At 48.5% G+C, this 57,671-nt stretch carries 39 protein-coding genes and 1 pseudogene (1 of these 40 running past the window's edge); 34 read left to right on the top strand and 6 right to left on the bottom strand.

What is annotated here, in order from left to right; genetic code table 11:
- The 7 genes and pseudogenes from PAT3040_RS15695 to PAT3040_RS40025 form a co-directional block, all read left to right on the top strand.
- Positions 1 to 1,683, top strand: partial view of a heparinase II/III domain-containing protein gene (locus PAT3040_RS15695; RefSeq protein WP_108993494.1) — the 3' portion only. It extends 1,506 nt beyond the left edge of the window; the window shows 1,683 of its 3,189 coding nt (coding positions 1,507–3,189); its start codon lies off the left edge, out of view; the stop codon is at positions 1,681 to 1,683.
- Positions 1,680 to 5,090, top strand: a complete 3,411-nt coding sequence (locus PAT3040_RS15690) for a COG1470 family protein (protein WP_108993493.1) — start codon at positions 1,680 to 1,682, stop codon at positions 5,088 to 5,090. Before PAT3040_RS15695 ends, PAT3040_RS15690 begins: the two co-directional genes overlap by 4 nt.
- A 191-nt stretch (positions 5,091 to 5,281) precedes the next feature.
- On the top strand, positions 5,282 to 7,606 hold the full coding sequence (locus PAT3040_RS15685) for an AraC family transcriptional regulator (protein WP_108993492.1): 2,325 nt from the start codon (positions 5,282 to 5,284) through the stop codon (positions 7,604 to 7,606).
- Between the two features lie 247 nt (positions 7,607 to 7,853).
- On the top strand, positions 7,854 to 8,831 hold the full coding sequence (locus PAT3040_RS15680; RefSeq protein ID WP_108993491.1) for an ABC transporter permease: 978 nt from the start codon (positions 7,854 to 7,856) through the stop codon (positions 8,829 to 8,831).
- A 21-nt stretch (positions 8,832 to 8,852) separates the two neighbouring features.
- Complete coding sequence (locus PAT3040_RS15675; RefSeq protein WP_108993490.1) at positions 8,853 to 9,734, top strand: carbohydrate ABC transporter permease; 882 nt, start codon at positions 8,853 to 8,855, stop codon at positions 9,732 to 9,734.
- Between the two features lie 66 nt (positions 9,735 to 9,800).
- Positions 9,801 to 11,414: an ABC transporter substrate-binding protein gene (locus PAT3040_RS15670; RefSeq protein ID WP_108993489.1), complete on the top strand. Its 1,614-nt coding sequence runs from the start codon at positions 9,801 to 9,803 to the stop codon at positions 11,412 to 11,414.
- Positions 11,415 to 11,561: 147 nt separating this feature from the next.
- Positions 11,562 to 11,765 (top strand): annotated as a pseudogene (locus PAT3040_RS40025) (hypothetical protein); the annotation flags it as partial.
- 116 nt (positions 11,766 to 11,881) lie between these two features.
- Here the strand turns inward: PAT3040_RS40025 and PAT3040_RS15660 are convergent.
- From PAT3040_RS15660 to cls, 3 genes are all read right to left on the bottom strand, one after another.
- On the bottom strand, positions 11,882 to 12,064 hold the full coding sequence (locus PAT3040_RS15660; protein WP_108993487.1) for a hypothetical protein: 183 nt from the start codon (positions 12,062 to 12,064) through the stop codon (positions 11,882 to 11,884).
- A 14-nt stretch (positions 12,065 to 12,078) separates the two neighbouring features.
- Positions 12,079 to 12,567 (bottom strand): hypothetical protein, encoded by a 489-nt coding sequence (locus PAT3040_RS15655; RefSeq protein WP_108993486.1) that lies wholly within the window; start codon positions 12,565 to 12,567, stop codon positions 12,079 to 12,081.
- Between the two features lie 221 nt (positions 12,568 to 12,788).
- Complete coding sequence (gene cls / locus PAT3040_RS15650) at positions 12,789 to 14,234, bottom strand: cardiolipin synthase (protein WP_373863950.1); 1,446 nt, start codon at positions 14,232 to 14,234, stop codon at positions 12,789 to 12,791.
- A gap of 348 nt (positions 14,235 to 14,582) precedes the next feature.
- Here cls and PAT3040_RS15645 point away from each other — a divergent pair, with 348 nt between their 5' ends.
- From PAT3040_RS15645 to PAT3040_RS15585, 13 genes are all read left to right on the top strand, one after another.
- A complete protein-coding gene (locus PAT3040_RS15645) occupies positions 14,583 to 15,689 on the top strand; it encodes an aminotransferase class V-fold PLP-dependent enzyme (RefSeq protein ID WP_108993484.1) in 1,107 nt (368 codons plus the stop codon).
- Between the two features lie 332 nt (positions 15,690 to 16,021).
- A complete protein-coding gene (locus tag PAT3040_RS15640; protein WP_108993483.1) occupies positions 16,022 to 17,131 on the top strand; it encodes a M14 family zinc carboxypeptidase in 1,110 nt (369 codons plus the stop codon).
- 129 nt (positions 17,132 to 17,260) lie between these two features.
- Positions 17,261 to 18,295 carry an efflux RND transporter periplasmic adaptor subunit gene (locus tag PAT3040_RS15635; RefSeq protein ID WP_108993482.1) on the top strand — a complete coding sequence of 345 codons (1,035 nt, stop codon included), beginning with the start codon at positions 17,261 to 17,263 and terminating at the stop codon, positions 18,293 to 18,295.
- 32 nt (positions 18,296 to 18,327) lie between these two features.
- Positions 18,328 to 21,180 (top strand): ABC transporter permease, encoded by a 2,853-nt coding sequence (locus tag PAT3040_RS15630; protein WP_258234991.1) that lies wholly within the window; start codon positions 18,328 to 18,330, stop codon positions 21,178 to 21,180.
- A gap of 4 nt (positions 21,181 to 21,184) precedes the next feature.
- A complete protein-coding gene (locus PAT3040_RS15625) occupies positions 21,185 to 22,228 on the top strand; it encodes an efflux RND transporter periplasmic adaptor subunit (protein WP_108993480.1) in 1,044 nt (347 codons plus the stop codon).
- Between the two features lie 405 nt (positions 22,229 to 22,633).
- Complete coding sequence (locus PAT3040_RS15620; RefSeq protein WP_108993479.1) at positions 22,634 to 24,736, top strand: hypothetical protein; 2,103 nt, start codon at positions 22,634 to 22,636, stop codon at positions 24,734 to 24,736.
- A 15-nt stretch (positions 24,737 to 24,751) separates the two neighbouring features.
- Positions 24,752 to 26,368, top strand: coding sequence for an Ig-like domain-containing protein (locus PAT3040_RS15615; RefSeq protein ID WP_108993478.1), 1,617 nt, complete (start codon positions 24,752 to 24,754; stop codon positions 26,366 to 26,368).
- Positions 26,369 to 26,589: 221 nt separating this feature from the next.
- Positions 26,590 to 27,711, top strand: a complete 1,122-nt coding sequence (locus PAT3040_RS15610) for a hypothetical protein (RefSeq protein ID WP_258234990.1) — start codon at positions 26,590 to 26,592, stop codon at positions 27,709 to 27,711.
- Positions 27,712 to 27,738: 27 nt separating this feature from the next.
- A complete protein-coding gene (locus PAT3040_RS15605; protein ID WP_108993476.1) occupies positions 27,739 to 29,988 on the top strand; it encodes a hypothetical protein in 2,250 nt (749 codons plus the stop codon).
- Complete coding sequence (locus PAT3040_RS15600; protein ID WP_108993475.1) at positions 29,988 to 30,743, top strand: glycerophosphodiester phosphodiesterase; 756 nt, start codon at positions 29,988 to 29,990, stop codon at positions 30,741 to 30,743. The genes PAT3040_RS15605 and PAT3040_RS15600 overlap by 1 nt, the downstream gene beginning before the upstream one ends.
- A 5-nt stretch (positions 30,744 to 30,748) precedes the next feature.
- Entirely contained in the window at positions 30,749 to 33,052 is a 2,304-nt protein-coding gene (locus PAT3040_RS15595) for an FAD-dependent oxidoreductase (protein ID WP_108993474.1), read from the top strand.
- 19 nt (positions 33,053 to 33,071) lie between these two features.
- Positions 33,072 to 33,824, top strand: a complete 753-nt coding sequence (locus PAT3040_RS15590; RefSeq protein ID WP_179215605.1) for an SDR family NAD(P)-dependent oxidoreductase — start codon at positions 33,072 to 33,074, stop codon at positions 33,822 to 33,824.
- Positions 33,821 to 34,585, top strand: a complete 765-nt coding sequence (locus tag PAT3040_RS15585; protein WP_108993472.1) for a creatininase family protein — start codon at positions 33,821 to 33,823, stop codon at positions 34,583 to 34,585. Before PAT3040_RS15590 ends, PAT3040_RS15585 begins: the two co-directional genes overlap by 4 nt.
- Before the next feature lie 74 nt (positions 34,586 to 34,659).
- Here the strand turns inward: PAT3040_RS15585 and PAT3040_RS15580 are convergent, their stop codons facing one another.
- Entirely contained in the window at positions 34,660 to 35,046 is a 387-nt protein-coding gene (locus tag PAT3040_RS15580) for a RidA family protein (protein WP_108993471.1), read from the bottom strand.
- Between the two features lie 94 nt (positions 35,047 to 35,140).
- A complete protein-coding gene (locus PAT3040_RS15575) occupies positions 35,141 to 36,514 on the bottom strand; it encodes an ABC transporter substrate-binding protein (protein ID WP_181376642.1) in 1,374 nt (457 codons plus the stop codon).
- 435 nt (positions 36,515 to 36,949) lie between these two features.
- Between PAT3040_RS15575 and PAT3040_RS15570 the strand changes: the two genes are divergently transcribed.
- The 8 genes from PAT3040_RS15570 to PAT3040_RS15535 are packed head-to-tail and all read left to right on the top strand — an operon-like array spanning position 36,950 to position 49,133.
- Positions 36,950 to 38,080, top strand: a complete 1,131-nt coding sequence (locus tag PAT3040_RS15570) for an ABC transporter ATP-binding protein (RefSeq protein ID WP_108993469.1) — start codon at positions 36,950 to 36,952, stop codon at positions 38,078 to 38,080.
- A complete protein-coding gene (locus PAT3040_RS15565; RefSeq protein ID WP_108993468.1) occupies positions 38,077 to 41,067 on the top strand; it encodes an extracellular solute-binding protein in 2,991 nt (996 codons plus the stop codon). The genes PAT3040_RS15570 and PAT3040_RS15565 overlap by 4 nt, the downstream gene beginning before the upstream one ends.
- Positions 41,068 to 41,070: 3 nt before the next feature.
- Entirely contained in the window at positions 41,071 to 42,060 is a 990-nt protein-coding gene (locus tag PAT3040_RS15560; protein ID WP_108993467.1) for a carbohydrate ABC transporter permease, read from the top strand.
- Entirely contained in the window at positions 42,061 to 42,927 is an 867-nt protein-coding gene (locus PAT3040_RS15555; protein ID WP_087568848.1) for a carbohydrate ABC transporter permease, read from the top strand.
- A 30-nt stretch (positions 42,928 to 42,957) separates the two neighbouring features.
- The gene (locus PAT3040_RS15550; RefSeq protein WP_108993466.1) at positions 42,958 to 45,015 is read left to right on the top strand and encodes a YIP1 family protein; all 2,058 of its coding nucleotides are present in this window, start codon (positions 42,958 to 42,960) and stop codon (positions 45,013 to 45,015) included.
- Positions 45,008 to 47,257: a DUF5696 domain-containing protein gene (locus PAT3040_RS15545; protein ID WP_108993465.1), complete on the top strand. Its 2,250-nt coding sequence runs from the start codon at positions 45,008 to 45,010 to the stop codon at positions 47,255 to 47,257. The genes PAT3040_RS15550 and PAT3040_RS15545 overlap by 8 nt, the downstream gene beginning before the upstream one ends.
- Position 47,258: 1 nt before the next feature.
- Entirely contained in the window at positions 47,259 to 48,143 is an 885-nt protein-coding gene (locus PAT3040_RS15540; protein ID WP_108993464.1) for a carbohydrate ABC transporter permease, read from the top strand.
- A gap of 9 nt (positions 48,144 to 48,152) precedes the next feature.
- A complete protein-coding gene (locus PAT3040_RS15535) occupies positions 48,153 to 49,133 on the top strand; it encodes a carbohydrate ABC transporter permease (RefSeq protein WP_108993463.1) in 981 nt (326 codons plus the stop codon).
- Positions 49,134 to 49,213: 80 nt separating this feature from the next.
- Here the strand turns inward: PAT3040_RS15535 and PAT3040_RS15530 are convergent, their stop codons facing one another.
- A complete protein-coding gene (locus PAT3040_RS15530; RefSeq protein ID WP_108993462.1) occupies positions 49,214 to 49,984 on the bottom strand; it encodes an IclR family transcriptional regulator in 771 nt (256 codons plus the stop codon).
- A gap of 282 nt (positions 49,985 to 50,266) precedes the next feature.
- Here PAT3040_RS15530 and PAT3040_RS15525 point away from each other — a divergent pair, with 282 nt between their 5' ends.
- From PAT3040_RS15525 to PAT3040_RS37085, 6 genes are all read left to right on the top strand, one after another.
- On the top strand, positions 50,267 to 50,851 hold the full coding sequence (locus PAT3040_RS15525; protein WP_108993461.1) for an SGNH/GDSL hydrolase family protein: 585 nt from the start codon (positions 50,267 to 50,269) through the stop codon (positions 50,849 to 50,851).
- A gap of 219 nt (positions 50,852 to 51,070) precedes the next feature.
- Entirely contained in the window at positions 51,071 to 52,825 is a 1,755-nt protein-coding gene (locus tag PAT3040_RS15520; RefSeq protein WP_108993460.1) for a sensor histidine kinase, read from the top strand.
- Between the two features lies 1 nt (position 52,826).
- Positions 52,827 to 54,215, top strand: coding sequence for a helix-turn-helix domain-containing protein (locus PAT3040_RS15515; protein WP_108993459.1), 1,389 nt, complete (start codon positions 52,827 to 52,829; stop codon positions 54,213 to 54,215).
- Positions 54,216 to 54,277: 62 nt separating this feature from the next.
- Positions 54,278 to 55,954 carry an extracellular solute-binding protein gene (locus tag PAT3040_RS15510; RefSeq protein WP_108993458.1) on the top strand — a complete coding sequence of 559 codons (1,677 nt, stop codon included), beginning with the start codon at positions 54,278 to 54,280 and terminating at the stop codon, positions 55,952 to 55,954.
- Positions 55,955 to 56,055: 101 nt separating this feature from the next.
- Positions 56,056 to 57,093 (top strand): phosphotriesterase family protein, encoded by a 1,038-nt coding sequence (locus PAT3040_RS15505; protein ID WP_258235018.1) that lies wholly within the window; start codon positions 56,056 to 56,058, stop codon positions 57,091 to 57,093.
- 55 nt (positions 57,094 to 57,148) lie between these two features.
- Positions 57,149 to 57,671, top strand: a 523-nt coding sequence (locus PAT3040_RS37085; protein WP_181376639.1) for an aminopeptidase P family N-terminal domain-containing protein, incomplete at its 3' end; no start/stop codon positions are given.

Below are 57,671 nucleotides of genomic sequence, written 5' to 3'. Positions count from 1 at the left end.
GAGCATTGGATGGTCACCAATCTGCGTCCCGAAGGCAGCGACAGCTACGGTGCGGTACAAGGCGGAAGGCTGCTCAGCAGTGCCGCTGTCAGCTACTCGATGATTAAGCAGGCGCATATATTTTCGGGCGAGGAGAAGCGACAATTTTACGCACTGGTCGAATATTTGCTCCGATACATGCTGGATTTGAGGGATCGAACAGAGTGGACGACGAGAGAGGCGCAGGAAGGCTGCAGCAATTGGCAAACAGACATGTGTGCGGGTACCGGCCTCATGATGATGGCGCTGACCGATTTCCCGAATCGCCATACCTGGCTATATAATGCGGACGCCATACTAAAGGCGCAGCTGGAGTTGAACGTGAATCCGGATTCATCTTGGCCAGAGTCGATTCGTTACCATCATGCGGCATTGGAGCGGTTTGCTGGATATGCGAAGGCGGCGCACAATGTGCTCGGAGATAATTGGTTCGAGACAACGCCGCTCGCACGTATGTTCGGATTTAGTATCGAGATGCAAACGCCGGGCTACGAATACTTCGGCGGAAGGATCGGCACGCCGCCATTCGGCGATCATGCGCTGGGGGATGGCAGCGAATTTGGCAGCTTTGCTACTTATTTGGCGGATGTCGCCAAGGTCGATCGCAAGCTGGCGGATCGGATGTACCATACGTGGACGGCAGCCGGCAAGCCGTTTAAGAAGCTATGGGGAGAAGGCATCGTGCTGGAAAACTTGCTTGGCCAAGGCGATAATTATGTGCCTTCAACGCCGCTTGAGCTGAGCTCGACAGCTAGCTTTCCGGATGCAGGCATTTATATTTTCCGCAATGAAACCGGAGATTCGAAGCAAAGCTACTTTGGGATCATGTCCAGTCCCGGTCCGATCGCGCACGGGCATCTGGATCAAGGTGCCTTTGTCATCTATAAAAACAATATCCCGCTAGTCATGGATTCGGGAATCGAAGGTTACTTCGACAGCGGCACAAGCTGGCATATTAGCTCCTACTCCCATGCCTGTCTGCAATTTGCGACCCGTCAAACCGTTATCCCAAGCCATAACTCCGGCGCGATAAATCTGTCGGCGGGAACGTACAGTTTGGAGCGAGGCTGGGTTGATGTACCGAGAACGAGTAAAGTGCTGGAAGTGCAATTAGGCGAGGATCTGGAAAGGATTACGATCGAAATAGCTAATCCCGAAGGACAGGGCCGGCATATTCGTCATGTCACGTACGTGAAGCAAGCGGATCTGTACGTCATCCGGGATACGGTCGAGGATTTCACGGGATTGGTTCAATTTACGATTCCTGTAGCATCCAAACAAACCAAAGTGGAGGGCAGCGCCTTGCTTTCGGAAGGCGTATACGGAGTTGATCTCGAAACGGTGTTTATTCGCCCGTTGCAGTCGATCAAGGTGGAGAAAGGGCGGTCAACGCCGTTCTTTGACAGCGGAGACGATGGTGTCACCATGATGGAGTATATTCGTGCCGTTGCGGATGCGAGCGAGGGATTTTTGACGGTGCTGTATCCTAAGGAACGCGGACAACAAAAGCTGCGGACGAAGACGGATCAAGACGGAACGATCATTCTGCATGCCGGGAAGTTGAGTTGCGAGCTGAAAGCTGCACCAGAACAATACGGTGTCGTAGTAAGCCAAACTGAACGCGAAGGAGCGGAACAACGATGAATGCACAGATTGATTTGCTCAAGGAATGGAAGCTTTCGGGAAGACCGGCTGATGAAAAATATAGCTTGACACAAAAACTCGTCATCTCTTATCCTGCCGCGGACGATGCGGGAGGGTGGTATCCGATCGGGTTCGAACGGGGGCATCATGCGGCGCAGGATGCGATGGGCTGGCACGGCTTAATTCTGAAGCTTTATTGCGTTGACGATTCGACCGAAGTGAGTGTTCAAGCCAATTTTGCGGATCATATTCCGGTGAAAGCCGGAATCGCAATCGCCGGAGCTGGCATACACGAGGCGAGGGTAAGATTGGAGGACTTCGAAATCGAGACCGCAAAGGCTAACATCTGGCGGTTTCTGCAAAGCTTCGAGCTGCAAGGAAATGCCGAGCTTCTTACCGCGAAGCTCGTACGGGGAGAGAGACTGTATGTACAGGCCGACGTGAAGGGCAAGTCCGGCGAAGCCGGAGAGCTGGTTTCCTACACGATTTCGGTGTACAACTGCACGGACAGTCGGCAGCGCGTGTCGGTAAAGCAGCGGTTTGAAGGCTGGGAGTCGCTCTTAGCGGAGCTGTCGCCGAAGGAATTCGACCTTGCGCCGTACGCCAGTCAGGAGGTAACGGCCGTCTTTAAGATGCATGAATCCGTGGTGCCTGGAGGTCACGAAAGTACCGTGCTGCGTTTTATAGGCAACGGGGACGGTACAAGCGCTGCCGAGATCGAGCTCAAAACGATGCGAAGACTTGCTCATCCGTATATATACTGGTCGAAGGAGCAGTGGGCGGAGCGCAAGAGGCTCATCGATCGTCACGATTGCTTCCAGCCGGGTTATGAGCGCCTCCTTCAAGATGCTGCGGCATGGGAAGTAAAGCCGCCAGTGCCAGTCGATGAGCGGGACTATTGCTACGACACGCAAGAAGAGCATTTCATCATGTCCGCTGCTTACGCTTACGCGCTGACCGGCGAGAAACATTATGCGGAGAAAGTGGCGCAATTTTTCCGTTACTTCATCAACGAAGAAAACGGATATCCGAAGAAGAAAAAGGGCTGCAGCCAAAGCTATGTCCAGGAAGGACATTTTTTTCAGCATCTCGCGATTCCGTATGACATCATCTTCGATGCTGGCGTGTTGACGCCGGGGGAGCACCAAGGGATCGAGAAATGCTTCCGGATTTATATGGATATTCTAGACCATCATATCCATGGCGGTCATATATCCAACTGGCTGCTATCCGAAATAACCGGCGCGTTTTATTGCGCATTAGCCATTCAGGACATGGAGAGAGCGCTTCGCTTTGTATTCGGGCCCGGAGGATCAATCGAGCAGCTGCGATACGGTCTGTTCAATGATGGCTGGTGGCATGAGTGCTCGGTCAGCTACAATACCTGGGTATCGTCGATGTATATCCATACGGCCCATGCGCTCTTGCCGTTTGGCATCAATATCGTCCATACGCATTTCCCTGCGCCGTTTAACGACGAGGTGAACAGCACGTACAACGGGGAGGATGCCCGTTTCCGTTTTGGGATGTACAACAAACGTTGGGGCGGCAGTAGTAAAAGCTATATCCGCATTAAGGATATGTTCGATGCTACGATCCCGTTTTTGGACTACCGGGGAGTACTGTTCGGCATCAGCGATTCGGAGGAGCGGAAGCTGGAGGGAGTACATTTTGGGTCAACCTACGATTTGGCTTATTTCTATTACAAAGATCCCGAATACGTACCGGTTATCAAAATGAATAACGTAGTCGACCCCATCTTTGGCCATGCGGAATTGCCCGATGTTCGTTCTTCTTATGGGACAAGCAACGCCTATTCCGATAATGTAGGCGTCGCAATGCTGCGAAGCCAGACGGAGGGAAGGGAGCAGCAGGATCGAATCCAAGCGGTGCTCCGATACGGCTCCCATGGCTACGCGCACGGTCATTTTGACCGGACAGGGCTGTTATCCGTCATGCGTTACGGCCGAAGCTTCTTTAATCCTGAGCATGTTTGGTGGGGTTATCATCATTTCATGTACAAATTTTACGTGCAAAACTCGATGACCAAAAACATGGTCGTCGTCGATGGGAAAGTGCAGGTGCCAGCCGATTCCAGACGTACGTTGTTCTATAGCGGAAACGCCATACAAGCAGTGGCGGTGGAGACGACCGCAAAGTGGGCATATCCCCCATATGGCGGCATGATCTATCGAGACGACGAGACGCTGGAGGAGCGCTGCGCGATGAATGCCAGCACATTGCCCGAAGCGCCGGCCGGGGCGATATACGGGGAGCTGTCGGATTATACGGAGCCTGTTCGTCAGAAGCGGGTGATGGGGATAACGGATGATTTTATCGTTATGTTCGATGATGTGGAAGGAGAGCGTGAGCATCAGTTCGATTGCCTGTTCCAAATCAAAGGTTTCCACGCTCTGCAGGCCGAGAGCTTAACTAAAACGAAACATACGAGCCAGCTGACGGATAATCCCATGTCGGATGCGCAGTTTATTACGGATTGCCATTGGTATGAGGTCGATGGAGCAAGCGTTGCCAGCTTCAAGACCTTATACGGCGAAGGCGAGGATCTGCGTGGAACAAGAACGTCATACAATCGTCCCGGCCTGCTCAAAATGGATGTTCATGCGGCATGGCCACAGCATACCGAACAATTTATTGGGCGGGCGGCGGAGTATCACGGCATTACGATACCAATGGCGTACAAGGTCGAGGCGGATGGAGAAGTCCTTTCGGAAGGCGCTTTTGGTGCATGGCTTTTAGGAGAAGGCAAGGTCGATCTGGCAATCGCCGAAGGCGTCCAAACCTTGACCTTACGTGTGAAAAATGATCCGATTTATACCGAGCAAAAATATCCGCTGCGGACAAAGCAAGGTTTGTTCTGGGGCGAGGCTTACATCGTAACGGCGGACGGAAAAAGACTGACACTGAGTGATTTGTCGCCTGTATATAACAATGTGGACAGTGGCTTCGGCATCGGCAAGGATTACGAGAATGGACGTGTAACGATCGTGGGCAACGAATATCCGGGAGCGATACCGACAAGCCCGATCGATCATGATCAAGAAGCGGTAATAAGCGTCAATTTGGAAGGTCTGCAGGCCGTTCGCTTCATAGGATTGATCGGAGCGGATGCGTTCCCGGGCGATGAAGCCCAGAGACGTATGACATACGGTATTCGGACGCAAGGCAAGGTTGGACGGTTCGTCACAATCGTTGAGCCTTATGAGGGAGATCGCGTGATCCGCTCCGTGCAAGCTTTGGACGCGAATACGGTTCGAGTCGAGCTCATAGACGGCAGACTGCAAGAGATAGTCGTTAACGACATCGAGTCTGATCACTCATCGTTGTTTTTGAGTGAATATCGTAACGGCGATCTCATTCGTGAAGAACTGGCTGCAAATTCATAATACAAAGGCAAGCAAAGAGGTATGAATATCCGTTTCATGCCTTTTTTGCTGTCATGTAAATGACTTCTTAAAAAAGCGTACTTAAAACTTAAAAAAGCGCATACCAAGCCGTTAGAGTCTATCCCTATAATTTAAGTTACAAACTCACATAGACAACAGTAGATTACAACTTTGAAATGAGGAAAGGTCACATGAGCACGCTGCGTTATTTTGTGTTGAAAAAGAGTCTGCTGATCCGAATTATTTTATCTTATTTAATCGTAGGAATTTTAATCATTGCGGCGTTAACGCTTGCGATTACGTCCAAAGTATCTGAAAGCTTGAAGAATGAATGGACGGAATCAACGGATCGTTCGTTGGAGCAATCCTACAATACCGCAAACATATTATTGAATTCGACTTACCAACAATTTGGAAACGCTTTCGATTCCGCGGACATTCAAGCCGGCTTTTACGCTAATGAGTTTGATACGGGATTGATGGGGCGAATCGGGAACAAATTGACTGAACTCGCTAATACGAATCCGATGGTGCATTCGGTATATGTGGTTAATACGCGGCATGAGCTGGTGTTTTCTTCTCTCACGACGGTAAGAACTTTTGACGAATTTTATGACCAGCAAATCCTGCAACTGCTTGAAAATTCCGGTGCTATGCGCGGAAGCATTTTTATCCCGCGACATACATCCTTTGTCTCGGATACGAAATCATTTAGCGGGAATTTAATTAGCGTCGCTTATTCAAGCGCGAGAGACGAAAAAGCGACAAATGGGGCAATGATTCTGAATTTGGATCAGCAAGTGCTGCAGCATATGATGATGAACGGCGCGGGAAGCAACTCGTTCCAATCGATGATTCTCAACAGGCAAGGAGTCGTCATCTCCCATTCGGACCTCTCGAGGATCAACTCGAATTTGTCAGAGCTGGATGTCGTTCAGCGGATTTTGCAATCCGAATCGCCGCGAGGCGTCGTCGAGACGGAGCTGGACGGCACCGAACATCGGCTGTTCTATATCAAATCCGAAAGTCTGGGCTGGGTATTCATCGGCGATATTAACTATCAGTCCTTGCTAAGCAAGGTGAATACAATGAGACAGTACATCCTTGCCGTTACGGCCGTGATCTTGATTGTCGTGGGGATAAGCGGATTTTTTTTCACTCGCATGATCTACGGTCCGATTCATCGACTCATCAAAAATGTTGCGGGAATGCGGGGCTCTGAAGCGAACAACGAGCCGATCAGCGAATTCGACATGCTTACAGGAGCTTTTCGGCACTTGGAACGAGAGATTCAAGATTTACAGAGCAGCATGACGGCTTACAGGCATACGGAGCAAAGGGAAGTTTTGCGGTTGTTAACGACAGGAGGCTGGACCAGAGATTCGGATATAGAGAGGAGGCTGTCAAAGATCGGCATGTCACTTCCAGCCGAGGGCTTCCAGGTGTGTATGCTGCGTCTGGATGCTTTCGGGGAGCTTGAAGAGACATACAGTCCTAACGATTTATCCTTGTTAAAATACGCTATTTCTAACGTTGCCGATGAAATTTGCTCTGCACATTTTCCAGCTTTCAGCTTTGATGGAGAGGAAGATCGGATCGTCATTTTGATCTTGAAGCCACATGGCTCGGAGGAGCTGGTCACACAGATTCTTATGGATATACAAGACAATACGGAAAAATTTTTGAAGATGTCTGTTTCCGCTTTTATAGGCTCACATGGGGGCGATCTGCGAAGCATACCCCTATCCTGGCAGTCGGCTTATAATGTGTCGCGATATCGCCTGGCATTTGGTCCCGGATGTTTAATCGCCACTGAAATCGAGCATAGCCGTGAGCCGATCTCCGATACTCTGTCCGCCACGATGGAGAAGCAAGTGTCCGAAAGCATGAAGGTTGGAGACTTATCGAAAACCATCTATTCACTCCAGGAGTATTTTGCACTGCTACGCAAGGCTCCTTTTGACGAAATGATGATTTTGTTGAACCAGCTGTTGTTTACCGTGACCCGTACCGCTAAAGCGATGGCGACTGGAGACCGCAGCGGCCTTAGTACGGATATCGGCGCTTTGGGACAGCAATTGTACAGGTGCGAGACGCTCGATCAAGCGGAGGAATGGTTCGTTGGACTCAGTGAAATGGCGATCAGCATGCGGGATAAGCAGTCCTCGCAAAAAAACGTCATGATCGTGGAGAAGCTAAGAGAGCACATTCATCAATCGTATATGGATCCGAATCTGACGATCGAGAAGCTAGCGGAAGTGGCAGGTCTATCCGTCAACTATACAAGAAAGATTTTTAAAGATATCGCATGTGTTTCCTTAAACCAATACCTGAGCGATTATCGATTCGAAAAAGCAAAAGTGCTGTTGCTGACAACGGATTTACCGGCAAACCGAATAGGGGAGATGGTCGGGATCGACAATACAAAGTATTTTTACATCTCGTTTAAAAAGTACAGTGGAAAAACACCGGATCACTTCCGAAAAAGCAGTGATGATCGGGATGATCTGAAGTAAATAGAGAATGAACAAACCCCCTTCTTCTGATGAAAGGGGGTTGTTTGTTCAATTATCGGAAAGTATAAAGGACGGCGACAGCCGTTTCAGCTTGTCATTCTGGCATTTTTTAAACTGTTTATTGAATTTTAAACCCTATCCTTTCTTTGATTTTATGCTTTTTCATCGAATTTTGAGGTTTAGCGAATGACTAAGACAAGATAGAGTGATGACATGACAACAGCAAAGAGATTGAAGGAGGATCTACATGGGCCACACCACTGCAAGCCTAACCGAGCAGCATTTCCCGAAAAGCAGGAATCGAGGGAAGCTCGGAGCATTCTTTTTTGAACTATTAAAAAACAAATTTTTATATCTTCTTGCATTGCCGGCAATGATTTGGTTTTTTGTTTTTGCTTACTTGCCAATGGGCGGGATTGTCATCGCGTTCCAAGATTTTAAGGCAATGAAGGGAATCACAGGCAGTGAATTCATCGGACTCAAAAACTTTCAGTTTTTCTTCCGATCGAGCGACTGGATTCAAATTGTGACCAATACGCTGTTTTTGAACATTTTATTTATCGTTTTTAATACGCTTGCAGCCGTGGTCATTGCCATAATGGTTACGGAAATGGGTGGCAAGTGGTACAAGAAGATTACTCAATCCGTCATGATCTTTCCGCATTTTCTGTCCTGGACAGTCGTAGCGATGTTCGTGATGGCATTCGTTGCAACGGATGGCGGCTTTATCAATCAGATCTTGTCCGTGTTCGGAATCGGCCCTATTCAATTTTTGTCGTCGCCGGGCTATTGGCCTCTTATTCTTGTATTGCTTAAGATATGGCATGGAGCTGGCTTTGGCTCAATTATTTATATGGCCACGATCTCGGGAATTAATCCGGATATTTACGAATCTGCTTCGATGGATGGAGCTAGCCGCTTCCAAAAGATTCGTTATATTACATTGCCGCTGATCAAGCCTACTGTTATTTTGCTAACCATACTGGCGGTTGGCGGCATCTTTAACGGGGACTTCGGTATGATATATGCGATTATCGGACGCAATCCATTGCTCTATCCAACGACGGATGTCATCGATACGTATCTATTTCGTGCAATGATGGATCTTGGCGATATGAGCATGTCGGCTGCGATCGGCTTCATGCAATCGTTGATTGGATTCATCCTCGTATTGACCGTCAACTATATCGCCAAAAAAACCGCACCAGAATCTGCTATTTTCTAGATAAGGAGTCGATATGAAACCATGATAAAGGAAAGCTTCCCGGATCGACTGCTCAAAGGATTATTTTATGTCTTGATGGGACTATTCTCACTTTATTGTTTATTGCCCTTCTGGTCCGTCGTGGCCAGTTCCTTTACCTCGGAAGCATCCATCTTGAAGAACGGATATATGTTTTGGCCATCAGATTTTAGCTTGGAAGCCTACAAAATGATTTTCAGGGACAATACGATTTATCGCTCTTACGGCGTCACGACCTTCGTTACATTGGTCGGAACGGCGATGTCCATGATTTTGACCAGTGCGATGGCGTACACGCTTTCGGTAAAATCCGTGAAATATCGTAATCATATGGCTTTTTATATTTACTTTACGATGCTTTTCCATGGCGGCCTTGTCGCCTCGTATCTACTGATTTCAAAATATCTGGACATGAAAGATACGATTTGGGTACTTATCATTCCCAGCATGTTGAGTGCATGGAATATGTTTCTGCTTCGCAATTTCTTCGCTTCTATTGACGATTCGATTGCCGAATCTGCCAAAATTGACGGAGCAAACGATGCCTACATTTTGTTCCGCATCATTTTGCCAATATCGCTGCCGGCTTTGGCGACAATCGGACTATTTTATGCCTTAGGATATTGGAACAAATGGTTTGACGCTGTCCTGTACATTAATGATAAAAATTTGTATCCGCTTCAATATTTAATTCAACGTATCATGAACAATTTGGACTATGTCAATCAAATCTCTGCGGATATCAGCATTCCGAACTTTATTCCGCCAGCGATGACAGTGCGCCTTGCTACAACGGTCGTAACCATTGGCCCCATTATTTTCCTGTATCCGTTCTTGCAGAAGTATTTTGTCAAAGGCCTTATGGTAGGCGCCGTAAAAGGCTAGATCCGCCCTTTGGCGGTTTAGTATAAAGCTATAACATGTAAGTAGAAAAAGGGAGGAATTAGCAACATGAAGAGGAAAGTTTTGACGGTTTCATTATTATCCGTTGCGCTTGTCGTTTCTGCGGCAGCTTGCAGCAGCAACAAGGTTGAACAAGGTACGCCTTCCACAGGAACAAATGCGGTGTCTACACCACAGCCGCCTAAGGCAGTGACGCTAAAAGGCATGCTTTTTGGCGACGAGCCAAAGGACCTGCCGATAGTTTTGGAGGAGTTCGAAAGCCGGACAAAGGATACGCTGAATACAAAGCTGGTGATTCAATGGAATCCGCCATCGGATCATAAGCAGAAGGTTAAGCTGATGATGGCCGCAGGCGAAGAAGTCGATTTTGTGTTTGATGCAGACTTTCAAAATTTGAGAGAGCTTATTCCTCAAGGCGCTTACGCTCAATTGGATAAATATTTTAACAATGATGAGTACCCGGGCTTGAAAGCGGCGTTTTCTCCAGAGTTCATCGAGATGAACAAACGTTATGACGATCATTTGTATACGATTCCATTCACGCAATATTTCTTTGATATTCCGGTTGTATATATTCGCAAGGATTTGCGAGAGAAGCTTGGCTTTAGCGAGCCGATCTCCAGCTACGAAGAGCTTCAACAATATTATGAAAAAGTTCTCGAATCCGAAAAGGGTATCACTCCGTTGGCTGTTAGAGGCAATGGCGGCTTCCAGGAAATGCTTGCTCCGGAGAGAGAGGAGCTGGATACGGTCCGTCCTCTGAATCTAGGCGGAGTTATCTATTATGTTCATCTGTCCGATGACTTAAAGCAAGTACAGGATGTTGTCGCATTTGGCGATGATGCCCCCGCATGGGCGAAACTGCCTGCTCCGCTTGATACGATGAAAACAGCATTTGCACAATACGACAAATGGGCGGAGTGGAGCAAATATTTGGAGAAGGACGTACTCAGCCAGAAGGATCACAAGGCTTACTTCATGTCCGGTAAAGCAGCATCTTATTATGGCACGATTTCGTCGTATGCTGCGGATAAGAAAAAACTGCAGGAAACGATTGCAGATGCAGACCTAGAGTTTTTTGTCTTGAAGGATAAGATTCGCAACATGGAGCCGCAAGCCATCTCGACCTCTTACAAATCGAATAACTCAATCGCGATTCCGGTGTCCTCCAAAAACATCGACAGAACGATGAAGTTTTTTGACTGGTTATTCCAAAGCCGCGAAAATCATGACTTATTCGAATATGGAATTGAGGGCAAGCATTGGGAGCCTGTCGGAGAAAACCAACTGAAGCTTCTGGACGAATCTGATAATTATGTGTTCCCTGGCTACGAATTCAGCTGGAACCCCAATATGATCCGCCTGCCAGCGGATTTGGATGAAACGGCGAAAAGTTACTTCGAATATTCGGCCAAAGAGGACACGTATTATGCTCCGGTGCTCGCAAAGTTCACATTTGACACCTCTAATGTAAAAGGCGAATTTGCCAACGTTCAATCGAAGGCAGATCCGTTTGTCCAAACGCTGAAGGCCGGCCAAGTGAAGGATTGGGAAGCCGAAGCAGTGGCGCTTAACAAGGAACTGAAGGCGCTTGGTTTGGATACGATTCGTGAAGAGATCAAAACGCAAGTTCAGGCCTATCTGGATGCTGGCGGCAAATAAATTCATGGAGAAGAGCCGGGCTGTGGAGTAAGTTCCGCACCCGGTTCTCTGCTGTAAGATGACGTTTGGTTCAATACGCATTATCGGTTCACAGACGACATAATGGGCTGCCCATCCTTCAATGGCATTCGAGTAGACGCTTGCGATACGATTGTAACCAATGCCGATGCCAAACAAGTGATTGTTATGGATTCTGACTATAAGAACGCATGGATTGAAGCCAAAGGATATCCATCAGAAAAAACAATCATAAGGCATGTTTTGAACTATATGGAAGGCGGTTCGGAGTCATTTAAACATAAAATGGCAACGTATATGTTATACGAAGACGATTTAATGGTTAAATCGTAACTCGAGAGTAGAGTTGGTATTTCAATGTATTCCGCGATCTCTAAAACGTCATTAACCAATAATTCTATAAGCGCAAGCCCGCACTTGAAGTGCGGGCTTGCAATTTAGGTTTAAATTTATTTCGTGAATTGCGCTTTTTCTTTAGAGCGCCGTATAAATTCGCGCATTTCTTCATGAGCTTCGGCTCGTTCTTCTGGAGGTATCGGAATCGCCATAATTCCATCATCTAGGGGTCTAATAACAGGGCGACGACCGATTGCGGAAACCCGACCAGCGACGACTGTTTTGACTTTACGCATAATCATCAACTCCTTTAGATTAAGTATAATTCAATAAGCCGGTTGGCTTCAACTGTAGGAATAGCTAAAAGTCTCTTTTTGCTGTTAACAACTTCCATTCCGTAATGGTCAATGTAATGCTCTAACAACCCTGTTTTTGCTTGTAGTAGTACATAACCCTCGCCATTATTATCAAAACTTGTTTGACATGCCAAGCAGAATAGCACTTCTCCAACATTGATAAATTCATTTCTCGGCTTGCGGTTAAAAGGCGCTTTTTCAATCAAATCAACTTCAACAAAGCCATCTTTGATCGCAATGGCGATTAATCCTTGTATAATAGGATTTCCAGTAATGTGCAGTTTATAAGCGGTGCACTCATGATTTGACGCTAAATATGTTGACCAATTCAAACCCCGTGACCATCCATCACTTTTCTTTAACTGGACTAAATCAGACTTCGATAATAAGCTGAAATCAGCTTGGTAAGTCTCCCCACTTTGATGGATTAGTTTCCAATTCATCTTTGTGCCTCCCTACTTGTCCACTGTCTTATTACATTAATTTCCTTTGACCTTATAGCAACACTCCTGACATTAGAACTGAAATACTTATCTCCGATTCTTGAAGAAAACACGCAAGGACGTATCCTTGCTTGATGCCATGAGTTTTATAAGGCGAAGGGATAAAGAGCATGAAAAAGAAAGAAAGCCCTTGTCACGGTGGTACAAGGTGCTTGAAACCATCATAATATCGGCGAGAGCAGCCTCGCAACTGCCTGTTTGAATTTCGCCACGTTCGAGCGCTCGCCGTAGCGCTCCTTCGTCAATTCCGTGCAAGATTCACTATCTTGTAGAAACAACTCATGCAATTCCTTGGCGACGTTGGCGTCATAGACAAGCGCGTTCACTTCAAAGTTCAAGCGGAAGCTGCGCGGATCAATGTTCATCGTGCCGACAGAAGCGACCTCTTCATCTACGACGATCGTTTTGGCGTGCATGAAGCCTTTTTCGTATTGCAAAATCTTTACCCCGTACGGCAGCAGTTCTCCAACGTGCACCAGTGTCGCCGAATACACAAAAGGATGATCCGGTTTGTTCGGAATCATGATGCGTACGTCCACACCCGACAACAACGCCATTTTGCAGGCGTCCATAAAGCTTGCGTCCGGAATAAAATACGGCGATTGAATGAAAATGCTTCGCTTCGCTTTAACAATTAGCTTCAAATACATGATCTTCAGATGTTCCGTTTGGGAATTCGGCCCGCTCGATATAATCTGGATGGCGCTGTTGCCGGGATGATGATCGGGACGGAAGGAGAAATGTTTTTCGATATTTTGACGCTCATAATTGGTTGCTTTGCTCCAGTCCATGATGAAACGGCCTTGAATCAAGGCAACCGCCCCGCCTTTAATCCGAAAATGCGTATCCCGCCAATAACCCATCCGTTCGGATAATCCCAAGTATTCATCTCCGACATTAAAACCACCTACATATCCCACTTCACCGTCAATAATGCACAGTTTGCGGTGATTGCGATTGTTGATCCGAAGATTGATCAGACGGCTCCAGGACGGGAAAAATGCAGCGACTTCCCCACCGTGAACGATCAAATCGCGGAAGAACGAGCGCGACATGCGTCTCGAACCGACCTCATCGTAGAGCACGCGAACTTTAACGCCTTCCTTCGCCTTCTCGGTTAATAGATCGCGCAGCTTTTTGCCAAGGTTGTCCGGTTTGATAATGTAATATTCAATGTTGATTTCGTCGGTCGCTTTGCGAATATCTGCGAATAACGCATCGAATTTAGCCTGTCCGTCATGGTAAATCTTCACTTCGTTATCGGTCGTCACCAGCGCGTTGGACGATTTCAAATTCATTTTTACTAGTTTCGAATACTTTTGTAGAAGCTCGCCGTGCTTATGTATGTCTTGAAATTGTTTGTCCGCCGTATCATGGAAGAACGCAAGCTCCTCTGCCGTAAGTTGAAAGAAGTTATTTTGTTTTAATTGTCGGCCCAAGAAAACGTAAACCAAGAATCCGAGAACCGGTATAAAAAATAAGATCATCAACCAAGCCCACGTTGAGCCGATATCCCTACGTTCGATAAAGACCACGATACAGGCGAAAATAATGTTGATAACGGTTACGAGGGATAGGATAAGTGTAGTGATGCTCCCGATTTCCAAGACGTTCCACCTCTTCATCTATGTCTCCAACCATCTTAGCAATCCGGATGTTCATTTTCAATGAAAATGTCGCCGAACGGGACCGCGAGAAGAAAGTTGTGGAATTGTCGGAAGAACTCAATTGTTTAGCAGCCCTTCTCAAGATGTCGCATCTATATTAAAATCAAATAACCGAGGGATGTACCATTTGTCTGGTTGGTTGAATATAAATTGGAAATCAATTAATAGCACCGAATGGACCCAAAACTCTGACACGCTGAACATCACATGGACAGGTGAATTAACATCAGCGATCTTGTTTGTTCAGGCTAAACCTTTTTAACAAGCTGATGCGTAGGTGATTATGAGATGGCGGATATCTATGATCGGATGGGAATAACTAAGATCATTAATGCTTGCGGCACGATAACGAAGATAGGCGGCTCTAAGATGGCTGCAGAGGTGCTTGCGGCAATGAACGAGGCTGCAGGTGCTTTTGTGGACATTCATAAGTTTCATGCCAAATCAGGGGAGAGAATAGCCGAATTGTTTGGAGTTGAAGCTGCATGCATTACTTCAGGCGCCTCCGCGGGAATCGCCATATCGGCCGCAGCTTGTATGACTAGGGGAAATGCTAAGAAGATTATCCAGCTGCCTGATACAACAGGCATTCCTGATGAAGCTTTGATGCTCAAAAGCCACAGGATTCTTTATGATCAGGCACTAAGGGTATCCGGTGCAAAGATAAGTGAGATCGGTGAAATATCTAAAGTTTCTATCCGACAGATTGAAGAAGCCGTCTCTGATAATACTGCTCTATTTTTTTACATAGCAGCTGCAGAACAGGTAAAAGGCTCCTTGTCTCTCGCTGATATTATTCGTGTTATGAGGAGAAATCAAATCCCCATTGTAGTAGACGCAGCTGCAGAACTGCCTCCGCTTAACAATGTGTCGAAGTATCTAGAGCAGGGAGCAGACCTTGTCATTATTAGCGGTGGTAAAGAAATTCGCGGTCCGCAATCTTCGGGTCTTATTCTAGGTAGAAGAGAGCTAATAGAAGCTTGCATAGCGAACAGCAGTCCCAACTTTAGTATTGGTCGTTCTATGAAAACAGATAAAGAAACCATTGCGGGCCTTGTTAAGGCAGTGGAGTTATTCATAAGGAAAGATTATGTTCAAGAAATGAGACGCTGGGAAGCCATGGTATCCAATATCGTTGAGTCACTATCTCCAATACTGGGTACACACGTGCGACGAGGGTTTTCGAAGGAGCCTGGCGTGCAGCCAGCACATATACCTAGAGTATTTCTTAAACCTACCGCATCCACTGCGCAAGAGCTTCAAAATCGATTGATGATGATGGTACCGATTATCTATACTAATATACAAGAGGATGAGCTTGTCATTAATCCGCAATGTCTGGAAGATGATGAAGTAGCTCAAGTGATCGAGGCAATTATGGCGTTATTAGAGTAACGGAAGGAAACCATTTTTGGATAAGAAGTAGTTTAACTAGAGCAGGCGTTCGAATAAGAGCGTCTGTTTTTTCATTTAGCAACGTTTATCGAAGCACGACTGATGGGCATCGGAAATGTTATATTCAAATCAAACCATTGTGATAAAGTGGGAGTGATAGACATTGACAGACCCAACAACAACTGTTGCGGCTAGGCGTATTTCTTCCCGGGATTCGCAACATTCAACTATCAATTGATGTTGGATGCGGCTGAGAAGAGCCTGAAGGAATTGGATATTATCAAATAATAGGATCTGCGTTATACGTTGGAATAGGATATGGAGGATGATAGATGGCGAACATCCGTATTAGCAGCCGTTATGCCGGTGGAAATATTCGTCTATTGGATCATATGGGAAAAGAAATCCATCTTGAACAGGAGCTGCGAGATACGGCGCAATGGTGGTTTTATTGGAGCTTTCGCGCTGACTCCAGCCTTGCGGAGACAATCGAATTTGTTTTTCAAAATGGCGAAGTCATTGGGCCGTGGGGACCGGCCGTCAGTCGAGACGGAATTTCGTGGCGTTGGTTAGGACGTGAGGCGGTTATTTCACCCGATCGTTTTCTCTATACGTTCGCGGCAAATGAGACTTGCTATTTTTGTTTCAGCATTCCCTATCAAATGCATCATTTCGAGTCTTTTTATGCAACAATCGATAACCATCCGCTTGTCAAACGAGAGGTTTTAACCTTATCCGATCAGCTGAGGCCGATACCCAAGCTCCTGTTGGGAAACCCGCAAGCTTCCGAGCATCTTTTTTTAACTGCCAGGCATCATGCTTGCGAATCGACATCGTCGTATGTGCTGGAAGGTCTGTTGGAGGCATTGCTCGAACCGTCTTCCTCCCTTATTTTTAACGATTATTGCATACACGTAATTCCAATGGTGGATATTGACGGCGTGGAAAACGGAGACCAGGGCAAAGCCAGGGCGCCCCATGATCACAATCGGGACTATATCGAATCCCCCATCTATCGGGCGAGCGATGCGATTATCCGAGAGATAACTGCTTTAGGGGCCATTAAGGCAGGAATTGATTTTCACTGTCCCTACAAATGGGGGGGAAGAAACGATGTTCCCTTTATCGTCAAGAAAGGGCCGCCTGTCAAACAAGAAATCGAACGTTTTGGCGCTTTGCTGGAGTCGACGACCAGCAGACAGGATTATGACGGTCAAATCACGTACAATTCGGTTCATGATATTGAAATGGGCGAGGACTGGAATCAAGCGCATGGTACGAGCGGCAGCGATTTTTTTGCCAGACAAGGAGCCAAGCTCGCTTTTAGCTTTGAAATCCCTTATTTCGGGTTAGAAGAATCGATGGTTTCACCTGTCAATTGCAAGAAGTTTGGGGCAGCCATTGCAAAATCGCTTGAATTATATTTGTTAAGCTCCGAATAAGGAAGCGACTTTTCGCTTCCTATTTTTCATAGGTGAATTATTTTTATAAATATGTTATACATAAATAACAGGAAACTTTTGGTATAGCATTGGCCACAGAACGGCAAGCCCGGAAAGGAGCGCTGGGGAGTGAATGAATGGTCAGACCGTCGAAACGTAAATAAGGCAATGTTGATGTGTATCGTTTGCCTGCTGCTGTTTCTATCCGGCTGCACCTTGCTTCCGAAGGAGGAGGAGGTGCTGAAGCCGCCTCTCCTTGTACCGAAGCAAGAGAGCTACAATTTGCTTGAGGCTAAGCGCGGAAGCGCTGTCAAGCAAGTAAAGGGAACGGGAACTTTTGAATCGACCAACACCGTCTACCAGGCGTTCGAAGGGGCCGCGGGGAAGATTGCGATGATTTCCGCAAAGGTTGGCGATGAGGTCAGGCGGGGCGACCCGCTCATGGAACTTAACACCGAAGGGCTTGAAATCGTTTTATTGGAGAGAGAGAGGGACTTCGAATTAGCGAAGCTGGCACTGGAGCAATCAAAGGAAACGCGCGATCCGCAGATGATGAAGATTCGGCTGCTGGAGCTCGACATCGCGCGGAAAAAATTGGACGAAGCGCGTAAACAGCAAGAAGGCAAGGCCATGGTGGCGCAAATCGATGGAATCGTTACCTTTATGGAGGAGGTGGAGATTGGCGATACGATCGAATTGGGAAAGGTATACGTTGTGATCGCCGACCCGGCTCAAATACGTCTTGCTTATTCGGGAGCGCCGTCCGCCGAGCTTGAAGAGGTGGAGGTCGGAATGGAGGCTGAAATTGCATACGACGGACAGACGCTCCGCGGGATTGTTACCCAAAGTCCATCTTCGGCTCCCGAGACGGATGATGAACAGCTGGCCGAGAAATACGCCAGAACGATTTACTTTGAGCTGGCAGATACGGGGATTAAACCAGAGCTCCATACAACTGCGGACATCGTCATTATTCTCCTGGAAAAAGAAAATGTGATCCTGATTCCAAGAAGCGCCGTACTTACGCTGATCGGCCGCAATTATGTCAAAATTTTGGATGGCGATAGCGTGAAGGAGATCGATGTCGAGCTAGGTATCAACACCTTGTCCGGCGTTGAGATCATCGAGGGTCTGGAAGAGGGTCAAATGGTTATCCTCCAATAGCATAGGGGGAATTTCGCGGGAAGGAGGATCGAATGATGGCTCTTCTCATGATGATTATGCGCAAGATGGTCAAAAACAAATGGTTGGAGCTCAGCTTGCTGAGTGGACTTATCCTCTCTGTCGCACTCATTAGCAGCATTCCGATTTATACGGAAGCGATCCTGCAGCGGGTTCTCCTGAAGGATCTGGAGAACCTTCAGGCTTCGTCCGGCAGGTATCCGGGGACGGTATATGCCAAGGTTTTTATGGGGTCGACTTCATATTGGGATTCCGGCGATTATGAGCCCGAGCAAAGGCCGCAGGTGCTAAAAGATACAAATGCGTTTATGCAAGAGGATGCGGCTGAGCGCTTTGGACTTCCTGTGAAACATCTAGTGATGGAAGCCGCAACAGAGTTGTATTCCTTTATCCCGACGGATAAAACCAAAGTCGAATCAGAGACGGAGCGTTTAGCCGAAATTGCGGCAAGATCAGATCTTTATGATCATATTACCTTGATTGATGGGCGGCTTCCGGCAAGCGAGCCCGTGGACGGCATCTATGAAGCGTTGGTCGTTCAGCAATCCCTTAAAGCATTGAACATGGTGCTCGGTCATGTTTTCGAGATTGAGAACGGGGATGCAAAGACGAAAATTAAGGTGAAGCCCGTAGGTGTTATCGATAAGCTCGATCATTCCGATCCCTATTGGCACAATCATCTCGACGAATACAGAAAGACGTTTTTTATTGATTATGAACTGTTTAAAGCTCATTTCTCATCGAGCAAGGCGCTTCCCGCCGCTAGCGCAAGCTGGCTGTTCGTGCTTGATTATTCGGGTATGGATTTGAATTCGGTACATCAATATATGCAAACGACCGAACGAATCGATACGCATCTCATGAATCGGTTTAGTACCTATTCTCTTGATTCGCCTGCCGTACAAACGGTAGAGACTTACTTTCAAAGAGAAGCGGATTTGAGGCTGCTGGTTTGGTCCCTGTATGTGCCATTAATCATTCTATTGGCTTTTTATTTATACATGGTTTCGAATCTCATTACCGAGCGGCAGAAAACGGAAATTTCCGTGCTGCGCAGTCGAGGCGCAAGCCGACTCCAGGTTTTAACCGGTTATTTAATAGAAGGGATGCTTCTCGGCGTCATTGCTTATGCGGCAGGCCCCCCGATCGGCATGCTGCTGGCCAAAGCGCTTGGCGCCTCAAGCGGCTTTCTGGCGTTTGTCGATCGTACGGCGCTTCCTGTAAAGGTGACCGATGATTCGTATTTGTATGGTCTATACGCTGTTATCAGCTCCATCCTTATGATGCTTTTTCCGGTTTTTCAGGCGACTCGTTTATCGATTGTGGGCCAAAAGCAGCAGATGGGACGACGTACGAACCGTTTATTCTGGCATCGGTACTTTTTTGACATTATAGCGGTTGCCATAGCCATATATGGACTTTTTGCGTTTAACAGGCAGCGGGAGGATATGCTGCAGTTAGGTGCGGACGTTTCGGCTTTTTCTGTCGATCCGCTGCTATTTCTCGTGCCCGCCCTTTTTATACTTGGTTTTGGTTTGCTGGCGCTGAGGCTGTATCCATTAATCATAAGGTTTATATTCCGGATTGGAAGAGAGGTCTGGCCGCCTTATCTTTATTCTACGCTCATTCAGGTCGGGAGATCCGGCACGCAGTACCAAATGGTCATGATGTTTCTCATCCTAACGATTGCAACGGGATTATTTAGCGCTAGTGCGGCACGGACATTGAATGACAATTTAGAACAAAAAATCAGGTATAAAAACGGAGCGGACATCGTACTGAAATCGCACTGGCTCAGTGAATCCTCTCTGGCTTCTTCCGGCGGAACGCAGCGCATTCAATATGTCGAACCGCCGTATCAAGCGTTCACTGAGCTTCCTGGCGTTAAGTCGGCAGCGAAGGTATTCGTTCAGGACAATGCATACACCTTGGTTGGCAACGAGCGCGGCTTGACTAAGGTGATGGGGATTCATACGGCGGATTTTGGCCGCACCGCATGGATGCGAGACGGCCTGCTGGGCAATCATTTTTATGAATATTTGAATTTAATCGCATTGGATCCGAAGGCGGTTCTGATCTCTCGTTCCATTGCGGACAAGGGGATCCGTCCGGGCGATGTAATTAACGTCGGTTGGAGCGGCGTAGAGCCCAAGACTTTTACGGTATATGGCATTATTGATTATTGGCCGACGTTCAATCCAAATACGATGAGCATGACCGAAGAACAATCGAATGCCGGCCGGCCTTCTTTGGTCGTAGGTCATCTCGAGTATATGCAGAAGGCGATGGCGCTCGAGCCTTATGAAGTGTGGATTAAGCTGGATGAGAATGCGGCCAGACAGCCCTTTTACGATGCGATAGCGGAGAAAAAGCTAAGCTTGGCGTTCATGACGGATACGCGGGAAGAACTGCAACGTATGGGCAACGATCCGTTTCAATTGGCGCTTAACGGAGTGATGACGTTAGGCTTTTTGATCTCGGTCATCATCAGCTTTTTTGGCTTTCTGCTGTACTGGCTGCTGTCGCTTACGGATAGAGTGCTGCAATTCGGGATTTTTCGGGCAATGGGCATGTCCTTTGCGCAAATGATTGGCATGCTGATCACGGAGCAGATTCTGATCTCAGGGGCTGCGGTCCTGATCGGCGGGTTGGTAGGCAGCGTAACGAGCACATGGTTTGTAAGCTTGTTTCAGATTTCCTTTAACCCATCCACACAGGTGCCTCCGTTTCAAGTCATGTTCGATTCAAGCGATACGACGCGGTTGTATTTCGTTGTGATGGTCATGATCGTTATGGGCCTGCTTATTTTGGGCTGGCGGCTGTCGAGGATCAAAATTCATCAGGCGCTCAAGCTGGGGGAGGATTGACACCATGAACAGGTACTTTAAAATTGCGTTTTTCTACATTCTTATTTTGTTATTCCTTCTTTTGCTCCTCTCAGGCTGTACACGGGCTCTTGAACGCAAAGCGGCAGTTCCGGAGCTAATAGAGCCCGTTCGCGTCGAGCTGGATTTGTTCGAGGTCAAACGGGGTACGCTTGCTTTAGAAATGAAAGGGACCGGGATCATCGTTCCTTCCGCAACGGACTATTATTCGTTCGAGATTGATGGGGAGCTGGGGCAATGGTTCGTCCGGCCCGGAGATGTTGTCCATAAAGGCGATGTTCTCGTTCGACTGGATTCCGGCAATTTCGACATGCAGCTCGTGCAGCAGCAGTTGGCGGTCGAAAATAGGCAAAGAGCACTAAATCAAGAGCTAGAAGCAGGATTAGACGAGGTGAATACGGACAATCTTTGGCTGCTTCGAACGAATCTGAGGATCGAGCAAATGAAGCTCGACCTGCTGCTGGACCGTCAAAGCAAGCGGGAATTAAAGGCGTTAACGGATGGGATCGTGACGTTTGCGGACAGTATCAGAGCGGGCGATCCAGTCACGTCCTATCGACCGGTGGCAGGCATTGCCCGGACGGATAAGCTGCAGCTTCGATATATCGGCGACCTGTCGTCCCGCTTATCCCATTTGAAGCTGGGGATGTCGGCAGTGCTTACCGATCCAGATAGCTCTCTAAAAACTAAGGGGGTTGTAGCTTCATTGCCGACGGGATCCGCCAATGCTTCTAACTCGGCACGAGCCGCCATCCTTGAGAGAACGTTACTATTCGATTTCGAAAATGAACCTCCCGACTCTATCCGGCTTGGAGATAACCTCGAATTTGCTTTGGAGCTTGTGCGCAAAGAGAATGCCTTGATCATCCCGCGCGGTGCGCTGCGCAATTATCAAGGCAGAGATTTTGTGCTGGTTGTCGACGGGGAAACAAGTCGCGAATTGGACGTGGAGCGGGGGCTCGTAACGCCGACAGAGGTTGAAATCGTAGCGGGCCTTGCGGAAGGTCAACAGGTCGTTGTCACAAATTGATTGATCGCAAGAGTATTTATATTTGTGAATACATTTTATAAAAACGTCCAAAAAACCAGCTAAAACCCGATGTTATTTTATTAAATTTAAAAATCTATTTACATACATAAAATTTGATTTATAATATGGATGCAGGCACAAAACAATACGGGTATTTCCTGCACTGCGGCGAACGATTGGGATGGCCGCTCAAGCTTATTGTCGCAATGAAGGAAATAGAAGAAGGAGTGATCCAGAAGGCCAGCGTGAACGTCTGATAGAAAAGAAGCCCTATCAATTACAAAATGTATGCGTTTACATATCGGGGTTTCGGCAAGGAAAGGGACAAGTCCACCTCTATCATAAGACGGCCAGTTCCGGCATCAAGCCGAGCGGAAATTCGATGAAAACAGGAGGGATTATGAAATGCGAAAACGACTAATCATTGCCGCCATCACGGTCTGCATGCTTTTGCTGTTAAATACAACGCCTGGGATGGCGCCGTCGGCGATATACGCTTCCGACGAAACATGGACGGAGAACGAGTTGAACGAGCAATTAATAGAACTCAACGCCGTAATTGCTTCGACAAGCCGACCGCAGCTGGTGCCGTTTCTTGAAACCGTGAGGGATGAAGCAACTGCGGTAGTGGGATCCTCGGACATTTCGTTTAAAGAAGGCTTGAAGACGAAGAAGGCAATGAAGTATGCACTTAAGCTGGCGAAGGATGCCACGACGGGCAGCGCTTCCGAATTATGGACGGACACGCCGTTTATCGTGTATGAAGCCGCAGCGCTCAGCCCGGAAAAACGTCTGCCGAACACGCTTCCGACAGACGGAGCCATTACAGATCAGCTAAACGTTATTTCGGCTCAAGACGAATATGAAGCGGCTTCGTTCGTACTCGCTCCGCTTAGCGACGTAGACTCCGTAACGTTTGCAATATCTGATTTGCAAGGAACGGATAGCGTAATTCCTGCCAGCGCCATTGATATGCACGTAATCAAAACATGGTACCAAGGCGGAACGGCTTGGCAGAGCTATTTCTTTGATGGCTCAAAAAATGTCCTTGTGCCCGAGCTGCTGCTGCATGACGAAAACCTGGTGCGCGTGGATCATGAACTGGAGAAAAACTACATTCGCGTTGATTATCCTGAAGGCTCGCAGTATGTAGATGTTTTTACGAAGCCAAATAAAAAATTCGATCATTTGGCCGAACCGGTTGAGGACAGTCCAGTGCTGCTGCCAATCGAGCTGAAGCAAGGCGAGTCGAAGCAGATGTGGATAACAACGAAAGTGGATGCGGGAACCCCGGAGGGCTTCTACACCGGAACGATTGATATTACCGCAGACGGCGTCCCTGCTGGACAAATCACTTTAAAGATCCGGGTGCTGCCGTTTGATCTGCCGGACCCGAAAACGTACTACGATGTGGATAAGGACTTCTATGTCATGTTGTATCACGAGAGTCGCGTGCGGGAGTATATGAAGGAGACGGGCGGAAACGCGGCACTTGTTGACGAGAAGCTGGCGAACGAATATCGGAATATGGCAGAGCACAACGCAGTTAATATTCCGGCGCCGATCTATAACGCATCAGACAGTCAATACTTCTTCCGCCAACTGGAGTTAATGGAGGGGGCCGGACTTGAACTGAATCCGTTGTTTGGCGCGAAACAAACCTTTCCCGAGTATACGATTTTTACCCATTACAGCAACTATCTCAATTGGAAAGCGAAATATGAAGCGGATCCAACGCCGGAGAATCAAGCCAAGATGGATCAATATTACACATTATGGCGCCAAGGGATAGAGGATTTTAAACCAGTCCTCGATGAAGCTTTTGCGACCATTAGCAACTATGTCGGGCATACGAACATTTATTTCGACGGTTGGGACGAGGCGGGCTGGTCGATGCTGCAATTCCAGCAAGAGCTTTGGAGGTATATCCAGGATGAGCTTGGCGGAAAGGTATTCGCCTCAGGACATGGCTCTCACTTGGAGCTGGAAACGAAGGAGCAATTTTTAAACTGGGCAGGAGAGATGACGAGGGAACAGGCCGCAAATTGGCATGCTTTGGGCGAAGATAAATTGATTACCAGCTACGCGTATCCGCATACAGGCCCGGAAAACCCGGATTTGATGCGTCAACGCCACGGCATGTGGCTGTACAAAGCGAATTATGACGCTACTTATAACTATATCTATTACGAGAACTTCCTTAACACCTGGAACGATGATGTGGATGCTACGTACCGCCAGCTCGCCTTGGTTTATCCGACGCAAACCGATATCATTGACACGCTCGCATGGGAAGGATTCCGCGAAGGCATCGACGATATCCGCTATGCGACGAAGCTGCAGCAGGTTGCGCAGGATGCAATCGCCTCCGGTCAGGCAGATCGTGTCGCAGCCGCCAATAAAGCGCTGAATTGGCTGGAAGTCAGCGATGAGCGCTCGATGTCCGCCGATTTGATCAGGCTTGAAATGATCTACCATATCCTTCGCATGCTTGAGCTTGCGGAATAAGGAGGGGGGATATCCATGAGGAGAAAAACGAAAAGAAGCGTTCTGCTGATGTTCGCGCTTGTTCTGCTGCTGAGCCTGCCGCAAGGGATTGTTGCTGCCGGGGAAACCAAAAATGTTTATGAGGTCACCTATTCATCGGAGGATCTATCCACGCCGATGGATTGGTACAACAGCGATTACTTCGACAATCCTTTGTACAAGGAGAACCGATTCGTCCAGTACTGGGTGCAAACGCCAATTGCACCCGGCGGCCCGCGCGATACGGGCTTCTATATGGTTTATACCGAGGAAGGACTAAATATTTTCTTCCAGTCAAACGAGTCGGAGAGAACCGGGGACGGTGCATTAAAGAGCAGCGCGATCGAGCTTTTTATGCAGACCGGTCAAGGAGATCTTCCTTATCATCAGATGATTATCCATATGGATGGCAGCTCTCATGAGTATTACGAATGGCAGACCGAAAATCGTGACAATCGTCCTTTTAAGGATTTCGTTTCCGTGACAAACGAAGAAATTCCTACAGGATGGGGAACCGTGTTGTTTATTCCGTGGGAAGCCGTCTACGATTATGTGCCGCTGGATGGCGAAAAGTGGGAGTTCAGCATGATCCGCTGGTCCCCTTCTAACTCACCGACATGGGGAGGCAACGTGCATCAGCCGGGCAGGTTCCATGAGCTGAAATTCGCGGTACCGACGTCGGAACAACGTACTTTGATCCAGAAAAATATGATTGTAAAGGCGTGGGAGAAGTTCGGCTCGACTGCGGCAGAAGTGACCGCTGTATGGCAAACGAACGGAGATGCGGCTGACCGGCAATTTTTTAATGCGCATGTTCAGCCGCTGATTGCGGCAGGCGAGGCGAATGGAAGTCCCATTCCGAATTTGGACAGCTTGAGCCCTTCGGAGATTGACGAGCTGTGGGATCATGTCGAATCGTTGACGGAGCTCCGGTACGACGTTGAGGATGAACGGAAAGCGTATTTGAAGAAGCTGTTGATGAGCGAAAACGAGGCGCCAACAGTAGAGAATTCGACGCACACCACTTACGTGAATACGCCAGTAAGCGGAATCGTTGCCGGAACGGACGCGGACGGAGATGCTTTAACGTATGCGCTCGGAGCCGCTCCTGCGCAAGGTACGACAACGGTGGACGCGGATGGCAATTGGACGTATACGCCGAATGAGGACTATATAGGCGGCGACCAATTCACGGTCATCGTAACGGATCCATCCGGCGATACGGCGACGTCGACGATTTATCTGATCGTTAAGGCTGCTCCGGTAATAAGCGTTGTCTTGGATAAAACGGAATTGTCGCCGCCTAATCATAAGATGGTGCCGATCGAAGCGACGATTACGCATAGTGACGGTCAATCTGCCATTGCCTCATTCGAGCTAGTCTCGATTACCAGCAACGAGGAGGACAATGGTTCTGGGGACGGGAATACTTCGGATGATATACAGGATGCCGATTTTGGAACGGCCGATACTTCATTTAGCTTGCGGGCTGAGCGATCGGGCAGCGGAAACGGCCGTATTTATACGGTAATCTATTCCGTAGTCGATCATGAGGGGTATACGACTACGGTTTCTGCCGAGGTAAAGGTCCCGAAAGGGAAAGGGAATTCATGAGTATCGCAATTTAGAGTCATCGGCTTTGAGAGGAACTGAATCGTAGTTTATCATAACGGTTGTCGCAGGATCGGCCACGTTTGTGGTCAATCTTGCGACAATTTGGTTTGAGGTATTGTTTTTCTAAAACCTGAAAAAAGATTCACAATGGTGAAAATAATGATTGACTACCTCTAGCTGCAGATATAAAATTTTGGTATATGGAAAAAGGAGGGGGAAGGATGAAAGACAACGCGAAGAAGAAGAAGGTGGCGGCTATCGTTACAGAATACCGCTACAACTCCCATGCGGAGGTCATTTTGGGACGGCTTTTGGGCAGCTTTCAATATGAGCCGCAGATCGAGGTTGTCTCCATCTATACCGATCAAGTTCCGAAGGGGGATATGAGCAGGGAAGAGGCAAAGAAGCATCGTATACCGATTTGCGCTACAATCGGCGAAGCCATTCGTGCCGCCCATTCCGAGGGCCCGGTCGATGGCGTCGTTATTATTGGGGAGCATGGAGACTATCCGTTCAACGAGAAGGGAATGCATATGTACCCGAGGAGGCGTTTTCTGGAGGAAACGATTGCGGCTCTCGATGAGCTCGGACTGGCGGTTCCTATTTTTTCCGATAAACACTTGGCGTACGATTTTAACGATGCTTTATGGATGTACAATGGGATGAAAGTACGGAACATTCCGTTTCTGGGCGGTTCCTCGATTCCGCATGCCGATCCGGTGCCTGCATTCGATCCGGAAAACCTGAAAACATTATCCGAAATATTGATGATTAGTAATGGAGGGCTTGAAGCTTACGGCTTTCACGCCATGGATATTATGCAATCGCTTGCAGAACGAAGAACGGGCGGCGAGACAGGGGTTCGCTCTGTCCAACTGATCGATGGAGTCGGCGGAGAAGTATGGGCGATGATGGATCGGGGGGAATGGCCCGAGGAGCTGCTTTTGCATGCGTTGCAGGCGTATCCCGATTTGCCGAATGTGATTCCAAGAGAAAGCGAGCCGGAGCCGGCCTTATTTATCATCGAATATAAGGATGGGACGAAGGGCTATATTATTCAGTTCAAGAGACTGACGGAGCTGTGGGGTTATGCCTATCGCTATGGGGAGAATCAAGTGGCGGCTGCCGTGTGCGACAGCGATCTCGATCGGCCCTTCAAGCATTTTGAACGGTTAACGCAAATCATCGAAGCATTCATCATGACAGGAGAGCCGCCGTTCCCGATGGAACGAACGCTGCTTTCGACAGGGATGATCTGTCTTGCAATGGAGTCCCTTTATAATAGAAGAAAGATGGATACGCCAGCGCTTGAGATTACATATTCGCCGTTTGAATCGTATTGAAGAAGATCATTTCTGGAGGGAAATTATATGAAGCATCATTTAAATGCGGCTATCCCCGAGCAGTATACATCATTTGTGCAACTGCCCAATAGCGAAGGGCATAATGCAGTCTGGGATTTTGTGCGATCGCCTGACGGGCGGTTTTTTGTAAGCGTATGCGGTGAAAACGAGAAGCCATTAACGGCTTTGCTTTACGAATATTATCCGGAATCGGGAGAGCTGCGGCTCATGTTCGATGTTGCAAAAATATGGGTTGTCGACCATCAGCAAATGCCGCCTAGCAAGATCCATACGAGCATTGACTTTCTGCCCGACGGGAAACTAATCATGGCTACGCACAACACGGCGCCGGCTCCTGGTCATAAACAATGGATGTTCGAGCAGTTTTACGAGCATCCGTGGGAAGGCTACCCGGGTTCGATTCTGATGATCGTCGATCCCGACACGAACGAGGTTGGGGTCAAAGGCATTCCGGTGCCGAGAGAAAGCATTTATGGCGGAATGCTTGGCAACGATGCTCGCTATTATTATTTTTTGGGTTATATGAGAGGACATTTCTACAGGATCGACTTGGAGACGAATGAGGTCACGGATTACGGCAAGGTATCCGAATTTTCCTCCTGCAGGCTGGTGAAGGATGAAAGGGGGCGCTTCTATGGCAGCTCCTATACGGGGGGCATCTGGCGATATGATCCTGAACGGGATGAAATAGAAGATTTAAAAATACAATTCCAATCTCCAAACGGAACGAAGCATCGCAGACAGTTTATATTTGCGCTCCATACCCCGCGCAACACGTTGCTGATGGTCGACAACGTAGACAGCGAAATTATCGAGCTCCATCCGGAGACGCTCGAGGTGACTAGGCACGGTTATATCCATCTGCCCGGCGAAGTACCGAACAATCCTTATGGAATTGGCGGATTTGCCGCTGACGAAAATTTTGTCCTTTACTACGGATTGAAAGCAAATGACGACTATTGTCCGATTCGATTGGTCAGATGGGATCTATTGAACGGAGGCCAGCCTGAAAATTTAGGACTTGTCGTGCCTAATGGGCTGGATTCGCAATATATTTGCGAAATGATTTTTGATGATCGCGGAATTCTTCATATGGTGGATGTATGCGGCCAGTTCTCTCCATATATATTGGCGGTAGACGTAAAGCAGCTTCAGCCGCCAGGAGAGGATGCGCCAGCGGCGGATCTCCACCCTTATTGGGAGCCCGCTTACAACGGCGTAGGCAGCCCGGCATTTATGCATATCGTTGCGGACAGAACCGTAACCTTGCCGCTTCATCAGCATATGGATTGGAAGCATACCGTTGTGAGTCATGTGCGGACAGCGGCCGGGAATGTGTATACCGTTAGCGGCCAAGGATGCATCTATCTAACCGAGTCCGACTATACCGCTCATGCACCGCGGCGAATCGAACGCGTATATGACGGCGGAGCCCCTGTTTCCTGTATCGATCTGGATGATCGATCGGTTGCCGTACTGACTGCGAACGGCTTTATCGTCGAAATCGATCTGGAATCAGGCAATTGCAGGGAAACGTTAGCCGTCCCGCGCGAGCTAGAACTCGTCAAACTGCAAGGCAGGCTAGGAAAAGACAATTTGCTTGCGAGCGATCGGGAAGGCGGCATCCATATTTGCAATTTAGGCGGCGGTATCATACGCAGATTAAACGGTTTACGAGTCGAGACGGAGCTCGCTTGTTTAATTCAACTGGATGACAATCGTCTCTTGCTGTCCGGTCCGAATGACGAGCTGCTGATCTATGCGGTTGCCGAAGAGAGATCCGACAAGCTGAACGTTCGAACTCCTTCGATTCGGGGCAGATCGTTTAAAGCGACCGTGACGGGTGGCGCCGTACTTGCCGATGGTACCGTAGTGGCGGGTACAGAGGATGGCATGTTATTTACATTATCGCCGGATCACGGGGCTTCGACGACCTATGGAAGACTTTATTCCAGCGGGGAGCTTCGCCAGTTCATCAAGGTAAACGATGATGAGGTCATCGGCGTATACGGCGGCGTCAGGGATGCAGGGCATGTCTTTCATTTCTCGAAGGCCGGCGGATTTGTTGATCTGGGAAGGCCAAGGGTTATCAAGGATAATAACGAGGTCGCCGAGCAGGATACGGAATGGGCCGATATTCATTACATTTCTGGCCTGGCTTATTCGAACGAGGACGACTTGCTGTGCGTTGCTTCCGGCGAGAAACAATACGGGTGCGTTGTCCGCTATCAAGGTGTTCAATTCGGTAACGCTTAATGCGAACCCTGCAGTTGCAAGCACATAGAGGTTACTCGGACTGTTTCCCGGAAAATACGATGCTCGCATTTCGTGAAGCGATCAAGGCAGGTGCTGACGGCATCGAGATGGACGTCCACAAGTCTGCCGATGGCGAGTACGTGATGATGCATGATCCTACAGTAGATCGTACGACCAATGGAACAGGGTTTATTGAGCAATTAAGTTATGCCGGATATTTAAATACGCTTGATGCGGGATATCAGAAGGAACCTGCATTCGCAGGCAGGAAAGAGACAAGAATCCCGACGCTGAGACAAGTGCTGGATGAATTTCAGCAATGCGGGGTTGTTCTAATCTTGCATGTCAAACAATTGCCGGCATCGGATTGCTTGGCACTGTTACGGCAAATCGAAAACCGGAGCATGCTTGATCAGGTTGTGTTTTTCGGAAGGCCTGCTGTGATCAATCAAGTGAAGCAGACTCAACCCTTGGCATTTACGCAAAATGACGGAGCTCCGGGACCTGACGGTTATGGGCCGATCCTGCGCAATGCGGTCGAATACGGACATCCGGCGGTTAGCGTCAGTGCCGAGGCTGTGACACAAGAGATGGTCAACGAAATAAGAGATAGCGGCAAACTGGTTCATTGCTCTTTTTTATCAGAGGATTATGAAAGAAATATGAAGCGATTGCTTGGCCTCGGGGTTGATTTTATCTTAGGTAATGATATCGGACGAATGGCGAAGGCAGTCGATTTTGAAAAAAGAGGGTGATTTCAATGAACGGTTACCGCGCAGTGGAGGAAAATTACGATGTCGTTGTTTGCGGAGGCGGGCTGGCTGGATTCAGCGCCGCCGTCGCTGCGGCAAGGCAAGGAGCAACCGTATGCCTCGTACAGGACCGGCCCGTGTTCGGAGGCAACAGTTCGTCGGAAATTCGCGTCCCCCCTCAAGGGGCGGCCAGCTTTCATGCCTATGCGAGAGAGACGGGCGTCATCTCGGAGCTGCTGATCGAGGAGCGGGCGCACAATCACGAGAATCCGACCTTTGATAACGGCTATATCAACAGTGTGTGGGATTTAATCATGTACGATATGGCGGTTAAGACGCCAGGCCTTACGTTCCATCTAAACTCCAGCGTTACGCAGGTGCGGATGCGGGATGATCGGACAGTGGAAGCCGTCATCGCGCGCGTCAACCATGCCGAAACCGAGTTGACGCTTCGAGCGAACACGTTCATCGATTGTACAGGGGATGGCATAGTGGCATCGCTTGCCGGCTGCGAGTGGCGGTTTGGAACAGAGAGCCGTGATGAATTCGGCGAACCGCATGCTCCCGAACAAGCGAGCGATGCGGTTATGGGCAACTCGATTCATTTCAAGGCGAAGGACATGGGCTACCCTGTGCCCTTCTCGGCGCCGGATTGGGCAGTGCGTTATGATGATCCCGATTTCTTTTACAAACAAGGGAGATGGCCATCCGACCAGCGAAGCGGCTTCTGGTGGATCGAATTATCCGTGCCTTGGCATACGATTTATGACAATGAGACACTGCGGCACGAGTTGACCCGGCATGTTCTTGGCATTTGGGATTGGATCAAAAATCGGGATCCGCGACTGAAGGACGAAGCACAGAACTATGCGCTTGATTGGGTCGGCCAGGTGCCGGGCAAACGCGAGAGCCGTCGAATTATCGGCGAATATTTGATGACCGAACATGATCCGCTGCAAAAAACGGTATTTCCTGACGAAGTCGCCTATGGCGGGTGGTTTATCGATCTGCATGAGCCGGGAGGCCTGCTTGCGGAATTTAGCGAAAAGGCTGCCGTCGAGTCGCAGACGGGCGGGAATTATATGGCCAAAAGCTATGTTGGTCCTTACGGCATCCCTCTTCGCATTTTGATTGCCAAGGACATGAACAATCTGATGATGGCCGGCCGCAATGTCAGTGTTACGCATGCTGCGCTTGGGACGGTCCGCGTGATGGGAACGACCGCGATCATGGGGCAAGCTGCGGGGACGGCTGCCGCTGTCGCTGTCCGCAAAGGGATTGCTGTACGCGATGTGCCGGAGCAGGCGATTCACGAGGTGCAGCAAGCGCTGCTTCGGGCAGGCTGCTTTCTTCCGAATGTCCAAACGGCGGATGAGCATGACTTGGCGCGGCAGGCGGTTATTAAGGCGAGCAGCGAAGCTAAACTCTCAGGCTGCGGTCCGGCGCCGAATGACGCAAGCGCGGGACTTGCTTCAAGAGATGTATTGGAGCGAAGACGCGGACAATGGATGGCTGTCGGATCGGATCGAATCGAACGGATATCGGTATGGCTCGACAATCTGTCGGATACGACCAGTCAATCCGTCGAGGCCCGCTTGTACGCGGTCGAGCATCTGTGGGATTATCGGGTTGATCCCGGGGCGCCGCTTGCCACCGCCGTATTGACCGTTCAACCTGGAGTGGAAGGATGGGTCGAGTGGGCGGTAGGTCTTGACTCGTCTGCGCTGCGAGGCGGGTATGCGAGGCTGGATTTAATGGAAAATCCGCTCGTTCGCTGGCCCTCGGCGGCAACGATCGAGCCGGGACATGTCAGCGCGTATGAGCTTGGAAACGGAATAATGAGAAGGTACGGCTCGGGGGCGATGATGAGCTTTAAGATGGATCCGCCGCAGGCATGTTATGGGGCGGAGCATGTGCTAAGCGGTGTAACCCGTCCCTACCGCAGCACCAATCTATGGCGCTCCGATCCTGCTTTGCCGCTGCCGCAGCAGTTGGAGCTTGTCTGGGAGCAGCCGATCGTGCTTGGCCGCATCGAGCTGACATTTCCCGGTCATCTCATTCGCGATTATCGGCAATATCCGGGTCTGTATCGGGATCCTCAGTGTCCGAAGGACCTGATTGCGGAGGCGCTTGTCGAAGGGGCGTGGACGGAGGTCGGAGCCATGCGCGGCAATTACCAGCGCCAGCACGCGCTTGTGCTTGAGAAGCCTGTCCGGACAGAGCGGCTGCGACTGAGCGTTCTGTCTACTAACGGAGATCCGTCTGCGGCAATTTATGAGGTTCGTTGTTATGCAGGTTTGGTCGATTACTAGCGAAAGCGGTGAGTACTCTATGACAACATTGCAAAATAAAGTCGTGCTGATAACCGGGAGCTTGGGCGCATTGGGGCGATCGGCAATATCGATGTTTCTGGAGCGGGGGGCAGTTTTGTTCTGCTGTGATCGAACGCCAATTACCCAGTTTCCCGAGATGGAGCGGATTCGCGATGAATATGGCGTTCAACGAATCGTATTTCACCAGGCGGATGCTAGCTCGGAGGATCAGATGATCGGTATGTTCGCCGAGCTTGAGCGGTGTTTCGGCAGGCTGGATGGCATTTATCATAATGTATATACGAGTGTATGGAAGCGCGCGACCGAGTTGTCGCTGCAGGAATGGGAGGACACGATAAGAGGAACCATGACAAGTACGTTCCTGGTAAGCAAGTACGGGCTGCCGTTAATGATAAGGTCCGGCGGCGGCTCGATCGTCAACACCTCTTCCATTTTGGGACAAATTCCGTCGCCGGAATGCTCCCCTTACGGAACGGCCAAGGCGGGCCTCAATCATTTCACTCGCGTGCTGGCACAAGATTATGCGCGTGACGGCATTAGGGCCAACGTGCTTGTTCCCGGCGACTTCAGTTCGGACGAAGGGCTGGCCAGACAATCGGAGAAGGAGAAGGAGGCGATTGTCCGCAATGTCTGGCTCGGCCGAAGCGCCAGAGCGGACGAGGTAAACGAGGTTGCCGCCTTCCTGCTGTCTGACGCCGCCTCTTACGTAACAGGCTCTCTGTATGCGGTAGACGGGGGGTTCCATCAATGAAACGAGTATCGTTTAGCGATTATACGCGCGAAGAAATCACAACGATGGCGCGGCAAGGTTATGCGGTCGTCATCCCTCTTGCCGCTACGGAGCAGCATGGTCCGCATCTCCCGGTATTTACGGACAGCATAATTGGCGATTATATCGCGGTAAAAGCGGCGGAGCAAGCATTAAACGCCGTACCGCTTCTTCTGGCTCCGCTACTTCCGATCGGCTGCTCCCAGCATCATCTGGCATTTGGCGGCACTCTGTCTTTTACATCAACGACGTATATGCATGTCCTGCGTGATATTGGGGAAAGTCTTGTAAAAGACGGCTTCAGCAAAATTATATTTCTAAACGGGCATGGAGGAAACGAGCCGATTATGCATCAAACCGCCAATGATCTTGCCGTGCAATATCCCATCTGGACAGCTTCGGCTTCCTATTGGAGCGTGGCGCGTGAAGCGCTTCAGGCTGTAAATGCAAGCGAAGTCGGCATGGTGCCCGGTCATGCCGGAGGGTTCGAGACTTCGGCTGTGATGGCAATCAGACCGGACTTGGTGCGCACGGATTGCATCGCATCAGAGCATATTGGCCGGCCATGGATCAACTCAGGTCCCCCTGGCGCGTTTATAGGCAGACATCAAGAGCTGACAGGCGTTGATGGTTATACCGATGCAGCCGTACACGCAACCGAAGAAAAGGGGAGGATTTACCTCGATGCCATTATTGACAGCGTTTCGTTATGGTTGATTCGCACGATTAAATCTATGGAATGATAATGACCGTCGCGGCTCCCTTTGGAGTTTCGACGGTCATAGGACGGAAGTGATTACGAATTCGGGGAACGGGATTACATCTTCTCATAAGGTTTGAGCTTGGCTATCACATCAATCTCGACAAGCAGATCAAAATTCAAGTCGCAATAGACGAGCGTGCGCGCAGGATAGGGTCGTGAAAATAGAAGCGAGTATATTTGATTAAATTGTTCGTAATGCTGGCGATTAGTCAAGAATATATTGACCTTCACCACATCCTTCAGCGTTAAACCACGCTGCCCAAGAATGATCTCGATATTTTTTACCGTATTGATGGTTTGGCTTTCAAGGTCGCCGATTTTGATTTCGCCTGTTAACGGGTCGTTTCCGCCTTGTCCGGATACAAATAGATGAGAATCCGACTCGGAGAATGGCGAAAAGGGGATCTCTTCCGTTCCATAGCTTTGTCTCTTTATGTTCAATGTTATGTTCCTCTCTGCCGTTCGCCAGTCTTTACAGTCAGGGTGAGGCTGAAGAGTTAAGCTCTGTCAGCCTCACAGGCATCTCCGTCATCGTTTACCAGGCTAGTCTTCCGCGGGTTTCAATTGCTTTTGTATTATAGGCCTCGATCTTAGGTATCAATTCACTCAAATTGCCGCCATTTAACAGCATGGTGGAGATTTCGTTATTGATTCCGGCCAGCGAGCCGAGATCTACCGTATTCGGATCGCTGGAGAAGCAGCACATATCCGCGGACAGTTTAATCGCTTCAACATTTTTGCCCTGCCAGATTGGCACTTCATCATAATAATTATCGAGTGCGGGGTCTTTTACGAAAGCGGCGGAACCCGTTTCGATAAATTTTTTCTGGGCTTCAATATCAAACAAGAAGCTGATAAACAGGAAAGCTTCCTCGATATGCTCGGAGTTTGATGGAATCGAGATCGAACCGGATTGATGAACGGTAGCTTGCTTCACCGTACCTTTCGGCATTGGAAGCACATCCCATTCGAAGGAAGCTTGCTTCAAACCTTCCAGCTCCCAATCCGCGCCGACAAAAAACAGAATATTGCCGTTCAAGAACGCTTCTGCCGGATTTGCTGATATGCCAAGCGAAGCCATTTCTTCGGCATTTGGCTGGATATGCCACTTGGTTGTCAGCTCTTGAATCCATTGCAGGTCCGCCATCACGCCCGGCGTATGAGCCACGCTCTGAGTAGAATCTTCATTCATATAACGCCAGCCGGCGGCATTGCCGTTAGCCATCGCCCTGAATTCGGCCAATTGCTGAAGTCCATGCCCGCCCCAGTCGCCATTGGCGGAATTCGTAGCTTGTTTAGCCACTTCGAGAAATTCGTCATAAGTCCAGTCATTGCTTGGCATCGTAATGCCGTATTTCGTCATCAGCTCTTTGTTAACAACAATCCACATCGGAATATCGGAATAAGGCATGGCATACTGCTTGCCGCCGGTTTCGAATGATTTCAGCAAATTGTCTACTGTCTTTGCGCTTTGAATGCGTTGATCCTTCTCTACAAATGGTTTCATATCGACCAGCAGATCGCCGGCCATCCATTCGGACAAACCGTTGTCGACAAGGATAAGATCAACCTTCTCGCCAGCTATAACGTTTTTGATAATATAGCCGTTGATCTTGTTTGTCGTTTCAATCGTGATCCATGGATACATTTCCTCGAACTTTTCAATGACAGGCCCGAAGGTGCCGATATTCCAGCCCATCATCGTTAAGGTTACGGGATCCTTTGGCGTCTCTGGCGTTGGCGTTGTTGTTTGCTCGGTTGATTGTGCAGTTTGCGTTGCGGTCGCGGTTGGAGCAGGATTGTTGCTTCCGTTTTTTGAGCAAGCTGCTAAAATTGGAAGTATGAGGATGATTAATGATAGTCCAAGCAGGGTGTTTCTGTTGCGCAACTGCTTCCAAAATGCTTTCATTGACATCGCCTCCATTTTTTTATTGCCAAACTGACACTGCTGCCGCTTCTAGAAGTAGCTTGCAGTCTCCCCCCTTTTTACCACAATAGAATTTATAAGTTTTCCGAGATATCGGAAGTACAAATTCTATTTGGCGATAAAACCTTCCTCTGAACGCGGTCGCCCATCTTCGAATGACTTCGATAGAGGTTTTCTCATGATAACGCTTACGTCTCCCGATTAAGAAAAGTTTGGAAGCCGTTTATGTTTTGATTTTAACATGAACCTATTTCATGTCAAGGAATTTTATTCATAAACGTAATTGTTGATTGGATCGAGTGCACCGATGATCAAACAAAGAGCAAAATTATTGTTTACGAGATGAAAGCCATTTGTTATTATTGATTTATGTATTTGAAAAAGTTTCATAAATTAGAAATTGGGGGGTGACCTAGTATGGGGAGCGTAACCTTTAATCATGTTTACAAATACTACAAGGGGGAGCCGGAACCATCGGTCAACGATTTTCATTTGGAGGTGGCTGACGGAGAGTTCCTGGTCATGGTCGGTCCTTCTGGCTGCGGCAAGTCTACCACTCTGCGAATGCTTGCCGGCTTGGAGGAGGTTTCCCAGGGCGATATCTATATAGATGATAAATATATGAATTATGTTTCTCCCAAAAATCGAGATATTGCCATGGTGTTTCAGAACTATGCCCTTTATCCAAACTTGTCCGTGTACGAGAATATGGCGCTTGGCTTGCAGCTTCATAAAGTGGCGAAGAGCGATATTGATCTGCGTGTAAATCGGGCAGCCAAGATGCTGGAAATTTCGCACTTTCTAACAAAGAAACCAAGCCAATTATCCGGTGGCCAGAAGCAACGCGTTGCACTGGGACGCGCTCTTGTTCGCGAACCTCAAGTCTTTCTAATGGATGAGCCTTTGTCGAATCTGGATGCCAAGTTGCGGACACAGACACGGATGGAAATAAGCAAGCTGCACAATCAATTAAAAACGACGATGGTATACGTTACGCATGACCAGACGGAAGCGATGACCATGGGAACCCGAATCGTCGTGATGAAGGATGGAAAGATCCAACAGGTTGCCGCCCCGCAGACGCTGTATGACTATCCGAATAACTTATTTGTTGCCGGGTTTATTGGAACGCCGCAGATGAATTTTATGAATGGATCGATCGTGTCCATCGATGATGAGTATTATTTCGATTCCAAGCGGGTTAGATTAAAAATTCCACCATTTTATTACCCTCATATTCGGTCGGCAAAGGCAAACCTGCGCCAGATTGTGATGGGAATTCGACCGGAATACATTTTATGCGAAGATTGGGCGCTAGAAAGCTATTCGGATTGGAAAGTGTCCGCAGTTGTCGATATGCGCGAGCCAATGGGTTCTAATACGTTCTTATATACATCGTTCGGAAAGGATACGTTGATTGTTCGCACGGAAGCGCATACAGCCGTTCAAGCGGGAGATGCAATTACCATTGTGCTGCGTATGGACAAAGCTCATTTCTTTGATCAGGAAAGCGGAGTGTCGCTCACGGCGAAGGGGGAATATGCATGAGGGTCCGGGGTTTGCCGCGCAGGATCGTCATGATCGCAGTTATCGCTCTATGTATTCTATTATTCATCGCATGGCGTGCGTTGGAGGGGAAGCCGGAAGTATATCCCGTGCTTTCGGAGGAAGAGATTCAATTGACGAGTAAAGGAGCGGTGCAAGGCGATCAGGGGCTGGTACCTTATGTCCAACAATTGCTCAGCGACACCTATAAGTCGCAGCAGCCGTCTAACCATGCAAGTATAACCGTGCTGGCGACCGAATTCAGCTCATCATCGGAGGAGGCAAAGCTTTCGCGGCGCAGGGACGACGAGAAGCTCGCGAACGTAATCGATTGGCGTAATGGGAAAGGCTGGATCGAATGGATCGTGGATGTCCCTCAGGACGGTTTATATAATCTTGTCATTGATTATGCGCCGACCGACGAAAGTTTCGCGCGGATCATTCGCGGGATCCAGATAGACGGTACATATCCATTTCTTGAAGCAAAGAGTATCGGATTGTCCCGCTACTGGAAGGATGGACAGTTTCCCTATGAACGAAACTCGATCGGCAATGAAATTCGCCCGGTATCCGAGGAGCTGATGGGCTGGAACGCCGGGAAAGCAACGGACTATTCGGTATCCTCTGAACCGCTGCGTTTTGCGCTGACCAAAGGAGAGCATACGATTCGCATGGTCGGTGTAGCCGGAACGGTGTCCTTGTATTCGCTTACATTAACAACGCCGGAAGAAATACCTTCCTATGAGTCGTATATCAGCGAAGGACCTCCCCTAACAGAATCCGATAAGTGGTTTCAGATGTTCGAAGCGGAGCGATTTAATCGGAAATCGGCGGTAAACGTCCGAACACTAAGCGTTTCGCAATCCTTTACTTCACCGGATCCAAAAGGAAAGCTTATTTATAACGGAGTTGGCGGAGAGACCTGGAAAACGGCAGGCGACGAACTGGAATGGGAAATATCGGTGCCCGAATCGGGTCATTATGCAATCGATCTGAAGTATTTTCAAGGTTATGTCGGGGACGCCGTCGTGTACCGAACGATTATGATCGACGGGAAGGTGCCTTTCCAGGAATTGCTGCACTACCCGTTCCGTCCAAATCGAGCCTACGAGATTAAATCGCTTGCGGACGAAAACGAAGAACCTTATTTATTCTACTTAACGGAAGGAAAACATCGTTTGTCGATGATTGCGGATAACTCTCCCATCTATCCGGTCGTGGCAGCGCTTGGCGAGATTAATGCAAGTCTGACTGCGATAGAGCGAGATATACGTCTGATCTCGGGAAATTACGGATTCGGGGCGGATCAGAATCTCGATACGGCACGGGTCTGGGAAGTAACGAGGTATGATCCGGAGATGGAATCGAAGCTGCGGTCGGTGCAGCAAGATATAGGCCGCGTTCGAGACTATTTGCTAGGTTTAAACCAGGCGGCAACCGATCCGTCGTCAGCGCTTGATGCGGCGGTTAATCGAATTGAAAAGCTTGTTGAAGACGTTGACAATATACCAAATCAAATCGCTGCATTTGCAGAAATAAAAACGAGCATAAACACCTGGATCACAACGATCGAAAATCAGTCGCTCAGGTTGGATTATATCGTCGTGCGCAATCCTCGGACAGACCCGAAATTAAAGGTGCCGAATACATGGGACAATATCAAATATACGGCCTCCAATTTCATGCGGACGTTTGTTCAGCAGTATGACACAAATGAGGTCAATGATGAGGATGCGCTAACGATTTGGGTCATGCGCGGAAGGGATTACGTGGATTTGCTGGAGGTTATGATTGAGCGCGAGTTTACTCCAAATACCGGCATTGAGGTTAATGTTAATCTGATCCCGAATCAGAACGTGCTCATGATGAGCACTGCGGCAGGCGATCAGCCGGATTTGGCATTGGGCATAGCGATGGAAACGCCTGTAGAATTCGCCATGCGCGGAGCGGCAGAAGACTTGTCGAAGTATCCGGGCTTCGACGACGTCAACAATCGATTTAATTCCGGACTTATGCGCTCGTATCAATATGATGGAGGCGTATACGGCTTGCCGGAAACGCAGATGTACAACATGCTGTTTTATCGAATCGATATTTTTGAGCAGCTGAAACTTGAGCCGCCGAATACGTGGGAAGACGTCGAGGCGATATTGCCGACGCTTCAGGAGAACGGCATGAACTTTATGTACCCCAAAATCACTTTGATGCAAGACAATGTTCTTACTTCCAAGCCGGATTTTGTCATGCCGTATTATCAGCAAGGAACCGAGTTTTTTACGGCGGACGGCATGCAGCCGCAGTTAACGAGCGAGGAAGGCCTGGCTGCTTTCAAGCAATGGACGGCGTGGTTTAGCAAATATAATCTCCCGAAGGATGTACCTGTATTTTTTAACCACTTCCGTGATGGTGACATACCGGTCGGTGTAGGCGATCTTACGATGTATGTTCAGTTGATGACTGCGGCACCGGAGTTAACCGGCCGTTGGGGCATGCTGCCTTTGCCAGGCGTGCGGCAGGACGACGGAACGGTAGAGCGTTGGGCGTCCCAGTTAACGACCTCGGCGTTTATGATGGAGGCCAGCGACAAAAAAGAAGAGGCCTGGAAGTTTCTGGAGTGGTGGACTTCTGACGAAGCCCAAGTCCAATACGGATTGGATATCGAGTCGTTTGCCGGCATCGCCTATCGGTGGAACACGGCCAACTCGAACGCGCTTCAAAATTTGTTATGGACGGAAGAAGAGCTAAACAGGTTGAATGAGCAAAACCGGTGGGTTAAAAATCTTCCGTACGTCCCGGGTTATTACTTCTTGGCAAGAGCGATGGATTTTGCATGGAACGATACGATCGTTAGCGGCGATCCGCCAAGAGAGGCGCTGGAGAGAGCTCAGCTTTCCCTGCTGCGAGAGATGGAGAGGAAACAAAAAGAATTCGGGATGCTTGACTACGATTTGCACATTACGCCATATGACGAGCCATATAGAAGGGAGTAAGCGATGGAGTCCGCACAACATACCGAATTGGTTAAGCCGCCAGCAGCCGGCCCCAAAAAGACTTCCCCCCTATATACGCGCCGAGTCAAAACGTTTATGCGGGAAGTTTGGCGTGATCGGATGTCCTATTTGTTTTTGGCGCCTTTTATGCTTTGCTTTGCTTGTTTTATTATTATTCCGGTCTTTATTGCAGCCCTGCTCAGTGTAACAAATTTTAACGGGATCGAATTTCCGAGGTTTGTTGGCTTCAGTCAGTTTATTTACATGCTGACGCAAGATGTTGTGTTTATGAAATACACGCTGCCTAATACGTTGAAATTCGCGATTATTGTGGGGCCGGGAGGATATTTGCTGGCATTTGTGTTCGCTTGGCTGATTCATCAATTGCCCAAATCGATTCGCGATTATTTTACGCTTGCCTTATATGCGCCAGCCATGGTGGGCGGAGTAGCCCTATCCGTTGTATGGGCGGCCACCTTTAGCGGCGATCAGGTCGGTTACTTAAACAATTTATTGCTGCGGTTTGGCATGATCGAGTCCCCGCAATTATGGCTGCAGGATCCGAAATATTTGATGATCGTTATGATTATTGTGACCTTGTGGACCAGTATGGGGGTCGGTTTTCTGGCGATGCTCGGCGGTCTGCAAACCGTTAATACGGAGCTGTATGAAGCGGGTCGAATCGACGGAATTAAAAACAGTCTGCAGGAGGTTTATTACATTACCATCCCTTCCATGAAGCCGCAGATGCTGTTTAGCGCCGTGATGGCCATTGTCGGCACTCTTAAGGCGGGTGCCATTTCCACACAATTGACGGGAGTCACAATTACGCCGAACTATGCCGGTCATCTCATCACGAACCATATCGATGATTATGCTTTTATCCGGTACGAATGGGGTTATGCATCCGCCTTATCCGTTGTACTGCTTCTATTGAGCTACGTATTATGGAGGTTTTGTTTTGTCCTATTCGGTTCAAAGGGGGAGCAGTAGATGTTAAATGCGGTGCGAAAGCTGCGGAAGCAAATATCGTTCCCTCGAATTGTATTGATCGTATTTCTCACAGCGGTAGGGGTATTTATGCTAATCCCCATCATCTTTTTATTTAATCATGCATTTAAGCCGCTTAATGAATTATTTGCATATCCGCCAACGATTTTGGTAAAGCAGCCTACCTGGCGCAACTTCGAGCAGCTTCTGCTGAGTTCTACGGCGGGGTTGGTGCCATTTACGCGTTATTTGTTCAATAGCGCGGTTATTTCGGCCATCGCCACGGGGGCCGTCATCCTGGTGAGCACAATGGCCGGGTATGTGCTGTCCAAGCATCGCTTTCACTTTAAAACGATGATTATGGGGCTCATTCTAATCTCGCTTATGTTTGCTCCTGAGACGGTAGCGATTCCCCGCTATCTGGTCATTAGCGGTTTAGGGCTTAAGGACACTTATTTCGCTCATATATTGCCGTTTCTTGCTTCACCGCTTGCGGTTTTTTTAATGAGGCAATTCATCGACCAGATCCCCGCTTCTCTGACGGAAGCGGCCAAGCTCGACGGAGCGTCCGATATGTACATCTTTACCAAAATCATTATTCCGTTAACGGCTCCGGCTGTAGCTACCGTGTCCATTATTACGTTCCAGGCCGTCTATCTGGATGTGGAAACCTCCACGTTTTTCATGACGAAGGAAACGATGAAGACGCTCGCCTATTACGCTACGGCGCTCGTGGTAAACGTGCCGGGCGTTGCCGCGACAAGCCTTGCCGCCGCCATAGGTCTGATCATGTTTCTGCCTAACTTGATTATGTTTCTATTATTCCAGCGAAAAATGATTCAAACGATGCTGCACTCAGGTGTGAAATAAGATGGGGCAACAGAGGGGGGGCTGTCGACAATGAGCCTTATTCGAAATGGCTTTGGACATTTAAAAGTAAAAGTGATTGCCTTATTGTGCCTGCTTTGTTTGCTCTTTCCTTCCCTTATTTCCGCCGGTCCGCCTTATAGAACGGTGTATATCGATCATTCCGTTGGCGGAATGCAGTATTATGTTCAACCGATTTATCTCCCGGAGAAGGTGATAGACGGCAATGAAATGGCGGTGCCGCTGAGCACGCCGAGCGACCTGTTTGTCACAGGCAATGGGGATGTTTATGTCGCAGATACAGGCAATAATCGGATTGTCCAATTCAATGAGCAGGGACAATACATTCGGAGTATTGGCGATGAGGAAGGCCTGGTCACGCTTAATCAGCCGGAAGGGGTGTTTGTTGCCGAAGACGGCGCGATCTATGCGGCGAATACGGCTGCAGGAAACATTGTCAAGTTTAATGCGGAAGGTCAGGTAGAGCAAACTTACGATAAGCCGCCGTCGAACGTTTTGGGCGACGACTATCACTTTCTGCCCACAAAGGTGGTTGTGGATGCTCGCGGAGTGATGTATGTCGTCGTTAAAGATACGCATCAAGGCTTGCTTCGCATGAATCCGGAAGGCGAGTTTACCGGATTTTTCGGGGCGAACAAAACGAAGCTGACGTGGCTTGATCAGTTGAAAAGGTCGATCCTCTCGAAGGAAATGCTGGCTAAAGAAATAGCCAAACGGCCAAACTCGATTCAAAATGTGACGCTCACGGGGGACGGCTTCCTATTTACGACAAGCACGGGCAAAACGAACGACGGGCAAATCAAGAAGCTGAATGCCGGCGGGTTTGACGCTTTTCAGAATAAACCGTTTTTCGAATATGATCTGGTTGATACCGCTTACGACTCCCAAGGCTTTTTGTATGGGATGGATCGAGTCAGCGGAAATATAGCCATCTATGATCCAACAGGCGATCTTTTATTTTATCTGGGCGGAGCGGATAAAAACGCTCGTCAGCTTGGGATGGTCAGCTTTGCTTCGAGCCTTGCCGTCAATGCCAATAATGACATATGGGTAGCGGACAGCGGCACGAATCTGATTCATATCTTTAAGCGAACGAGCTTCGGCGACACATTTCTGAACGCAGCCCATTATTATTACGAAGGCGATTATGCCAAGAGCAAGCCTTATTGGGAAGAGGTTATTCGGCATAATGGCATGCTGAATATTTCGTTTAATGGGCTTGGCAAAATTGCGCTTCATGATCGAGACTATGAGCTTGCGATTGATTATTTTAAGCAGTCTTATGATGCGGAGGGTTACTCGGATGCTTTCTGGAGTCTTCGATACGAATGGCTCCAGCGATATTTCTTCATTTCTCTTGTTGCATTGATCGTTTTGATAGGGGGGCTTATCTTCTTGTTTAAACGAGCAAGAGCATTCGTTCGCAGTCGGACATGGCATCCTAAAGTAAAGCAATACGGAAGTGAATTAGGGGATGCATTTTATTTAATCTTTCATCCTTATAATGGATTTTACCGGCTGAAAGAAAGAAATATATCGTGGTTCGTCATTATTTTAATCGTATTGCTTGCAATCGGCGTTCATATCTGGTCGATATTTGGCTCCGGATTTATCGCCCATCCTTTCAATTTAGCCTGGTTCAATGTTAGACTCTCTCTCCTTATGCTGATTGCGCCTTGGTTAACGTGGATCATCGCCAATTATTTGGTCAGCTCCGTTAAGGGCGGCGAGGGCCGTTTCCGGGAAGTGCTTCAAGCAAGCACCTTTGCGATCGTTCCATTTATCGTGATGACGATTCCGGCTACACTCCTTTCCAATGTATTGGTACTTGAAGAATGGATAGTCATTGATCTCATCCATCAACTCAAGTGGCTGTGGATCATTTTATTGCTTTTTGTGATGACGCAGGTCATCCATAACTTCGATTTTCTCGAATCCTTTAAAAATGCGGGAATTACATTGTTCACCATTGGAGTTATGTGGATCTTTATCATTATTTTTGTTGCGCTTAGCGGCAACCTGCTTGATTTCTTTAACCAAGTGTATCGGGAGGTGATTAACTATGGCTAGAAGGCTATGGCCATCCAGTAAACGATGGCAACGCATTGCAGCAGCCTCTTCCGCAGTGGTCATCCTTGCTGCCGCCATCATTATTTTGGGGTGGGATCGGCAGCCGTCCCTGCAGTCCATGGGCATTCGTCCGCATTCCATTGACTTAATGGCGGTTGTGGAGGGTGAACAATGGCAGCCTCCCGCTGCCGGGGGGGATGGCTTTGTTGACGTGGCGGACAATGGCTCGTTTGCACTAAAGATTGACCCTCGCACAAGCCAAATTACCGTACTCGATAAGAAGAGCGGCTACTTGTGGCGAAGCAATCCGTCAAAGGAGCAACTTGGCAAAGAAACCGTTCAAGGAGCCTTGCTGGCCAATCTCGAATCTCCCTATATATTGGAATACGTATCTGGCAGTCAGCCGAGACGCTTGGTGAAAAATTCGATAGATTCGAAAATCGAGATCAGTTATACGTTAATGGGAGACAAAGGGATTCAAGCCAGCTATACCTATCCGGAACTGCATCTGTCCTTTGTTATCCAATATGTTTTGACCGAGCACGGGCTGGAAGCGCGCATACCAAGCGAGGGCATTGTAGAATCGGGCGACAACAAAGTATTTGCCATTAATCTGTTGCCTTTTTTTGGCGGGGTGTCAAAGGCGGAGGAGCCGGGATACTTGTTCGTGCCGGATGGGCCGGGCGGGTTGATCTATTATGATCGAAAGCGGCCAGCCAATATTAATAGCTACGAATTCCCTATCTATGGAAACGATATGGCAAGCTTGAAGGTAAGCAATGAAAATAGGGGAAGACGCGAAGAAATCGGCTATCCCGTGTTTGGCCTAAAACGGGGAGAGCATGCATTTGCCGCCATCGTAAAGGAAGGACAATTCTCAGCTTCAATCAAAGCTGCGCTTCCCGGCCAAGTATCCAGCTATCATACGGCGAGCGCAAACTTCAGCTATCGCGAAGAATATGGTCGGAGAGTAAGCGGAGTTACGGATCAACTCGTCATAACCATTCAGAAGGAACGGACGCAGCACGACCGCAGCCTGGAGTATCGATTGTTGTCCGGAGAGGCCGCGGATTACGTCGGCATGGCGCATAGCTATCGCGATTATCTGGAGGAAAACGGCATGCTGGGCAGCCCGTTGCCGCAGACAGACAATGTGCCGATCCAGTTGTCTTTTTTAGGGGGAGGGACAAAGCCGAAATTCGGCGGCAGCGATTATGAGCCGGCAACCACTTTCGACCAAGCAGAGCAAATCGTCGAAGAATTGATGCAGCAGGGCGTGACCAATATGAGGCTGAGTTATCAAGGCTGGCAAAACAGCGGCCGATATGATACGGATGAACGATTCCCCGTTGTCAGCGAGCTAGGCGGCAACGAAGGCGCGAAGCGATTTATTCAGTCCATGCATGAAAAAGGTTTTACGGTTTATTTCGAAGATTATGCGGCATGGAGAAATTCGAGCGCTTCTTCATTCGATATCAAATCAGATGGCATTCGCTCGATCGACTCGACAGTACTGCAATTTAAACAGGGAGGCATACGACCATACACTGAATTCATTGTCAATCCGATCAAAATCGTCCAAGCGCAAAAAGAAGTGATTGATCAACTGAAGGAGCTTGGGGTGGACGGCATCCATTATATCGACGGGCCAGGCGATGAATTGTTTAGCGATCACAACGAAGATGCTCCGCTTACAAGAAAGGAGACGGCCTACTATTACGAGGCGCTGCTCGATTACACCCGCAAGGAGCTAGGTGGAGCCGGCGTATATAAAGGCTTCAGCTATTCGCTCCAGCATGTCGATTTCGTCCAATCGCTGCCATACGATTGGAGTTACGATATGATCATCGATGAGATGGTTCCTTTTTATCCAATCGTCGTTCACGGAATGATTGAATATACGGCGGCGCCTGCTAATGAACGCAACGTTTATGATAAGGAGCTTCTGAGAGCGATTGAATACGGCGCTATTCCGTTTTTCGGGCTTACTTACGAGGAGAATCGGGTGCTAAAGGATACGGATTATGTATTTATTTTTAGCAGCGAATATGACATCTGGAAGGATCGGATCATAGAAGAGTATGGGAAGTTCAACCAGCTCGCCTCCGTGTATCATCAACGAATCCGCGATCATGAGAAGCTGGCGGAAGGGGTATACGCAACGACCTACGAGGACGGCACAACCGTACAAGTGGATTACAACAGGAATCAATTCGAAGTGACGAAGGGGGGAGCCAAATAAGATGAACAGCGAGAAAGGACGGCGCAAAGGGCTATTCGTATTCCGCATGCAAGAATACGGCGTCGGATACTTGTTTATGCTTCCCTGGATGATCGGATTTGCGGCATTTGTCGCCTTTCCTGTTGGCTGGTCATTATACAACAGCTTTAATACGCTTTATTTTCGGGCCGGGGGGTTCTCATACACATGGGTAGGTCTTGAAAACTATAAACGGGTATGGTTTGAGAATAGCAATTATCGCATCGAGTTGATAACGTTATTGCAGGAATTGGTCATTATCATTCCTTTAATCCTCATTTTTTCGTTTTTCGTAGCTCTGTTGCTCAATCAAAGGTTTCCCGGCCGCGGAGCGATGCGCGCCATCTTCTTCCTGCCGGTCATTTTTGCCACCGGGCAAGTGGTGATGGAGCTATTTACGCAGGGAGCAGGCGAGCTGCCCTTTATCGAGCAATATAATATTGAGGCCATCATCCATAAAAATTTTGACGAACGGACAGCGGCGTCGCTTGTTGGCATTCTAAGCCAAGCCGTTATTATTTTGTGGTATTCCGGCGTGCAGATCTTAATCTTTATCGCCGGATTCCAGACGATACCGAAAACGATCTATGAAGCCATTCGCGTAGATGGCGCGTCGCCCTGGGAGAGCTTTTGGAAAATCACCTTTCCCGCCATGGTCCCCTTTATAGGGTTGAACGCCGTCTACACCATTGTCGATTTGTTCACCTTTCCGTTTAACAGCATCTTGGGCATTATTACGAGCAATATGTTTTCTCCAACGACAGGTTACGGTTATGCAAGCGCAATGGCATGGTTGTATTTCGCCTTAGTCTTACTGCTGCTGTCTGTAACGTTGGGCCTGACCTACCGTGCGACAAAAGGAAGGTGAGTGTACACGATGAAAATGGAAGACTCCATTAAGCAGATCAGGCTGGAAGTGACAAAAACTTTATCGAGCCGCAGATCGCAGCAGGTTAAGCGGGTTTTGCTCGGTCAAAATGTTAACGATGGACTGGTCGCGAAATTGATCATTTTTGTATTGCTGACGGTCATTGCGTTCCTCTACTTGCAACCTATTCTCGAAATGATTTCAACCAGCCTCAAGAGCGTACCCGATCTTATCGACCCGCTTGTACAATTAATACCGCGAGAGCTGTATTGGCAAAATTATATCGATGCTTGGGATGGATTGCGATATGTCGAAGCCTTTTTGGATACGATCTTTATTTCCTCCATGGGATCGCTGCTGCAGGTACTGTCCTGCTCGATTACCGGCTATGCGCTTGCACGGCTGCGCTTTCCGGGGAAAAATATATTTTTTGTTCTCATTATTGTTACTTTTCTCGTTCCGCCGCAAATAACCGTAATACCTCTGTATATGATTTATGATCAGCTTAACTGGCTAGACACGCCGCTTGTTGTATTTATCCCTGCGTTGTTTGGCCAGGGTTTGCGCGGCGCTTTGTTTATCATTATTTTCAGGCAGTTTTTCCTGGCTCAGCCGAAAGCGCTGGAGGAGGCGGCCAAGATGGATGGAGCATCGATCTTCCGCCTGTTCTTCCGCATTATGCTGCCGCTTGCCGGCGCGGCAAGCCTTGTAGTGTTCTTATTTTCGTTCGTCTGGTATTGGAATATGAACAGCGATGCAGCTATGTTTCTAAGCAATGACTTCACCCCGTTGTCGATGAGATTGAACTCGCTCACAGCGGAGTTGATGGGCAATGAAGTGGTTAACGTCGGCGCTTACGGCAAGGATCCCATCTCTGAGGGACCGAAGATGGCAGCCGCATTTTTAATCATTATGCCGCCGCTAATTGTGTACTTGATTGCTCAACGCTGGTTTACAGAAGGAATTGAACGTACGGGGCTTGTAGAATAACTGTCATGCGCGGCGAGACGTTCGCCAAAAAAAAGGCCGTCAGGCTGCCCCCCTGACGGCTTTTTGCTGTACTATTGGCGTTAGTGCTGCTGATAGACCTTGCTGCTTAGTTCTTCGCAGGATCGTTTGATCCAATCATGCACCCTGCCCCACAACTCGCCAGTAATACGAACTACTGGTATAGAGATGCTGATGGAAGCAGCCACCTTGCCCTCTGCATCCAAGACAGCGCCTGCAATGCAATGTACGCCGTCAACCGTTTCCCCCATGTTATAGCCGAACCCCTGAGTTCTTACCTTCTCAAGCTCCTTCAAGAGGTCGGGAAAGGTGGAGATCGTCTTGTCTGTAACCTTCTCTAGTTGATCGGTCGGATACAAGTCTCGCAGCTCCTCCATGGACAGATCGGCAAGTATAATTTTTCCGGATGCCGTAGCATGGAGAGGCAATGTTGTTCCCAAGCTATGATTAAAACGAAGCGCATGCGAGCTTACTTTCTCGCCAATGTATTGAATTTGATTTCCCACCCGAATGGCCAAGCTGACGGTTTCGTTGACATCATCGATAATTCGTTCCGCGATCTGATAGTACTCTCCGGTCAAGCTAGTATTTCGCATGTAGCCGGATCGAATGGTAAACAGCTTGTAGCCGATGCGGAACTGTTTTTTCGACCGATCCGTCTCCAGATACCCTCTGTTTAACATATTTTGAAGAATGAGATACGTGCTGCTTGGCGGCATATTTAAGCTTTTGGCGATTTCAGTCAGATTATAAGATTCCTGTTCACCTGTAAAAAGCTCAAGTATGTCAAGCACACGATCTGCTGATTTAACCTTTGGTGCCTGTTGACTCATATTTCCAACTCCACCCTTCATAGAAAAGATTTCATAAATATGAAACCTAATATGATTCTACCTTATTTGCTGCGAAATGTCGATATACCTAATTACTTCGAATACGGGCGTAAAGGCGAGCTGTCCGCAAGGCTCCAAAAAGTGGCATGCCAAAGAGTGGACTTTTTGACACGATTCATGGTCTTTTTGATAAATAATATTCATATTCCCGAGAGTACACTGAAGAGGGGTTAGAATAATCGCGTTGACCTTGCAGGTCAGCTAGATGCGGGGGAGAGTTCAATGAAAAAGGTTCTTTTATTAGGTGATTCCATTCGTATGGGATATGACGAATATGTCAGGGATCTTTTGAAAGATAAATGCGAGGTTTATTACGACGATAAAGACAATGGCCGTTTTGCGGCGTATACGCTCTGGCAGGCCAACCAGCTTTTTAGAAAACATGGCAAATTTGATGTGGTCCACTGGAATAACGGTTATTGGGATATGAACATCGAAGCGCCCATGACGAAAGCGATGCATCCAATCGATGAATATATTCATTTTTTAAAAAGAATTATTGGCGAAATTCGAAGCAATGGCGCGGCGATTATATTCGCGACAACCACCCCTGTGCTTAGTAGCGGCTATTCGCTGGATAACACAGGGACAGCCGTACATATCCAATTCAACAATGATTGGGTTGTCCATTATAATGAAACGGCTAAACGGGTGGCGGCCGAAGAAAGCATAACGGTCAACGATTTATATGCGCTAATGCTGCAAGAAAAAAACTATTACAAGTGCGAAGATGGCCTTCACCTCACCGAAGAAGGTTACAGGTTATGCGCCGAGCAAGCAGCAAAACTGATCCTGGAGAAACTGTAGAGGGAGTGGCATCGGTCGAGCGGACTTTAAAATCGCGTCCGGTGCGGAACAATCGTAAGTGCGATTTGGATTTTACCGGATAGGAATCGGGTGCTGCTGGAGTAAAGTGTTCTTGTCTTTGTGGCCAAAGATAAGGGCACTTTTTTTAATTTTTATGAGGTGATACTGCAGTCATTCAAGTTAAAATATGAGGTATATATAAATCGGGGAGATGATAAAGTGTGGTCAAAGCTTAAATTTGATAACATACCTATTTTTACCAAAATTATTGTTACATTTATGATTATCGTCTTGCCTTTGTTTACATTAAGCCTCGTGTTAAACGAGCTTGGCAAACGAGAGGTGAAAAGCCAAATCTCGCACTCGATCTCAACAACGATTCATTATTATTTCGCCAATTTGGAGAAGGAACTGGAACGTGTTATCCGGGCACAGCAAACTTTCGTAAATGATGAAGATCTGCTGAAGCTGAGCAGTGCCAGTTCCATTCTATCCGCTTATCAGCGTAGTAAAGCGATTAATGATTTGACGGATAAGCTTGTTGCCCTCAAGGACTCTAGCAGCTACATCAAGGATATTACCGTATACATCGATTCGATGGGGGGCGTCGTATCCACTTCTCACCTGATGGACCAACCGGGCATCAAGGAAGAGATGGAGGCAGTAGCGCTTGCTACCTATACCAATGGCGTCCCTATAACCGCCTGGGATCATCGACTGCATCTAAATTTAACTTATCCTACCTTTTTGTTGAACAAGGATAACGATTGGAAGCCGCCGGCGTTTATTCACAATATTGAGCTATCGCAAGAAGCATTGGCAGGCGCGTTGGCGTCTTTCCCTCAAGAAGGGGGAGCCTTGCTTTTTAACTCGAATTGGAGCCTTTCTAATGATCATTATCCGGAAGCGATTGAAACGGTGAGGGCCTATGTAGAACAGCGCGAAGGGCTGTCCTTTTCGACGGAGCAAGTGAAGGTCGGCAAAGAAAATTATGTGGTTGTTATTGATTCCTCCGCTTTTCTCGATGCGACTCTGGTCTTTTATTTTCCCGAGAATCTATTAGTCGGCCAGCTTAAAACTTACGGTACCTGGTTTTGGCTGCTTGTAGGCAGTTCCCTGATTATCGTTGTCCTGTTCTCGTATGGTATCTATCTTTTGATTCAACGACCTTTGCAAATGCTGGTTCGCCGGTTTAGAAGCGTGGAGGAAGGCAATTTAAATACAATCCAGATGCCTTTGCGCGCGGATGAGTTCGGTTACTTGTTTAATCGCTTTGACCATGCCGTCAAGCGGCTGCGAACGTTGATTGATGAGCTTTATGTACAGAAGATCAGACTTCAGCAATCGGAGCTCAAGCAATTGCAGATGCAGATTACGCCGCATTTTCTGTACAATAGCTTTTATATTTTGCATCGGTTGATTAAACATAGCGACAATCAAACGGCCGAATTGGTTTCCAAAAACTTGGGCGATTATTTCCAATTCATTACGAGAAACGGATTGGAAGAAGTTGCGCTTAAGGATGAAGTGAACCACGTTCGTTCCTATGTAGAGATTCAAAATGTGCGTTTTTCGAATCGAATCGAAGTCGCGTTCGGCGACGTGCCTCCGGATTGCGAAGACATAAAGGTCCCGCGCTTAATCCTGCAGCCGTTGGTCGAGAACGTTTACGAACATGGGCTTGGCGACACGATTGCGGGCGGTCGTTTGCAAATCTGGTTCCGGCATGAGGCCGGTCAACTTTGGTTTTTCGTTCAGGATAACGGAGCCGGCATGACAGAGACGGAATTCGAGCTGCTATCCCGCCAGTTGGAGGGCTTGGAAGAAGGAGAAACGACCGGGCTCGTTAATATCCAGCGCCGCTTGAAGCTGCGATACGGCGACCGCGGCGGGCTGGAAGTGTCGCCTGGAGAAGAGAAGGGGCTGATTGTCCGAATCTATATCCCCGCCGATCCCACTCACAAAGGAGACTAATATGTACCGTATACTGATCGTCGATGATGAGCCGTTTATTGTAAACAATATCTTTCTGTTGCTCGCCGAAGGTTCGCAGAGGGAGCTGGAGGCATACCGCGCATTTAATGTTTATGAAGCGTTAGACTGCTTGGCCCATAATCGCATCGATGTTGTGATTTCGGATATTCGAATGCCCGGCATGAGCGGCATTGAATTGCATGAGCGGATTATACACAGCTGGCCAATGTGCAAAGTGATTTTTCTTACGGGTTTCAACGAATTCGACTATGCCCGCAAGGCCATTCGCATGGGAGGGGTAGTCGACTATGTGCTCAAAAACGAAGATGACCATGTGTTGCTCGAGGCGGTTGAGAAAGCCTTTGCCGAATTGGACAAGCTTGAGGAACAGATGAATCAGGATTTGCATGCAAAAACAAAGCTGCAGCTGGCGATCCCAGCGTTGCAAAAAAACACCTTGCTGGAAATGATAGCGGAACCCGTTCCTGCTCCCAAAGTACGCGCGAGGAAGTTTGCCGAATCCGATATGCCTATTTTGTCGGACAAACCCGTGTTCCTTGTTGTAGGAAGCATGGACGGCTGGGAAGAAGGAATGAGCGAATCCGAGAGAACGCTGCTTCTTTACGCCTGTCAAAATATTGCCGCCGAATATTTAATGCCGACTTGCATTCAACTCTCCTTTACCCTGGAAGCTTATAAAATCGTATGGTTTATTCAACCTGGAGCATGGATGGCCGGGGCAGCGGAAGATGACGGGCAGGAGCAGCGTGCGTGGCAGCATTTGAAGACAAGAGTTTATTCGATTATGGAAACCGTCCAGCAGACCTGTACGAAGCTGTTAAAGCATCCCGTATCTTTTGTAATCGCGCGAGAGCCGTACGGCTGGGAACAAATCGGTAGCCGAATGAAATTATTAACGGATTTGCTGAGCCGGTATGCAGGCAATGGACAGGAGATGTTGATTCAGGATTCGGACCAACCGTCTTCAACCTACGAACCGGCCGACGGGGAGCATGCCGAGCAACTCATCCTGTTTATTCAACATTATGTCATTGCCCATCTGGGCGGGGATTTAAGTTTAACCGCGCTGGCTACCTTGGTCCATCATAGTCCGACCTATCTGTCCCGCTTGTACAGGCGAACGACGGGCATGATGTTATCGGACTATATTACGCAGGAACGGATGAAGAAGGCGAGGATGTTATTGGAGGAAACGGGGATGAAGATTCAGGAGATTGCCACAACGGCAGGTTATGAAGGCGCGTCCCAGTTCAACCGTTCGTTCAAGCGGCTCAACGGGATGACCCCGCAAGAGTATCGGGAGCGCTCGATCATGGAGAAGGAATTCAAGAAGGCAACAAAGGTAAAGAAAGACAAGGATCGTCGATAGAACGGGAGAAGGCCCTATTTTATAATTGGAGATGTAAGCAACTAGGAACAGGGGGCTGGGATATGAAAGGCAAGATGGCAAATTTGTTATTGCGATCCACATTAGTTAGCGTGCTCGTGTTGACTGCGGCCTGCACCAATCAAGGCAATGGGAACAGTACGAAGCCTGAGGACACCGGAGTCACTGGGAATGGCGAGGCTGTAGAAGCCGCGAGCAAGGAACCGCTTGGCAAAATCGATCCTCCGATTGAAGTGACGGCTATCAGGACGGTAAATTCCAATTTGAAGTTCGAAAACGGAGAAACCATCGAGAATAATGCATGGACAAAGCTGTATGAAGAGGAGTTTGGCATTAAAATCAAATATTTGTGGGTGTCCGATCCGTCCCAGTACGACCAAAAATTCAACATCGCGATGGCTTCCAACAAACTGGCGGACATTATGCCGGTCAACGGCATTCAATTCAATCAATTGGTGGAAGCCGGGCAGTTAGAGGATTTGACCGAAGCATTGGAAAATTACGGGACGCCGAAAATGAAAGAGCTGCTAATGAAAGACGGCGGGCTCGGCATCGAATCGGCGACCTTCGACGGGAAGCTGCTGGGGCTGCCGGTGAACCCCGGCTCATTTGATACCGCGCCGCTCCTGTGGGTACGTACGGACTGGCTGGAAAAGGTGGGTTTGCCTGAACCGAAAACGATGGACGACGTGTTCAAAATCGCGGAAGCGTTCGTCACTCAGGACCCGGATGGCAACGACAAAAACGATACGCACGGGCTGGGAGCGGCCAAAGATTTTTATGGTCTGGAGCCAGGGCTAGAAGGGTTCTTTAATGGCTATCATGCCTATCCGAAAAGCTGGGTGGAGGATGAATCCGGACAGCTTGTCTACGGCAGCATCCAGCCGGAAATGAAGCAGGCGCTTGCCAAGCTGCAAGAGATGTATGCCAATGGCTATATCGACCGCGAGTTCGGCGTGAAGGATAAAGAAAAATTTATTCAAACCGTAAATGCCGGAAAGTTAGGCATGTTCTACGGCGCCGATTGGTCTCCGCTGTTGTTCCTGGATGGCAAGACGCTTGATCCCGAGATGGAATGGAAACCGTTTCACTTGCCCTCCATCGACGATACGGCTGCCCGGCCGCAAACGGAATACAATATCGACCAGTATTATGTGGTGCGCAAAGGCATGAAGCATCCCGAAGCGGCGGTCAAGCTGCTGGGCGCGGCTAGCCACGACTGGGATCGGGAGAAGTATCCGCTAACGGATATGAACATGAACGGCGATGTAGAGAAATGGCAATACGCGTTGTTGCAAGCGGCTAATCCGATTCAAAACGTGGAGACTTACGAATATGTTTCCAAAGCAGTGGAGCAACAAGATGAGTCGCTGCTTAATTTGACAAGCAATCCGGGACAGGCGAATTTCTACAAGGGTATTAATGAATTCAATAATGGCGATTTGAACGGTTGGGGTTTTACGAGATTTTTTGACGCGATTACCGTCTTGTACGACTACCATACGAAGGATCAATTTAAGATGACGTCCTTTATTTCCGGACCGACGCAGACAATGGTGGAGAAAGAAGCGACCTTGTTGAAAATGGAGCTGGAAACGTTTACGAAAATCGTCATGGGCGAATCCTCGATCGACGCCTTCGATGAATTTGTCGTCAATTGGAAAAATCTTGGCGGGGACACGATCACGTCGGAAGTCGCCAAGTGGAAGGCCAGCAAGTAAGGAAAAGGATTTAAGGGATCCCGTCATTTTCTTTCAAGGGGCAGGCGCGAACCGCCTGCTTCCTTGAAAACATACGCTAGGAGATGAATCAATTGTCTATTATGACGGTAACGGGAAAGGTGGGCAAGGATGCTCTCGGATGGGTTCTGCCCCATGAGCATGCTTTCATTGATCTGAGGCGATTGGTGCCGGCGCCCGTCGGCATCGCCCAGCAGAAGCTGGCTGGGGAACAAGTAGAGCTGCGCAATTTCGGAAAGTTAATGCGCAATCCGTATGCCGTGCTGGATAATGCGGTTATTGACGAAGAAGACGTTGTCCGCGACGAGCTGTTGCTGTTTAAGAAAGCGGGAGGGAAGACCTTCGTCGACCTTACCCTGCGTGATATCGGGAGAGATCCGGTTCTATTGGCAGGATTGGCCAGAGAGTTGGATTTACACATAATCGCAGGCTGCGGCTACTATGTGCGGGGGTCGCATCCGCCGGATATGGATGACAAAACGGTCGAAAGCATAACGGAAGAGCTGCTGCGGGAAATTACCGTCGGAATAGACGGAACCGCCATTAAAGCAGGGGTCATCGGAGAAATCGGAACGAGCGAAATCATCTATCCAAATGAACGAAAAGCGCTTATTGCCGCCGCTATTGCCCAGAAGGAAACGGGACTCGGCTTGCATGTGCATACCGATCTATACACGGAAAACGGCTACGAAATCGTGGATCTATTAACCAAACATGGAGCCGCAGCTGAAAAAATATGCATCAACCATATCGATGTCGATATCCGAATGCCCTATATCAAAGATTTGTTGAACCTCGGCGTATATGTAGAGTTTGATAATTTCGGCAAGGAGTTTTATGCGGACAAACGGGACCGAAGCGTGCTTCGCGGCTTATTTGCCCGGGATATCGAGCGAGTCAAGGCGATCAAGCAATTAATCGATTGGGGTTTCCTATCGCGAATCCTTGTCTCGACCGACGTTTGCCTGAAAACTTGCCTGCATCGTTACGGCGGCTGGGGCTTCGACCATATGCTGACCAATATTATTCCGATGATGGAGGATGCGGGCATTACACCCCCGCAGATCGAAGCGCTGATGTGCCATAATCCTGCGCAATTTATGGATAATGGGGAGTCGTAATATCTTTTAATTGACCGAACAACAGAGCTGAAAAACACGAAGGAGGATGGAATGAATGGCAGTCATTCCGCAAGAAGAATTTGCACAAAGGACCGACAAGCTGCGGGTATTGATGCGCGAGCAAGGTTTGCAGGCCTGCCTCGTTTACGGTGATGAGTACAGGAAAGAAAACTTGCGATATGTCGGCAACTACTGGCCGCTGTTCGAGCGCGGGGCGGCGATCGTGCCTCTGGAAGGCGATCCGTTTATTATCGCGGCGCCCGAGGGAGAGATGTTTTGCCGCGAGATGAGCTCTTGGCCGGATGTGCGACTGTTACCCGAATTCAACTGCGTCACGGTGCCGGATCAGATTGAATATCCGCATGCGAATTATACCAGCCTGGCCGCGATCTGCAAGGAACTTCAAGCCGATACGGCATTGCGCAGACTGGGCCTTGTCGGACTGGATGCGATCCCGGTCCCTCTTATGCAGGCGATCGAGCGGGGCTTCAGCGGCGTTGAAATCGTCGATGCGTCAGATTTGTTATTCCGGCTTCGTATGGCCAAATCGCCTCATGAGGTGGCTTGCCTGCAAGAGG

It is taken from the genome of Paenibacillus agaridevorans (assembly GCF_003112455.1).
GTDB lineage: Bacteria > Bacillota > Bacilli > Paenibacillales > Paenibacillaceae > Pristimantibacillus > Pristimantibacillus agaridevorans.
This window is presented reverse-complemented; position numbering and strand designations above follow the sequence as displayed.

Coding starts and splice junctions, on each gene's coding strand:
- PAT3040_RS15690 (WP_108993493.1), top strand. CDS start 1,680: ATGAATGCACAGATTGATTTGCTCAAGGAATGGAAGCTTTCGGGAAGA.
- PAT3040_RS15685 (WP_108993492.1), top strand. CDS start 5,282: ATGAGCACGCTGCGTTATTTTGTGTTGAAAAAGAGTCTGCTGATCCGA.
- PAT3040_RS15680 (WP_108993491.1), top strand. CDS start 7,854: ATGGGCCACACCACTGCAAGCCTAACCGAGCAGCATTTCCCGAAAAGC.
- PAT3040_RS15675 (WP_108993490.1), top strand. CDS start 8,853: ATGATAAAGGAAAGCTTCCCGGATCGACTGCTCAAAGGATTATTTTAT.
- PAT3040_RS15670 (WP_108993489.1), top strand. CDS start 9,801: ATGAAGAGGAAAGTTTTGACGGTTTCATTATTATCCGTTGCGCTTGTC.
- PAT3040_RS15660 (WP_108993487.1), bottom strand. CDS start 12,064: ATGCGTAAAGTCAAAACAGTCGTCGCTGGTCGGGTTTCCGCAATCGGT.
- PAT3040_RS15655 (WP_108993486.1), bottom strand. CDS start 12,567: ATGAATTGGAAACTAATCCATCAAAGTGGGGAGACTTACCAAGCTGAT.
- PAT3040_RS15645 (WP_108993484.1), top strand. CDS start 14,583: ATGGCGGATATCTATGATCGGATGGGAATAACTAAGATCATTAATGCT.
- PAT3040_RS15640 (WP_108993483.1), top strand. CDS start 16,022: ATGGCGAACATCCGTATTAGCAGCCGTTATGCCGGTGGAAATATTCGT.
- PAT3040_RS15630 (WP_258234991.1), top strand. CDS start 18,328: ATGATGGCTCTTCTCATGATGATTATGCGCAAGATGGTCAAAAACAAA.
- PAT3040_RS15625 (WP_108993480.1), top strand. CDS start 21,185: ATGAACAGGTACTTTAAAATTGCGTTTTTCTACATTCTTATTTTGTTA.
- PAT3040_RS15620 (WP_108993479.1), top strand. CDS start 22,634: ATGCGAAAACGACTAATCATTGCCGCCATCACGGTCTGCATGCTTTTG.
- PAT3040_RS15615 (WP_108993478.1), top strand. CDS start 24,752: ATGAGGAGAAAAACGAAAAGAAGCGTTCTGCTGATGTTCGCGCTTGTT.
- PAT3040_RS15610 (WP_258234990.1), top strand. CDS start 26,590: ATGAAAGACAACGCGAAGAAGAAGAAGGTGGCGGCTATCGTTACAGAA.
- PAT3040_RS15605 (WP_108993476.1), top strand. CDS start 27,739: ATGAAGCATCATTTAAATGCGGCTATCCCCGAGCAGTATACATCATTT.
- PAT3040_RS15600 (WP_108993475.1), top strand. CDS start 29,988: ATGCGAACCCTGCAGTTGCAAGCACATAGAGGTTACTCGGACTGTTTC.
- PAT3040_RS15595 (WP_108993474.1), top strand. CDS start 30,749: ATGAACGGTTACCGCGCAGTGGAGGAAAATTACGATGTCGTTGTTTGC.
- PAT3040_RS15590 (WP_179215605.1), top strand. CDS start 33,072: ATGACAACATTGCAAAATAAAGTCGTGCTGATAACCGGGAGCTTGGGC.
- PAT3040_RS15585 (WP_108993472.1), top strand. CDS start 33,821: ATGAAACGAGTATCGTTTAGCGATTATACGCGCGAAGAAATCACAACG.
- PAT3040_RS15575 (WP_181376642.1), bottom strand. CDS start 36,514: ATGAAAGCATTTTGGAAGCAGTTGCGCAACAGAAACACCCTGCTTGGA.
- PAT3040_RS15570 (WP_108993469.1), top strand. CDS start 36,950: ATGGGGAGCGTAACCTTTAATCATGTTTACAAATACTACAAGGGGGAG.
- PAT3040_RS15565 (WP_108993468.1), top strand. CDS start 38,077: ATGAGGGTCCGGGGTTTGCCGCGCAGGATCGTCATGATCGCAGTTATC.
- PAT3040_RS15560 (WP_108993467.1), top strand. CDS start 41,071: ATGGAGTCCGCACAACATACCGAATTGGTTAAGCCGCCAGCAGCCGGC.
- PAT3040_RS15555 (WP_087568848.1), top strand. CDS start 42,061: ATGTTAAATGCGGTGCGAAAGCTGCGGAAGCAAATATCGTTCCCTCGA.
- PAT3040_RS15550 (WP_108993466.1), top strand. CDS start 42,958: ATGAGCCTTATTCGAAATGGCTTTGGACATTTAAAAGTAAAAGTGATT.
- PAT3040_RS15545 (WP_108993465.1), top strand. CDS start 45,008: ATGGCTAGAAGGCTATGGCCATCCAGTAAACGATGGCAACGCATTGCA.
- PAT3040_RS15540 (WP_108993464.1), top strand. CDS start 47,259: ATGAACAGCGAGAAAGGACGGCGCAAAGGGCTATTCGTATTCCGCATG.
- PAT3040_RS15535 (WP_108993463.1), top strand. CDS start 48,153: ATGAAAATGGAAGACTCCATTAAGCAGATCAGGCTGGAAGTGACAAAA.
- PAT3040_RS15530 (WP_108993462.1), bottom strand. CDS start 49,984: ATGAGTCAACAGGCACCAAAGGTTAAATCAGCAGATCGTGTGCTTGAC.
- PAT3040_RS15525 (WP_108993461.1), top strand. CDS start 50,267: ATGAAAAAGGTTCTTTTATTAGGTGATTCCATTCGTATGGGATATGAC.
- PAT3040_RS15515 (WP_108993459.1), top strand. CDS start 52,827: ATGTACCGTATACTGATCGTCGATGATGAGCCGTTTATTGTAAACAAT.
- PAT3040_RS15510 (WP_108993458.1), top strand. CDS start 54,278: ATGAAAGGCAAGATGGCAAATTTGTTATTGCGATCCACATTAGTTAGC.
- PAT3040_RS15505 (WP_258235018.1), top strand. CDS start 56,056: ATGACGGTAACGGGAAAGGTGGGCAAGGATGCTCTCGGATGGGTTCTG.